This is a genomic window from Streptomyces sp. NPDC020742 (genome assembly GCF_040641675.1).
In the GTDB taxonomy this organism is placed as follows: domain Bacteria; phylum Actinomycetota; class Actinomycetes; order Streptomycetales; family Streptomycetaceae; genus Streptomyces.
In genome coordinates this window covers 1-57,671 of sequence record NZ_JBFAEA010000029.1, presented here as the reverse complement: position 1 = coordinate 57,671, position 57,671 = coordinate 1, and the positions used below count along the sequence as shown (strand labels likewise).

The following is a 57,671-nucleotide window of genomic DNA, read 5'->3' as shown; positions in this document are numbered from 1 at the left end:
AACCCCACGGGCGCCGCGGTCAGCCGCGCCCGGGCCGACCGGCTCCGGGCGTTGCTGGCCGACCACCCCGACGTCCTGCTGATCGAGGACGACCACGGGCACGGCATCGTGGACCTCCCGCTCCACCCGCTCTCCGGCGTCACCGACCGCTGGGCCCTGGTGCGTTCCACGGCCAAGGCCTACGGCCCGGATCTGCGGCTGGCTGTGCTCACCGGCGACCCCGAGACGGTGGACCGGGTGCGCGGCAGACAGCTCCTGGGGCCCGGCTGGGTCAGCCATCTGTTGCAGGACACGGTGCTGCATCTGTGGCGGACCTCCGCGGTGGACCCGACGGCGGTGGCCGGAGCGTACGGGAGGCGCCGGGACGCGTTGATACGCGCCCTGGGCGAGCGTGGAGTGCCCGCGCGGGGGCGCAGTGGCATGAACGTCTGGGTGCCGGTACCGGACGAGACCGGTGCGGTGGCCTGGCTGCTGCACTCCGGCTGGGCGGTGGCCCCGGGCGCGCGCTTCCGCCTCAACTCCCCGCCCGGCATTCGCATCACCGTCAGCGGCCTTGCGGACGAGGACATCGTGCCGGTCGCCGACGCGGTCATGGCGGCCACGGGGGCGGGGGAGTCGCGGCGGTACGAGTAGGGGGTGCGAGGGGTGGCGTGGGTCGGGGCCGGGGGCTGCCGGTCAGTCGGCGGGCGTGGCCCGTGGGGTGGCGGACGGGCGGGGCCGGCCCTGGGTGAGGGCGGCGCCCACCAGGATGATCAGGGCGCCGACCGGGGTGTTCCAGCTCAGCCGCTCGCCGAGCAGGACGACGCCGGCGGCCGTGGCGATCATGGGCACGAAGTAGGTGACCATCTGCGCCGTGGTGGGGCCGACCTCGGCGACCAGACCGTACTGGAGGAGGAAGGCGACGCCGGTGCCCAGGGCGCCGAGCGCGAGGACCGCGAGCAGCGGCATGACCGGATAGGCGGACGGTGCGGTGGTGAACAGCGGGGTCACCACGGCCAGTTGGGCGGCTGCCAGCACCATCTGGGTGCTGGACATGGCGAGGTGGGAGTGGCCGGCGCCGGCCAGGGTGCGCCGGACGTAGATCCAGCCGACGGGGTAGCTGAGGGAGGCGCCGAGCGCCATCACGGTGCCGGTGGGGTCCGTACCGGTGAAGCCCTGCCAGGCGCCGAGCACGGTCAGTACGCCCAGGAAGCCCATGCCGAGTCCGGCCACCCGGCGCCGGGTGGGTCGGTCCTCGGAGAGTGCGACGACCGACAGCGCCATCCCCCACAGCGGGGAAGTGGCGTTGCAGATGCCGGCCAGCGTGGAGGGGATGGTCAGCTCGGAGTAGGCGAAGAGGGAGAACGGCAGCTCATTGAGGAAGAACGCGGCAACCGCCAGATGCCCCCAGGTGCGGGCGGAGCGGGGCAGCCGCTCCCGCCTGATCGCGAGGATGCCCAGCAGCACCAGCGCACCGCAGACCACTCGACCCAGCGTGACCTGCAGCGGGGCGAAGGCCTGGGTGCCCACCTTGATGAAGAGGAAGCTGAAGCCCCAGATCAGGGCGAGGGTGGCGAAGCGCAGCCGCCAGTCGAGGCGGCGGCGCACCGGACCGCCGGCGGTACCGTCCGCTGCCGGGGCTGCCGGGGCTGCCGGGGCTGCCGGGGTGATCGGGGTGACGTCCGTGGCTCGCGGGGTGCCCGTGGTCCGCGGGGTGCCGGTGGACCGGGTGGCGGCGGGGTGCGGATCGGCGGGCGGCGAGGGGCGCATAGGGGCGGCAGCCGACGGTGCGCCGGTGGGGGTGCTCATGACGTTTACGATGCGGCGTACAACTTCGTAGCACAAGCGAGTTTTTGTGCTGGGTATCGATTAGCATTGCTTATATGTTGAACCTCGATCGCCTACGGACGCTGAGTGCGGTCGCCCGCCATGGCTCGGTGAGCGCTGCCGCGGACGGGCTGCATGTGACGACCTCGGCCGTCTCGCAGCAGATCGCCAAGCTGGAGCGGGAGACCGGACAGCAACTGCTGGCGAAGAACGGGCGCGGAGTGCGACTGACCGACGCCGGACGGCTGCTCGCCGACCACGCGGTGCGCATCCTCTCCCAGGTCGAGCTGGCGCAGGCCGAACTGGAGGCGCACCGTGGGCAGGCGGTGGGCGAGCTGCGGATGGGGGCCTTCCCCACTGCGGCACGGGGCCTCTTCCCGCTCGCGCTGGCCGCCCTCCGTGCCGAGCACCCCCAACTGCGCGCGGGGCTCACGGAGATGGAGCCGGATGCCTCCGTACGCGGAGTGGTCCGCGGCGATATCGATCTGGCGGTGGTCCTGGACTGGTACAACCGGCCGCTGTCGCTCCCCGAGGGGCTGGCCAAGGCACCGCTGCTGGACGATCCGGCCGATGTGGCGATGCCGTCGGCGCACCCGTTGGCCGGGCGGCGTTCGGTGGAGCTGGAGGAGTTCGCGGACGACGAGTGGATCTCCTGGCCGCAGGGGGAGTTCTGCAGCGAGTGGCTGCTGTTCACGTTGCGCAGCAAGGGCATCGAGCCGCGTATCGCGCACATGGCGGAGGAGCACGGCACCCAACTCGCCCTGATCGCAGCCGGATTGGGGGTCGCGGTGGCGCCCCGCCTCGGCCGCGGGCCGGTGCCGGAGGGGGTGAGCGTGGTGCCCGTACGCCGTACGATGCGCCGCCATGTGTATGCGATCTGGCGGGCGGACGCGGACCGTAGGCCCTCGATCCGGGCCGCGGTGGGCGCGCTGCGTGCTGCCGGCGAGCGCATCGAGGACCGCGAGGACTGCTGAGCCCGGGCCGCCGGGGTGGACGGGCCCCGGGGTGTCTGGAGGGACGGGCGGAGGCCGTCCTGGCGGCGCCGGGCATCCCGGCGTTGAGAGACGGGCATCTCGCCGTCAGTGCCGTCGAGTAAGAGATTCCGCGGGTAGAGGACAAGGCGTCATGGTCGGCGGGCTGGCCGTGTGTCCCAGCGTTGGCTGGTCCAGGCTTCGCGTACGAGCCGCCGAAGACGAGTTTCGCGACGAGCTTGTCGAACACGATCCGGTCCGGGATCCGTGGGTTGTGACAGCCCCACGGATGTGTCTCGAGATGCGGTGGCAGGAGGGCCTCGAACTGGACCCACAAGGGCTCGATCGCCCATGCTTCGACGGCGGGCACCGGTGCTCCGATTTCAGATGTAGAGATGTCATAGGAGTCCCACGTCAAAACGGATCCCGGTGCCCACGTCACATCAGCCTGACGCCCCTACCCGCGAAATCTCTTACCAACTGACCAAACTCAGGAGCAGTCGGTGGACGTCAGCTACTTCGGTGCCCACGGGCACGTTCCGCTGCGCGTGGCCCTGCTGCTGGCCGCGGCGGCGGGCATCCTGCTCACCGCGCTGGCGGGCAGCGCGCGGATCATGCAGTTGCGCGCGACCGCCCGCAAGCACCGCCGGGCCGACCACAGGGCTGTGAAGGCCGAGGCCAAGGACTCGTCGAAGGCCCGGCGGTAGCCCAGACTACCGGGAGCCCGCCACAGGCTGCGGCTTGTAGAAGGATTCCTCCAGGTAGGCGGCCTCGTGCGGCTGGTAGGGCTCCTCCAAGTAGGCGGCCTCGTCTTCGTCGAGTTCGACGTCCACCGCGGCGACCGCGTCGGCCAGCTGGGCCGGCTTGGTGACCCCGACGATGGGCGAGGTCACCGCCGGGTTGCGCATGACCCAGGCCAGGGCGACCTGGGCCGGGGACAGGCCCCGCTTGCCCGCGATCTCGTGGACGCGCTCGGCCACTGCCTGGTCCTCGTCGCGGTAGAGGATCTTGCCGCCTTCGTCGGTCCCGGCACGTGCCGTGGTGGTGTCCCGGGCCCGCGTCAGCCTGCCCCGCGCCAGTGGGCTCCACGGGATCACGCCGATGCCCTGGTCGGCGCAGAGCGGGAGCATCTCCCGCTCTGCTTCTCGGTGGATGAGGTTGTAGTGGTCCTGCATCGACACGAACCGGGTCCAGCCGTTCAGGTCAGCCAGGTACAGGGCCTTGGCGAACTGCCAGGCGTGCATGGAAGAGGCTCCGATGTAGCGGACCTTCCCGGACTTGACCGCGTCGTGCAGCGCCTCGAGGGTTTCCTCGATCGGGGTGTCGTAGTCCCAGCGGTGGATCTGGTACAGGTCGATGTAGTCGGTCCCCAGTCGCTTCAGGGAGGCGTCGAGCTCGGCGAAGATCGCCTTGCGGGACAGCCCGGCGCCGTTCGGGCCGGGGCGCATCCGCATCCAGACCTTGGTGGCGAGAACGACCTCCTCGCGCCGGGTGAAGTCCTTGACCGCCTGGCCGACGATCTCCTCGCTGCCTCCGGCGCTGTACCCATTGGCGGTGTCGAGGAAGTTGACGCCGCCCTCAAGGGCCTGCTTGATGATGTCCCGGCTGGCGTCCGCGCCCAGCGACCAGGGCTCGCCGCCCCGGTCCGGCTCGCCGAAGCTCATGCAGCCGAGGGTGATGGCGGAGACTTCCAGTCCGGTCGTTCCGAGTTTGCTGTATCGCATGCTTCCGAAGCTAGGAGTTGGGGTGCGCTCTAACGCAATACGTCTCGGTCTGGAATTCGGAGGCGTGGGGCATGTGCGCCCTGTCAGGTTTCGACCGTTTCGGCCAGACGTACCAGAGAACCCAGTGGTAGCGAGTAACAAACTGTCAATTCTCGGCCGATTGCGTGGGGCACTACTCAGCCCCCCCCGACGGCAAAACCGCCCTCGCGGGTCCGTCGCCATGACCGATCATCGCTCGATCACTAAGAGATTCCGCTGGTCCGGGCGGCGGTATCGCGGCGCTCGCGACGCCCTACCCGCGGGATCTCTAAGTTCTGTCCGTTCGGCCCGACAGGCGGGCCTCGAAATCGAGGACTCGTCGCTGTGAGCATCCACATGCACATGCACATGCGCGCCGTCGCGGAATCCGAGATCCGGGACGACCACACCTGGCTTGCGGCGTTCATGTCCGAGGCTTGGGACAACCACCCCGACGAGTACGCAGCGGGCATCGCCGTCTCGATCGACAAGGTCTGGCATGCCGTCAATGACCTCTACGCCGCTGCCGATGTCCTCGATGCGGATGCCGTCAAGCCCTGGGAGCTGCCGATTTACGGCGGGCGCCCCGTGGCACACAGCGCCGATGCCGACCCCTCCAACCTGCCCCTGGGGATTCTGGAACCGCCTGGGGTGTCACAGGCCGCAGGCTTCCTCGCGAGTGTCTCTTTCGACGAGCTGTGGAACGTCGCCGGTGCCAAGCTCGTCTGGTCCGGCTGGGACGAGGCGCAGGTCAGGCAGGAGTTCCTCGACCATCACAGGTGCCTTCAAGGGTTCTACGGGCAGGCGGCTACAGCAGGCCACGCCGTGGTCAGGGCGGTGTGGGCTTGAGACGTGGTCGGGTGCCGGTCACAGCCATTCGTTGACGGCGGCGACCAGCAATGTCGCTCCGTAGCGAACAGCACGTTCGTCGTATCGCGTGGCGACGGCCCGGTGCCGCTTCAGCCGGTTGATGCCGTACTCGACGGCGTGCCGGGCCTTGGAGTCCTCCGGGTCGAACTTCGGTGGACGGCCGCCGCGGGAGCCGAGCTTTTCCGATTGCGGGCCTGGTCGGCCTTGTCGGGGATGGTGCAGCGGATTCTAGGTCTGCGCAGGTGAGCGCGGTTTTCCCGGGAGGCGTACGCCTTGTCGGCGCGCACGCGATCGGGTTGTCGGCGCGCACGCGATCGGGCCGAGTGTGCGGCCTGCCCGGCCCCATGCGGGGCGCGCTGACCTTGTTCAGGACGGGCTCGAACTGCGGGGAGTCGCCGCGCTGTCCGGCTGTGACCACGATGGACATGGGCTTCTGTCCCTGCTCGGCGGCCGGGAGCAGCTTGGTGGTCGGGCCGCCGCGGGAGCGCCCGAGCCCATGGTCGTCCGGCTTGAGACGTGCCCTCAAGCCACCGGGACGATGCCGCGGATGACGCCCAGTTCCAGCAAATCCTGTGGCCGAATGCGGAGTTGACCGGCGGTGTGGTGGAGCTGTCCCTCGTCCCGTTTGAGGATGGCGGTGGCGAGTTCCGGGGCGATCACCGAGAAGTAGCTGTCCGGTGTCGCCCAGAGCCGGCCCGGTGCGGCCAGTGCCAGCGCGCCGCCCGAACCGCCCTCGCCGATGAGCAGGGACGTCACCGGTACCTCGGCAGTGGCCAGCGCCGCGAAGGTGTCCGCGATCGCCGCGCCCGCGCCGGCCCGCTCGGCCGCGGCGTCGTTGGCGGCGCCCGGGGTGTCCACCAGAGTGAGCACCGGGGTGCCCAGGCGGCCGGCGAGCCGGACGAGCCGGGCGGCCGTACGGAAGCCCGCCGGGCGGGTGGCCGTGCCGCATTGGGCGGCGAAGGCGACGGTCCGGCCGTCCCGGCGGCCGAAGCCGCAGCGTATGCCGGGGTCGACGCCGCCGCAGCGGTCGCCGCTGATCTCCTCCCACTCGTCGAAGTACGCCCGCAGATAGGCCTGCGCGCGCGGGCGCCCGGCCGCGCGGGCGCGCTGTACCGCCGCCCAGCCGGAGTCCGGTAGTTCCGCGGAGCCGAGCGCCTCCGGCGGCGGTGCCGGCGCGACGCCCGGGCCACCGGGCACCCGCGGGGGTTCCAGCAGCCGCAGCCACCGCCGGAGCGTCGCACGCAGCCGGTCCGGCGGCACGACGGCATCTACCTGGCCGGACTCCCACTGCCCCGCGGCGGAGTAGGCGTACGGGTCGGCGTCCGGCGGCCGGACCCGGGAGCCGGCGAAGCCGATCTGGGCGCCCGGAAGCGCGAGGATCACATCGGCGGCCGCGCCGAGCGTGGCCCAGCCGCCGCCCGTCGTCGGATCCCGTAGTACGGCGATCTGCGGCAGCCCCGCGGCGCGGTTCAGCGCCGACTGCCGAGCCACCCGCTGGAGCTGGGACAGCGCGCGCATCCCCTCCTGCATCCGGCTGCCGCCCGTGGCGATCAGCGAGACCACCGGCAGCCGCCGCCTCCGGGCCTCGGCGCAGGCGGCCTCCAGCAGGTCGCCGGTGCGCACGCCCAGGGAGCCGCCCAGATAGCGGAACTCGAAGGAGAGCACGATCATTTCCGTACCACCGGTCACGGCCAGCGCCGTCACCACCGACTCGTCCTCACCGGTGCGGGCGCGGGCCCGTGCCCGTGCGTCGTCATAGCCGTGCCAGCCGAGTGGACCGTCCGACCCCTCGGGCGGACCGTTCGGCCCCGAGGGCGGACCGTTCGGCCCCGAGGGCGGACCGGCCGGCTCCGGCGGGGCCGGGAGCTCGGTGTAGGAGTCCGTGACCGCCGCCAGTGCCTGACGTGCCGTCAGGCGAGTGCAGGGCGGGCCGCTGTCACGCATGGAGCTCTCGCTTCATGACCTTGCCCATGTCGTTGCGCGGCAGCGCCTCCAGGAAGTGCACGGTGCGCGGGCGCTTGTGCGGCGCGAGCTGGCGGGCGACGTGGTCGGTGAGCTCCTGGGCGGACGGCCCCGGACCCGCCTCCGGGCCGCTCTCCCGCACGACCCAGGCGACGATCCGCTCGCCGAGGTCCTCGTCGGGGACACCGGTGACCGCCGCCTCGGCGACCCCGGGGTGCGCCAGCAGCGCATTCTCGATTTCGCCGGCCCCGATCTTGTAACCGCCGCTCTTGATCAGGTCGGTGGCCTTGCGCCCGACGATCCGGTAGTTGCCGGACGGGTCGCGGACCGCCATGTCGCCCGTACGGAACCATCCGCCGTCGAAGGCGGCGGCCGTGGCGTCGGGGCGGTTGAGGTACTCGGTGAAGAGGTTCGGGCCGCGGACCTGGATCTCCCCGACCGTCTCCCCGTCGTCCCCCTCCAGCGGCCGGCCCGCGTCGTCGACCAGCCGGACGTACACCCCCGGCAGCGGCACCCCGACCGTCCCCGCCGCCTCCGGGCCGTCCGCCCGCACACTGGTGATCATCAGCGTCTCGGTCATGCCGTAGCGCTCGACCACCCGCCGCCCGCAGGCCGCGGCGATCCGCTCGTGGTCGGTCAGCGGTAGCGCGGCCGAACCGGACACCAGCAACCGGGCTCCGGCCAGCGCCTTGGCCAGTACCGGATCGCGGCCGGCCTCGGCGGCCAGCCGGTGGTACATGGTCGGGACGCCGAACAGCATGGTGCCCTCCCCGGACAGCTCCCGGGCGACCGCGTCGGTGCTGAAGCGCCCGAGGTGGTGCACCCGTCCGCCGCGTCGCAGCGGGCCGAGAACGCCCAGGATCAGGCCGTGGACGTGGAACAGCGGCAGGCCGTGCACCAGGACGTCGTCGGCGGTCCACTGCCAGGCATCCTGGAGGGCGTCCAGGGTGTGCGCGAGGGCCCGGCGGGGGAGGACGACGCCCTTCGGCGGGCCGGTCGTGCCGGAGGTGTAGACGATCAGGGCGGGGGTCTCCTCGCCCGGTTCGTACGGCAGCGGCGCCGGCACGATCCCCTCGGGCGGCTCGGCGGCCTCGACGTCGATGCGGGGCAGTGCCGCGAGCGGTTCCGGCAGCTCGGCGCCCGGTTCCGCCAGGACGAGCGAGGGTGTGCTGTCCGCCACGATGTGCGCCAGCTCGCTCGCGCCGATCTTCGGGTTCACGGGGACGGCGGCCACCCCGGCCAGCAGCGCGGCCACCACGCCGACCGAGGTCTCCAGCGTCGGGGTGGCCCAGACCGCGATCCGGGCCCGGCCGGCGATCCGCTCGGCGAGCGCGCCCGCCACCGCCGCCAGCTGGCGATAGCTCAGCGCGCGGTCGCCGAAGCGCAGCGCGGGCGCGGGCGAAGCCTCGCGCAGTGCGGGGAAGAGCACGTCCACCGGATCTCCTTCGTCCTCGTCGGCGCCCGGCCCGAGGTGGCCGGACCGGCCCGTTCCGCACCCTGCCCGGCGCGGAACCGGCTGACTCCCACCACTCTCGCAGAGACCACCGACAAGCCGACCGCCCACCGTCGTCACCGACCGTGGTCCGGCCCCCTCACCCCGGGATCTTGCGGAAGTCCCACGACACGACGGTGTCCGGGAGCAGCCGCAGCCAGGCGTGCCGTCCGTCGTGCGGCAGGGCGGCCGCCCCGAAGTGCTTCTGCGCGAACAGTCGCTCCGGGGCGTCCAGTTCGGGGCACGGTTCCCCGGTGCGCGGCGCCTCGCCGACGAACTCCGCGCGGCCGGTGAGCTCCACGCCGCGCAGTTCGCCGTAGGCGTCGCCGTCGTCGACGAGCACCGCGAGCCGCGGGTCCTTACGCAGCTGGGCCCATCGCTTGCTGCGGGTGAGCGAATACAGCCACAGCGCCGTCCCGTCCCAGGCGAACCACAGCGCCCCGACGTGCGGCGCGCCGTCGCCGCCGACCGTCGCCACCCGGCAGGTCCGCTGCTCGGCGAGGAACGCGTCCAGCTCGCCCCCGGTCATCATGATCCGGCGCCCGCGCCGCTGTGTGTCGGCCATCGGTCCTCGCCTCCGCTGCACCCGTGTCCGGTACCGGCCCTACTCGAAACTGACTGAGCGTCAGAAAGCATGGACGCTCTTCCCGGTGGACGCAATGCCCGCTACCGTCGCCCGCCTCGAAGGAGCCCCGGCGGCGGCCCGCGCCACCGGGGCCCCGGGCAAGCCGCAATGCACCACACGACGAAAGGCATCGCAGCGGAACACCCCATCGCCACGCACTCCATCGCCATGCACTCCATCGCCGCGCGCCCCATGGCACGACCCCATGGCACGACCCCATGGCCACGCCGCATCTCACGGCCGCATCGCGACTCGGCATCGCCGCACTGCGCCACTCGACCGCATCGCGCCCGCACGACCGCATCGCGCCCGCATGACCGCATCGGACCACCGGAGAGGACCCGCCATGGCACCGGACGCCGTACGGCTCGACGAGTACCTCGACCCGGCCTCGACGGTGCTGCTCACCGTCGAGTGCCAGCGCGGCGTCGTCGGCCCCGACAGCGCGCTGCCCGAACTCGCCGCGGTGGCCCGCTCCTCAGGGGCGCTGGCGAACGTCGCCCGTCTGGTGGCGGGCGCCCACGACGCCGGTGTCCAGGTGGTGCACGCGGTCGCCGAACGCCGCCCCGACGGCCGCGGTGCCAGCCGGAACGCCCGGCTGTTCAGGGCCGCCGAGCGGCTGCCGGTGCAGCAGACCGCCGGATCCACCGCGGTACGCGTCGCCGACCCGATTCCGGTGTCCGAGGGGGACCTGGTGGTGCGGCGGCTGCACGGGCTCTCGCCGATCGCCGGCACCGAGGTGGACGCGCTGCTGCGCAACGTCGGCTGCCGGACCCTGGTCGTCACCGGGGTGTCGGCGAACGTGGCGGTGCCCAATGCCGTGTTCGACGCGGTCAACCTCGGCTACACCGCCGTAGTGCCCACGGACGCCATCGCCGGAGTACCGGCCGACTACACCCCCGCGATGGTCCGCCACACCCTCGCTCTGGTCGCCACCCTCACCTCCACGGATGCGGTCCTGAGCTGTTGGCGGCGGCCAGGGCACGGCCGCTGACCCGTCCGACCGCTGCCCCGTCTGACTCCTGCCCCGTCCGCCCCCTGCCCCGGCCGGGCACTGACCCGTAGGCCGCTGACCCCGGCCGCTCACCCGGCCCGGCAGACGGGGCGGGAGCCCCGCCGGGAGCCCGGCCGCGGGGGCACACGGCCCCCGGACGATGCCGCCGCAGCCGGACACCACCCCGACGGCACCCGTCAGTGTCAGTGGCCGTCGGTAGCGTGGAACCGTGATGGGGACCGTGAGGGTGGGCACCGAAGAGACCCGGCTGGTCGTACTGCGCGGAAACAGTGCGTCGGGCAAGTCGTCGGTCGCGGCCGGCCTCCGTGACCGATTCGGCCGCGGCCTGGCCCTCGTCGGGCAGGACAACCTCCGCCGGATCGTGCTGCGGGAGCGGGACCGCCCCGGCGCGGCGAACATCGGCCTGATCGACACCGTGGCCCGCTATGCCCTCGACTCCGGGTTCCACGTCGTGGTGGAGGGCATCCTGTACGCCGACCACTACGGCGAGATGCTCCGGCAGCTGCGCGCCGACCACCGCGGCCCCACTCACGGCTACTACCTCCATGTGCCGTTCGAGCAGACCCTTGCCCGGCACGCCACCAAGCCCGACCTGGCGCACATCGGCGAGGCCCAACTGCGCGACTGGTACCGGGAACTCGACCTGCTGCCCGGCGGTGTGGAAACCGTCATCGACGCCGAGAGTTCCCTGCCCGAGACCATCGACCGCATCCTTCTCGACACCGGACTGGCCGGCCTCCCGGTACTCGACCGCTGACCCGTCCTGCCACCCGGGCCGTGGGCCCGTGGGCACGTCCCGGAACGGCCGGGGAAGCGATCTTGACCGGTCGGCCGGACAATGGGCGTGACGGAGCCGTTCTCGGACCAACGGTGCCGCTCCAAGGCTGCACGGAGCGGAGCCGTTCTCGGGCGAAGAGAGCCGCTCCCAGACGACACGAGCGGAGCCGTTCTCGGGCGAAGAGAGCCGCTCCCAGACGACACGAGCGGAGCTGCTCTCGGACGAACAGAGCCGTTCTCGGACGAACGGAGTCGCTCTCAGGCGCTGCGCGCTTCCGCGGCCGCCCCTGCCGGAGGAGCAGGACGCGCCCCGCTCACCGTGACCGGAGAGAAGGCTGATCGGTGATGGCGGACGAGAGAGCCGAACGCATCGCGGAGTTCATCGGGCCGCTGCGGGTGAAGCCGGGGGCGACGGTGGATCTCGGCCGGGACTTCGACCCTCGCTACAAGGCCGGTCTGAAGAAGCGGGAAGGGGTCGAGCTGCTGCGGACCGGGGTGTCCCTGCTGGCCGAGTACCAGCAGCGGCTGGCCGCTCAGTCCACCTACGGAGTGCTGCTGTGTCTCCAGGCCCTGGACGCCGGCGGCAAGGACGGGACGATCCGCCACGTCATGAGCGGGGTCAACCCCCAAGGGGTGCGGGTCAGCAGCTTCAAGGTGCCCTCTGCCGAAGAACTCGACCACGACTACCTGTGGCGCTACGTTCGCCAACTGCCCGCACGCGGAGAGATCGCCATCTTCAACCGCTCGCACTACGAGGAGGTGCTCGTCGTGCGGGTGCACCCCGAGAACCTGGTCCGGCAGCAGCTTCCGGACGACGCGCGCGGGCCGGACGTATGGGACCGGCGCTACCGGGAGATCAACAATTGGGAGCGCCACCTCACGGACAACGGGTTCAAGGTGGTGAAGGTCTTCCTGAACCTGTCCAAGGAGGAGCAGCGCACCCGCTTCCTGAAACGGATCGACCTGCCGGAGAAGAACTGGAAGTTCTCCGTGGCCGACATCCGGGAGCGGCGCTGGTGGGACGACTACCAGCGGGCGTTCTCCGAGATGCTGTCGGCCACCAGCACGAAGTGGGCGCCCTGGTACGTCGTGCCGGCAGACCGGAAGTGGTTCGCGCGGATCTGTGCGGCCGCGGTGCTCGCGCACACCCTGATGGACATCGATCCCCAGTACCCCGACGTGGGGGAGCAGGCCAGGAGTGAGCTGCTCACCGCCCGGCGGGAGCTGGAGCAGGAGGCCCCCGCGGGGGCATCGGCCGATCCGTATGCCTCCCGTCATACCCGTCACTCCCGCCACTCGGCGACCGCCCGGGCCGCCGGTGGGAGCGCCCCGCCGGCGGGAGGCCGACACGCGTCCGACGCCGGGCGGCAGACGAAGAAGAGACGCGGCTAGGACCCGGCGGAACGGCGGGTCGGCGGGTAGGCCCTGATCGGAGGCACGACGATGACGGTGCAGTCGGGCCCCAGGGGCGAGCCGCCCCGGGCCCCGGAGGACGGCTGGTACGCGCGCGCTCCCCAGGAGGTCGTTGCGGCGCTCGAGGTGGATCCGGCGGTCGGCCTCTCCGCGGCGCGGGCCGCCGCACTCCTGTCCGCCCGGGGCCCGAACGCGCTGCCCGAGGAGAAGCGGGTTCCGGTCTGGCGCCGGTTCCTCGCGCAGTACCGCAGCTACATGCAGATCGTCCTGGTGGCCGCGGCGGTCGTCTCGCTGCTCATCAACGAGTGGAGCACCGCCATAGTGCTGATCGTGCTGACCCTGCTGAACGCGGTCGTGGGCCTGCGCCAGGAGGGCAAGGCCGAGAGCGCGATGAACGCGCTGAAGTCGATGATGAAGGCGACGGCGCGGGTGCGCAGGGACGGGACCGAGTCGGAGATCCCCGCCGAACAGCTCGTCGTCGGCGACATCGTGCTGCTCGCCGCCGGGAACCACGTACCGGCGGACGGACGCCTCATCGAGGCCAACGCCCTGCAGATCGACGAGTCGGCACTCACCGGCGAGAGCGTGCCCGCAGCGAAGGACGCCGGCACGCTGCCGGACGGCCGGCCCGCTCCCGGCGACCAGACCAATATGGCCTTCATGAACACACCGGTCACGCACGGCAGCGGTGTACTCGTCGTCACCGGGACCGGCGCCGGCACCGAGTTCGGCAGGATCTCGGGGATGCTCGCGGCCACCGAGAAGGAGGAACCCCCGCTCACCAAGGAACTCAACACCCTGACGCTGTGGATCACGGCGGCAGCGGGGCTGACCATGATCGTGATGTTCGTCCTGGGGCGCAGCCGGGGCCAGATCTGGGACGTCCTGTTCGTCAGCGCGGTCTCGCTGGCCATCGCCGCCATCCCCGAGGCCCTGCCGACCGTGACCCAGGCGATCCTCTCCGTCGGCAGCCTCAACCTGGCGCGGCGGAACGCCATCGTCAAGGAGTTGCCGTCGGTCGAGACCCTGGCGTTCACCTCGGCGATCAACTCGGACAAGACCGGCACTCTGACGATGAATCAGATGACCGCCGTCGAAGTGGTGAGCCCCACCGACCGGTACACCGTCTCGGGCACGGGCTACGGGCTCGAGGGGAAGATCCACCACGCCGCGGGGTCCTCCGCGGGCATCGACGACGCGCTCGTTCCGTATGTGGTGGCCAGCGACGCGCAGTTGGTGCACGGCGAGGTGGTGGGCGATCCCACCGAGGGCGCGCTGCTGGTGCTCGCGCACAAGGCCGGGCTGGACATCGACGCCACCAGAGAGGGCCTTCCCCGGCTCGCGACGCTGCCGTTCGACCCGGACTACAAGCTGATGGCCACCTTCAACTCGACGGTCGACGCGTCCGGGCGGCAGGTGGTCCGGTGCTTCGTCAAAGGCGCGGCCCCGGCGGTGGCGGCGCGGGCCGCCACCGCACTCGCGGCGGGCCGGACCATCCCGTGGGACGCCGAACTGCTCCGGCGGGCCCAGGCGCAGAGCACGCGGATGGGCGGCGAGGGGTATCGGGTGATGGCCGCGGCCACCCGTGATCTGGACCCGGCCGGCTTCGATCCGGAGGGCGACCTGCTCGCGTACGTCACCGAGTTGCGGATGACCAGTCTCGTCGGCATGGTCGATCCGCCCCGGGAGGAGTCCAGGGCCGCCGTGGCCGGCGCCCGCGCGGCGCACATCCGGGTCCGCCTGGTGACCGGGGACGACGTCACCACCGGGGCGGCGATCGCCCGGCAGCTCGACATCCCCGGCGAGGCCGTCCTCGGTGCCGATTTCGCCGCCATGACCGAGGAAGAGCAGCTCGCCCGCATCGACGGCATCGGCGTGGTGGGCCGGGTCGCGCCGGAGCACAAGGTGCTGCTCGCCAACACCCTCAAGAAGCAGGGCCAGGTGGTGGCGATGACCGGGGACGGCGTCAACGACGCACCCGCCATCAAGGCCGCCGACATCGGCATCGCCATGGGCAGTGGCACGGACGTGGCGAAGAACGCCGGACGGATGATCCTCTCCGACGACAACTTCGCCACCCTCGTCTACGCCGTTGAGCAGGGCCGGAAGATCTTCGACAACCTCACCAAGTACATCCGGTTCGTGCTCCTGCTGCTCGTCACCTTCGTGCTGACCTTCCTCGGGGCCACCGTTGTCAACCTCGCCGCCGGTGAACCCTTCACCCCGCCGCAGGTGCTGTGGATCCACTTCGTGGTCAACGCCTCCTTCGGCTTCGCGCTCGGCTTCGACCGGGAGAGCCCCGGGCTCATGCGGCGCCGGCCGCGCCCGCGGGGGGAGTCGGTGCTCACCCGGCCCGTGCTGGTCACGGTCGGGCTCGGCGGACTGGCGATCACCGTCGTCCTGCTCGGGCTGATCAAGCTCGGGCAGGCCCGCTTCGGCAGCTCCGAGGTCGGTCAGTCGATCGCGTTCACCGCCTTCGCGCTGTGCCTGATCGTGGCCGCGTTCGAGTGCCGCAGCGAGACGGAATCGGTACTGACGACGTCCACGTTCGACAGCAGGCAGATGAACTGGGTGGCACTGGCCCAGTTCGTGCTCGCGGTGCTGGTGACCCAGATGGACGGGTTCCGCCGCATCCTCGGGACGACCGAGATCGACGCGCGGCAGTTCGGCTGGGCGCTGCTGGCCGCCGTCGCGCTCCTGCTCGTGTGGGAGCTGGGCAAGTTCCTGGCCCGCCGGTCCAGGGGTGGCGGGTGAGCCGGCGCTTCCCCCTCCCCGGTGCGCCGGGTCTCACCGTCCTCACCAGGTACCGGCGCGGCTGGCTGCGGGGCGACCTGGTGGCCGGGATCACCGTGGCGGCCTACCTCGTGCCGCAGGTCATGGCGTACGCGAGCGTCGCCGGTCTGCCACCGGTCGTGGGGCTGTGGGCGATGCTGCCGGCCATCGCCCTGTACGCCGTCCTCGGCTCCTCCCGCCTGCTGTCGGTCGGTCCCGAATCGACGACCGCGCTGATGACCGCCACGGTGGTGGGGCCGCTCGCCGCGGGGGACCCCGCGCGGTACGCCGTCCTGGCCTCGGCGCTCGCCATGGCGGTCGGCCTGATGTGCCTGGTGGCGTGGGCCGCGCGGCTTGGCTTCGTGGCCGATCTGCTCTCCCGCCCCATCCTGATCGGCTACCTCGCCGGCGTCGCGCTGATCATGATCGTCGACCAGCTGACCAAGCTCACCGGCGTCCCCACGGAGGGCTCCGACTTCTTCCCGCAACTGTTGACCTTCGTCCAGCACCTGGGGGAGGCGCATCCGGTGACGGTGGTCTTCAGCGCCGTGACCCTGCTCTTCCTCTTCCTGGCGGCCCGCCGTTCCCGCGCCGTCCCCGCCCCGCTGCTGGCCGTCGTGCTCGGTACGGCGGCGGTGGCGGCGTTCCACCTGGAAGACCGCGGCCTGCCGGTGATCGGGCAGATCCCGGCCGGGCTGCCGGGCCCGCACCTCCCGGCAGCGGCTGACCTGCCCCCACTGCTGCTTCCCGCGGTCGGCGTCCTGCTCGTCGGCTACACCGACTGCATCCTGACCGCGCGTGCCTTCGCCACCGCCGGCAGCGGGCCGCGCCCGGACCCGAACCAGGAACTCCTCGCCCTGGGCGCCGCGAACCTCGGTGCCGGCACGCTGCAGGGGTTCCCGGTGAGCAGCAGCGCCAGCCGGACCGCGCTCGCGCGGTCGGCCGGCGGACACACCCAGGGGTATGCGCTGGTCGCCGGCGTGGCCGTGCTGGCCGTGCTGCTCTTCCTCAGCCCGCTGCTCTCCAGCACCCCCACGGCCGTACTGGGCGCACTGGTCGTCTACGCCGCCGTACGGATGGTCGACCTGGCGGGCTTCCGGCGGCTGGCCTCCTTCCGACGCAGGGAACTCCTGCTGGCCCTCGGCTGCCTGGTCGGGGTCCTCGCCCTGAACATCCTCTACGGGGTGCTGGTGGCCGTGGTCCTGTCGGTGGTCGAGCTGCTGAGCAGGGTGGCGCGACCGCACGACGCCGTCCAGGGCCTGGTGCCCGGCCTGGCCGGGATGCACGACGTCGACGACTACCCGCAGGCACGGATCGTCCCCGGGCTGCTGGTCTACCGCTACGACTCCCCGCTGTTCTTCGCCAACGCCGAGGACTTCCGGCACCGGGCGCTGGCCGCGGTGGCCGAGCAGCCCGGCCCCGTCAAGTGGTTCGTCCTCAACACGGAGGCCAATGTGGAGGTGGACATCACCGCCCTGGACGCCCTGGACGCACTGCGACGGGAACTGACCGCACGCGGCATCGAGTTCGCCATGGCCCGTGTCAAACAGGACCTGCGCGACCAACTGGAGGCGTACGGCCTGGCCAGGTCGGTGGGCGAGGACCGCATCTTTCCCACCCTGCCCACGGCGGTGGCCGCCTACCGCGCCTGGTGCCGGGGGGAGGACGAGAACGGGAACGAGAACGGGAACGCGAACGGGGACGAGGACGGTGACGGCGGCGGCCACCCGGCCGACGGGGCCCCCGGACAGAACAGCTAGCGCTTTCGGCCGACGGGGGCCCGGCTCGAGCCCTCGCCGCCGCGGGGCATCGAGCCGGGCCGTCACCTGGGCCCGCACCTTCGGAACGCACCGCCCGGCCCCGGGCGCCGACGTCGTCGGAGTCGGGCGGCCGTGCGGTCAGCCGAGGGTGACCGAACCCCCCTCCACGTTCACCTTGGCGGGCGCCAGGGCCTTGGTGGCCGGGCCGTGCTTGACGCTGCCGTCGGTGATGTCGAACTTGCTGCCGTGGCAGAGGCAGTTGATGGTGCCCCCGGAGACCTCGCCGACCACGCAGCCCGCGTGCGTGCAGACCGCCGAGAAGGCCTTGATCTCGCCGTCCTTCGGCTGGGTGACCACGACCTTCTCGGCCTTGAAGATCTTGCCGCCGCCCTGTGGGATCTCCGACGCCTTGGCCAGCGTGCCGCCCCCGCCCCCGCCGGCCTCGCCGGCGGAGCCGCCCGACCCCTGTGCCGCTCCTGACCCCGCGGCCTTCGAGCCGTCGCCGCCGGCGTCCTGCGAGCCGCTGCCGCCCGCGTTGCCCATGTCGTTGCCGCAGGCCGCGAGCGCGGCCGTCAGGCCGGCCGCCCCCAGGGCCGCGACGACGGCCCGGCGACCCGTACCGGGCCCCGCCGGCGCAGGCCCGTCCGCCGGCCGCTCCGCCGTCCCCGCCTCGGTCTCCGTCCGCTCCGACGCTGCCTGTCGTGCCATGGTGTGCCTCCGGTTCCTGGTGGTGCCTTCGGTGCGCGCGCTGTGCTGGTCCATGGACGTTGCACAGGGCCATACGGAGGGGCGGCGGGACTTGTTCAAAGGGTTCCGCATTCCGCGCCGGATGTGCGTACGGAGGGCAGCGCCGTACCGGCGGCGGCCGGGTGCGCTACCGGTCGGCCCTGGTCAGGGCGTCGGCGTTCGGCCATCGGCGAGCCGCCGCGGTCGCACGCAGCGCAGGTGCCGGCGCGGCGTGGTCGTCCCCGAGCCCCCGCATCAGCCGGCGCGGGCCAGGAGACGGGACCGGTCCCCGGCCCCGCGTGCTCGCACCGGCTGGGTCCATCACGGGCTCACCGTCCTGCGAGTGCCACCCGGGCCCGCCGTCCCTGCGGTGCCACCCGGGGCCCACCGTCCCTGCGGTGCCACCCGGGCTCACCGTCCTGCGGTGCTACCCGGGCTCACCGTCCTGCGGGTGCCACCCGGGCCCGCCGTCCCTGCGGTGCCACCCGGGGCCCACCGCCCTTGCGTGCAACCGCTCCGGTCGCACCGTGCCACGAAGGGGTGAATTCCGCCGCCATTGTGACGCCCTGGTGTCGCCGTGTGCCGGCCGGCGTTCCCACGATGGGAGCCACCGGGGGGGCAGCGACAGACCCTTGCCCAGACCATCCAAGGAAAGGCCCCTCGGTGGACCAGCAGATCGTGCAGGTGAAGATCCATCCGGCCATCGGCATAGCCCGGGTCGGGAACAGCGACGAGACCCCCTTCATCGGCCCCGAATCCCCCGACCAGCCCCCGCCGCCGCCCGACTCCCACAAGGACGGCTCGGGGAAGATCATCCGGCAGGGCGCGCGGTTCCGGATCTACGGCTACAACAAGGCCGGGCAGGTCGTCCGGGAACTGAAGCTGGGCGAGGAGGGCGTCACCGAGATCACCTGGTCGGTGCACCTCGCCAACAAGAAGGCCGCCTGGTACCAGTTCCACCTCCCGCTCGACATCCCGGAGGCCAAGAACCTGCCCGCCGCGCAGCTCCGCCGTCGGAACTTCGACATCACGGGCGACCAGCGCAAGAAGCTCGTCATCGACCCCGGCCGCAAGACGCTGCGGGCCTCCCACCAGGAGACCGCGGCCTTCGGCGGGAAGATCATGGACAAGGCGGTCTCGCTGGGATCGGCCGCCACGCAGGCAGACGGCCGCCTGGTGGTCGCCGGCGGCGCGGGCCGGTCCGCCTCCTTCGCCACTCCCGAGAGGCCGATCTCCGGTGTCGCCAACAACGACACCTGGTACGACGACGTCTCCGACGGCCCCATCACCGCCGAGGTCACCATCAACGGCGCCACGAAGACCGCGACGCCCGCCTGGGTCGTGGTGGCCCCGCCGCACTACGCACCCGGCGTCAAGACCGTCCGCACCCTCTACGACCTGCTCTACGACGTGTTCGTCACCGAGAAGACGCTGCCCACCGAGCAGCTGATCTCCTACCCGGACCACATCGAGCCGATCCTGAGCAGGTTCTGCCAACTCCAGTGGGTCAACCACGGCTTCGCCACCCAGTTCGGCTGGAGCGGCCCCCACCACTTCCTCGACCCGGCCCTGCGCAAGCGGCTCGCCGACCCGGGCAAGGCCAGCGAGGAGCTGCGCCGGCAGGTCTACGTCCAGATGCGCGACTACGAGCGCGACGGGACCTCCACGGTGCCCTGGCCGTGGCTCTACGGCGACGCCATGTCCAGCGGTAAGGCCACCTCCATCCGGCAGCACATCACCCTCTCCGCCGAGCAGGACCGGATGCTGGCCCTGTGGGCCGCCGGCTCCTTCACCTCCGGCCCGCCCCGCACCGGCTACCCGGACGTGGACCAGGCACCGGTCGCCGAACAGCCGGGCCTGCTGGACCGCGGCGCGCTGGAGAACTGTGCCGCCGACGCCTTCCACCCGGGCTGCGAGGTCACCTGGCCGATGCGCCACAAGACCATGTACTCCGAGCCGTTCCGCATCCTGCACCGCACCCAGCCCGAGCGCGACTACGGCGATGAGCTCACCGTCGCGGCCGCCCTGGACAAGGACGGCCCGCTGCACGAGCAGGGGCCCGGCGACCTCACCCGCTGGATGGCCGCCCCCTGGCAGTGCGACGCCGCCAGCTGCCGCTCCGGCTATCAGGTGCGGTCCGGGCTCGGCCCCCGCTACAGCCCCTACCTGCCCACCTTCTGGCCCGCCCAGGTGCCCAACCACGTGCTGAAGCAGGCGGACTTCGCGACCGTCAACACCAAGCCGACCGGCGGCGACGACAGCGCCCGGGAGCAGGCCTTCGAAAACCGCGCGGTGTGGCTGCGCGGCCTGCAGGGCACCGACTTCAACAAACAGCGCCGGCAGATGATCGACGACTGGTACAAGTTCGGCATCGTGGAGACCCGCGAATACACCGTGGGCGACGGGAAGTTCCCCCGGTACCTCCAGGTGGAGTCTCCGCCCGGCTACCCGGACGCCCCCGACCACGCCAACCTCATCAACATCCAGGTCCCCGAGGCGGGCGCGCCCCAACTGGCCGGTGACGCCGACGCCTGGACCGGTGAGGTCCCGGCCGGATCCGTGGAATCCATGCTCGTCCAGCAGGCGGTGCAGGAGATCAAGGACGCGACCGGGCGGCCCGAGGAGGAGATCGCCGCCGGCTACCTGGAGAAGCTCGACCCCCTGCACGGCGCCCAGTGAGCCCCGCCCCCGCCTACGACACCGTCGTCGCGGGCGGCGGCCCGGCCGGCTGCGCCGCCGCCCTCGCCCTGGCACGGGCAGGGCGGACGGTGCTGCTGGCCGACGCCGGCACCGGCCCGCACAAGGTGGGCGAGGCCCTGGTGCCGGTGGGCCGGCTGCTGCTGGCCGACCTCGGAGTCGAACGGGCTGTCCTGGGCAGTGGTCACCGGCCCTGCCACGGCAACCTGTCCGCCTGGGGCTCGGCCGACCTGCACGCGGTGGACTTCCTCCACGACCCGTACGGCCACGGCTGGCACCTCGACCGTCCGCTGTTCGACCGGCGGCTGCGCGCCGCGGCCCGCGCGGCCGGCGCCGAGGTCGCCGAGCACACCGCCGTACGGCGCCCCGCCCGGCAGCCGGACGGCACCTGGCGGCTCGCCCTGCGCGGCCGCTCCGGCGGCACCGCGGACCGTACGGTCCGCTGCCGCTGGGTGGTGGACGCCACGGGGCGGGGCGCCGCCATCGCCGTCCGCTCTGGGGCGCGGCGGCACACCGGGGACCGGCTGACCGCCGTACACCTCCTGCTCGACCCGGCCCGGCAGCCCACCCCCGACGGCCGTTCGCTGGTCGAGTCCGACGAGGACGGCTGGTGGTACACCGCCCTGCTGCCCTCCGGGCACCGGCTGGTCGCCTACTTCACCGACCCCGACCTACCGGCCGCCGCCGCCCGCGACGCCGGACGCTTCCGCGACCGGCTGCTGGCCACCCGGCACCTGTCCCGGCTGGCCCGCCCGCACGGGCTGACCGTGCTCCCGCCGCCGCGCCGCGCCGCCGCCCACCGCGCCCACCTGGACCGGGTGCACGGCGACGGCTGGACGGCCGCCGGAGACGCGGCGGCGGCCTTCGACCCGCTCAGCTCCCAGGGCATCCTGACCGCCCTCTACACCGGGCTGAGCGCGGGTGAGGCGGTCGACGCGCACCTGCGCGGCGACCGCACGGCGCTGGGCGACTACGCGGCGAAGGTCGCGACCGCCCGTGCCGCACACCGGCACGACCACCGCGTCGTGCACGCCCAGGAGACCCGCTGGCCCGACCGTCCCTTCTGGGCTCGGCGGCAACCCAGCCCCCTCCCCAACCCCCTCCACACGAAAGGCAGTTCCGCACCATGAGCAACACACCCGACCACGCACACGACGGACCCCAGCACATCCACCGCTTCCTGCTGCTGGGCAAGAAAAAGATCTTCTTCTACCACCTGGCGCTGTACAACCCGCAGTCCGGCCACAACTACCAGGCCGTGTTCTCCTTCACCATCAAGGACAACGGTGAGCTGCGGAACATGTACCTCAACGACCTCGCCCAGCACGAGGACGAGCGGGTCTTCTACTCGCTGCGCTGCCCGCACCACTTCGAACTCCCCGAGCTCAAGCAGGGCAAGGAGTTCGGGGTCCACCTGGAGCGGGTCGTGGTCAAGCCGAACGGCGACCGCGACTTCCAGCAGATGACCACCTCCGAGACCATGGTGGAGTGCAAGCCGGAGGACGTGCTGTCCTTCCGCAAGCTGGGCGACCTGCCCTACCCGGACTACCTGACCTACCTGGTCTTCGGCGAGGGCGACGAGATCCACCTCGCCCACCAGCTCGCGGCCCGCCCGAACTGGGACGAGGCGGTGACCGTCAGCACCGGCGGCCCCATCGACCCGGCCACGCTCAAGAAGGTCCCCACCCTCGTCATCGAGTCGATCAAGGACGCGCACGACAAGCTGGAGGAGAGCCCGCTGAAGAAGGGCCAGCAGTACCAGGGCAAGCTCAACGGCAACGGCAACGGGAAGGCCGTCGACTTCACCGTCGGCCGCCAGGGCTGGTGGAACTACACCAGCCTCAACAGCTGACCGGCCCCCACTGGCCGGCAGCAGCGTAATTCCCGCTCCCTGCCGGGGAGTTCCTTTCGGGTCTTCGCGAGCCCACGAAGACCCGAAAGGCGCGCCCTAGGTTGCCGAGGTGCGGCGGACGCCCCGGCGGCCGGAACCACGGCCGCCGGTGCCGGCGGCACCGCCCGTGCCTCCCCTGGCCGCCGCCCGGCGGTCCGAACCGCGGCCGCCCGCATCGGCGGCACCCCCCGTGGTCCCGCCGGCTCCGCCTCGGCGGCCGGCACCGCGCCCGCCGGATGCGGACGCACCCCCGGCCGCTTCAGCAGCGCCCCGGCGGTCCGGGCGCCGGCTCCCCGCTCCGGTGGGAGCAGCAGTCGCCGCTCCGGCCCCGCCGCTGCCGCCGCTGCCGCCGCCGCTGCGGCGTCGGCGGCCGGACCGCCTACCGGGCTCGGTGCCGGTCTTCCGGTCCGGGCGGGACGCCGGTGTCGCCGGCCGGGGGACCTCGATGGTGACGGCCACACCGGACGGCTCACGGGCGCCGGTGATGGTGGCCAGTTCCGGGTCGCTCGACCTGAGGCGGGCCGTGCGGGGACGGATGCCCGCGTCCGACATCAGCCGGCTGACGTCCCGCTTCTGGTCGGGCAGGACCAGCGTGACTACGCTGCCGGAGCCGCCGGCGCGAGCCGTGCGACCGCCCCGGTGGAGGTAGTCCTTGTGGTCGGCGGGGGGATCGACGTTCACCACCAGGTCGAGGTCGTCGACGTGTATGCCCCGGGCCGCGACGTTCGTCGCCACCAGCGCGGTGACCTGGCCGTTCTTGAACTGCTCCAGGGTGCGGTTCCGCTGCGGCTGGGAGCGGCCTCCGTGCAGTGCCGCCGCACGGACACCGACGGCCAGCAGCCGCTTGGTGAGCCGGTCGGCGGACCGCTTGGTGTCGAGGAAGAGGATGACCCGGCCGTCACGGGCCGCGATGCGCGTGGTGACGGCCTTCTTGTCGGTCTCGTCCTGGAGGTGGAGCACGTGGTGCTCCATGGTGGTCACCGCTCCCGCTGACGGGTCCACGGAGTGCACCACCGGGTCGGTCAGGAACTGCTGCACCAGGCGGTCGATGTTGCGGTCCAGCGTGGCCGAGAAGAGCATGCGCTGTCCGTCGGGCCGTACGTGCCGGATCAGCTTGGTGATCTGCGGCAGGAAGCCCATGTCGGTCATCTGGTCGGCCTCGTCGAGCACGGTGATGCGTACGTCGTCGAGCACGCAGTCGCCGCGTTCCACGAGGTCGTTCAGCCTGCCGGGGCTCGCCACGAGTACCTCGACGCCGCGGCGGAGCGCACCGGCCTGCTTGGTGATGGACAGCCCGCCGACCACGGTGGTCAGCCGGAGGTTCACCGCCGTCGCGTAGGGGGTCAGCGCGTCCGCCACCTGCTGGGCGAGTTCCCGGGTGGGTACCAGCACCAGCGCGAGCGGCGCCTTGGGCTCGGCGCGCAGTCCGGCCGTGCGCGCCAGGAGCGCCAGCCCGAACGCCAGGGTCTTGCCGGAGCCGGTGCGTCCCCGACCCAACAGGTCACGGCCGGCAAGCGAGTTGGGCAGGGTGGCGGCCTGGATGGGGAAGGGAGTGGTCACGCCTTGCGCGGTGAGCGTCTTCAGCAGCGCCGGGGGCATGTCCAGACCGGCGAAATCCTCGACGGCGGGAAGTGCGGGTGTCGTGTTTTCCGGCAGCCGGAACTCCCTCGGCGCCGACACGGGCGGCCGGGGCGAAGAGGCGCGCCGGTTCGGCTTCTGGGGCCTGCGGGACATGCAGTTATTTGCCTTCCTGGAAACAGCACAAACCGGGGTCAGCACCATGACGGTACGGACCCCGGTCCGCGGATGCGCGAGCGGCGATCAGGCGGGGACGATGTTCTCCGCCTGCGGGCCCTTCTGGCCCTGCGTGACGTCGAAGGAGACCCGCTGGCCCTCCTGGAGCTCACGGAAGCCCTGGGACTGAATGTTCGAGTAGTGGGCGAAGACGTCGGGGCCGCCGCCGTCCTGCTGGATGAAGCCGAAACCCTTTTCGGCGTTGAACCACTTCACAGTTCCCTGTGCCATGACGTTCTCCTTCTGTAGGCAGAGGCCCCATCCGGAGATTCCGGAAAACAAATAATGCGCCTGAGGCGGAACATTCCCGTCAGGCGCACATAGGTTCATGGGTACCACAACTGCAACTGCAGAACCGTAGCACAGCCCGGCGGCCGTGGTGGATCACGGATGCGGGCGCTGGAGCACCTCGGCACGGTTCGACGGCCGCCCCCTTCGCCCGGTCGCCGCCTCCGCGCACGGCCCGGAGCCCGCACCGGCCACCGACAGCCCCAGTCAGGGGACTCCGCACGGTGCTCGGGATCAAGCACCGTTGGCGAGTGGCTTCGTCAGCTCTCACGTCCCGGGGACCGGTCCCGGGGGTCAGCCCAGGGGGCCTTACGCATCCGCAGCCGTCGACGGGGAGCGGAGGGGGAGCGGCGGTGTACGGAGGGGGAACGGTGTGCGGGGGCGGCAGCGGCCCGCGACGACGATCCTTGCCGGTCACCGCTCAGCGAAGTCCAAGTGGCATGATTATCGGAGAATCGGAGATATCTGGTGGCCTTTAAAGGGTTCCCTGGAGCGAGTATTCTCGAATCGCTTTGTGTATTTCTCCGGCCTATTGCAGGCCGATCGGCTGCTCGCTGATTGCCCATGCGGTGGAGCAGACATTTCCGTGTGCGGGGCAGGCCGTCCCGCCCGTAGCAGGGAGTGTCATGTTCTCCTTTGACTCACACATCTCAGCGCCTTCTCCGGCGCGGAGTTCCGGATTGCGGGACGCGTTTCTGGCGGGGGCAGTCATTCCCGTGGGGACGCTGCCCCAGGGGATTACCCTTTCGCCCGACGGGGCGCGTGCCTATGTGGCCAACCGGGGCTCGAACACGGTCAGTGTGATCGACACCGGCACCAATACCGTCACGGACACCATCCCCACGGGGGCCGGCCCCAGCTTCGTGGCCATCGGTCCGGACGGCACCCGCGGCTATGTGACCGTCGCCGACGCCGGCGTCGTCAGCGTGCTCGACACCGCCACGAACACCATCGTCACGGACATCCCGGTAGGGACGGGAGTGGTCATGGCGGCGGTCACCCCGGACGGCAGCCGGGTCTACGTGAGTCGGCAGACCAGCAACACGGTGAGCGTGATCGACACGGCCACCAACACCGTCACCGACGTCGTCACCGTCGGCGGCGGGGCGACGGGCGTGGCCATCACTCCGGACGGGACCCGCGTCTACGTGGCCTGTCTCGCCTCGGGGGCGGTCAGCGTGATCGACACCGCCACCAATACCGTCGCCGCCACGATCCCGGTCGGCCCGGTGCCCATTCTGCTGGCGTTCACCCCCGACGGGGCGCGTTGCTACGTCACGGTTGTCGGCAACTCCACGGTGAGCGTGGTCGATACCGCCCTCGGTACCGTCATCGCCACCATCGGTGTCAGCGCTCAGCCGCGCTTCCTGGTGGTGAGCCCCGACGGCGCCCATGTGCTGGTGGCGAACTCCGGCCCGGACACGGTGAGCGTGATCGACACCGCCACCCACACCGTGGTCGAGAACATCGGTGTGGGCGACGGACCCACCGGGCTCGCAGTCTTCCCCGACGGGACGCGTGCCTACGTCGTCAACGCCGATGCCGACACCGTCGGCGTCTTCGCGACGACCGTGCTTCCCGACCAGGGCTCCACGGCGGGCGGCACCACCGTGACGGTGACCGGCCATCACCTCGCCAACGCCACCGCCGTGGGCTTCGGCACCGCCAAGGCCGCCATCAGCGCCAACACCGCGACCTCGCTGACCGTCACCACCCCCGCCGGGTCGGGTGCCGTCCCGGTGACGGTCACCACGGCGGGCGGCACCGGCATCCTGGGCTCCTACTACTACGCGCCCTTGCCCGTCCTCACCGGCATCAGCCCCGACGCGGGCCCCGTCGCCGGCAGCGACGAGGAGATCACCCTCACCGGCCGCAACCTCGCGGAGGCGATCGATGTGTACTTCGGCCCCACCCGAGCCGTCATCCAGACCGTGTCCGACACCGCAATCACCGTGCGGGCCGCCGGCGCCCCGGGGCCCGGCGGGGTCGCCGTCACGGTGATCACCACCGGGGGGAGCGCCGACGGCCCGACCTACACCTACGTCAGCCCCTCCACCGTCACCGACATCAGCCCCAACACGGGGCCGACCTCCGGCGGGACCGTGGTGACGATCACCGGCACCGGCCTGACCCACACCGAGCAGGTCACCTTCAACGGCACTCCGGCACCCTTCGCGGTCGTCTCCGACACCATCGTGACCGCCACGTCCCCGCCCAGCGCCGTCGAAGGCACCTTCGGCGTCACGGTCACCGGCCCCGGAGGCACGCCTTCCGGGTCGTTCACCTACACCTCCGGCCCCGGCATCTGAGCCTGCGCGCGCTGCAGCCGGCTTCGGCGCCAACGGTCACAAGTGCCGTGCCGGGGCCTCGACATGGATCCGCAAACGGCGAGGGGGAGGGGCGCCGAGGAGCGGCCGATCTCCTCGGTGTCCGCCCTTCGAGGCCTTAGTGTTGACGGATGGTCGAGGAGACGCACAACAGCATGAACGGGCGGGCAGAGGCGGTCGTTCAGGCTGGGCGCATCGGTGAGGTGCACCAGCATCTGTACGCAGCGGCTCCCGCAGCTCAGCCGGTGCCCTTTCAGTTGCCTCCCGCGCCGGCTCACTTCGAGAACCGGCACGACGAACAGGACCGCATCCACCGGGCCGTCGACGGCCACGAGGACCGTGTCGGCCCGCTGGTCATCGCGCTCACCGGAATGGGCGGAGTCGGCAAGACCGCGCTGGGATTCCATATCGCCCGCCGGCTCCGACCGCGGTTTCCGGGAGGGGCGCTGTACGTCGACCTCGACGACCTGCGCCGGGACGGGGCGGTCGAAGTGGCCGACGTCCTGGCGGAGTTGATGACCGGGCTGGGCGTCTCCCCGGAGTGGCTGAGGTCGTCCTTCGCCGGTCGTGCCCAGCAGTACTGGACACACACCCAGGACAAGCGGCTGCTTCTGGTCATCGACAACGCACGCTTCGGTGCGGAGGCCGTACCGCTCCTGCCCGCCTCCGCCGGAAGCCTGGTGATCGTCACCAGTCAGGGGCCGCTCCACGACCTCGACGGCGTGGCCACGGTCGAAGTGCCGGTGAACGCGCTGAGCCTGGACGACGCGGTACGCCTCCTCGGGCACATCGTGGCGGACCCCCGGCTTTCCGCCGAACCGGAGGCCGTGGAGGAACTGGCCCGCAGCTGCGGGGGACTGCCTGCCGCGCTCCTGGTGGCCGGCCGGTGGATCCGCAAGTACCGCCGACGCAGCCTGTCCCGGCTCATCGCCGAACTCTCCACCGAGCTGCACGAGAAGGGCATTCCCATGGTCGAGGCCGTCTGGGACGCCGGATACCACGGGCTGGAACCAGAAGCCGCCCGGCTCTATCGCCTCATGTCCCAGCACCCCGCTCCGGTCATCACCGCTCCCGCCGCCGCTGCGCTCCTCGGCAGCGCGCTCCGACCAGCTGAGGACGCGTTGGAGGAACTGGAGTCGGCGGGCCTGCTGGAGGGCCGGGACGAGGGCTATCGGATGCACGATCTGCTGCGCGGGCATGCCGGCCGTTGCGCGCGCCAGGCTGACCCGGACGGCTCGGACCGCGCAGCGGCACGCCGCACCCTGACCCGCTGGTACCGGCGCCAGGCCGCGCGGGCCGACCTGCTCGCTGCCGGCTCGCGCATGACCTTCGCGGCGGTACCGCCCCCGACCGGCGCGGTTCCTGACGTCGTGTTCTCAGGCAAGGCGGAAGCCCTGCGGTGGTTGGAATCGCAGCGACTCGCCCTCTACGGCTGTGTACGCCTGGCCTTCGAGAGCGAGCTGTACGAAGACGCCTGGGCCCTGTGCGAACCGCTCTGGACACACTTCCTGGACCACCGACACTACGCGGACGTCATCGAGGCCTTCAGCACCGGTGTGGCGGCCGCCGAGCGGGTGGAGCACCTGCCGGCCATGGTGCGCATGCGCTGCCAACTGGCCCGGCCGCTGTGGGAGCAGGAGAGATTCGACGAGGCGGCGGAGCAGCTCCGGCGGGCGTTGAGTGCCGCCGAGACCCTGGGGGATTCCGTACCGCAACGCAAGTTGAAGGCCTCGGCGGTGGAGTTCCGCGGTTCACTGCAGTACGCCCAGGAGGACTGGGCCGGCGCTGCCGCGGATTTCGAGGCCGCACGGGCCGTCCACGCGGCAATCGGGAACGCGTACGGGGTGCTGCTGCAGAACTACTTGCTGGGCCGGACCGTGCTGCGTCAGGGCGTGCCCGAGCGGGCCGTTGCCCTGCTGCGCGAAGCGCACCGGGCAGCGCAGGAGCAGCAGCGTGAGCGCATGACGGCGCGGACGGGCTTCGCCCTCGGCCAGGCCCTGCGCCGGGCCGGGAGGGCAGCGGAAGCCGGGGACCTGGTGCGCGCGGCGCTGGTGAACGCCCGCGAGCGGAAGTCGTCCTTCGACGAGGCCCGCATCCTCACGGAACTGGCTGCTCTGGAGGACGAGTCCGGACAGACCGCAGAGGCGGCGGCGCACCGGGCTGCGGCACGGCTGCTGGCCGCTCGTTCCGGTCGTCTTCCGGGCGACGATCAGAGCTCGTAGCCGAGGTCTGTGCGCTCCGCCGGAGCCAGCTCCACTGTGACCGAGACCGGCCCGAAGTCGCAGACCAGCGACACCGGAGGCGTCCAGTGCGGGGTGGCACGCAGCCAGGCGTGCACCGCCGACACCACACCGGCCGGGTCGGTGCGCACCACGCGCCCGGCGGTCCGACAGGCTTCGATGCGCACGCTGAGCAGTCCTGCCGAGCGGCTGCGGACCAAGCACCGCTCCGGGGTGAGGATTGCGGCTGCGGTGCGGCATCCCGGGGCCTCGTCGAGGACACGGGCGGTCCAGCCTCCCGCCGTCCAGGTGCTGGAGTGCGGCTCGGGGGAGGCGGGCCGCGCCCGGCGCCACAGCACTGAGGCACTCTGAATCCGGCGTTGTCCCGCTTCAGGGTGTTCGGCCGCCAGGTGGTGCACCTCCTCCTGAGTGTCCGGTGGAAACCGGGCAACAGCGATCCTCGTCCCGGACACCTCGGCCCGTACCGCGAAGGCGCTTGGGCGGTCAGGCGTGCAGCCCGGTCGCGGAAGCGGCTGCGGCGCAGCCGGCACGTCCGGCGGAGGCAGTTCCAGCAGCCGGTAGAGCTCCCTGCGGAGCCGCGCCAGAGCCTGACCGGGAAGCGCGAAAGCCGCCTCGGCGAACTGCCTGGTGTCGAGGGCTTCGGCAGCCCGGAGAACCTGATCCAGCTCACCGGCTTTGCCAAGCCGCGGGACCGCGGACAGCAGCTGAGCCATGGCAGTGCCGGGGATCAGCTCGCTGCCGCCCTCGTACGCTCCGATCACCGGCCGCCCGAGAGCCGCGGCGTAGAGGGCGGTGGAGCCGTGGTCCGTGACCACGGCGTCGGCCGCCACCAAGAGGCTGGCCCACTCCTCGTACGGCCCCGGAAGCACCAGGCCCGCTGACAGGGCGGGAGCGAGGTGCCGCGTGAGATCGAACGACCCGGTCCGGCTGTAGGCGTTCGGGTGGAGCACCAGGGCGACCTGATACGCGTCGTGGGGGAGCTGCCCGACGAGCTCCGCCGGCAGCTCGGGCCGACGGGCCAGCAGGGACTCCGGCCCCCAGGTGGAGGTGAGCACGATGAGCCGGCGCTCGCCCGTTCCCAACACGGCGCGATAGCTCTCACGGTGGCCGGTCGAACCGAGCAGCCGGTCGAGGGTCGGGTCGCCCACGACGGTGGCCCGGGCGGCGGCGGGAGGGCAGTACTCAGCGAGGCGGGTGAGCTGTTCGCCGTGCGCAAGGGCGTGCAGAGCGGCCCACGGCTCGCTGTCGGCCAGCAGGAAGCAGGGGTCCAGGCCGGACGGGAGGAGCGGCGAACCCTCGCCGCTGACGCTCTTGTTGAAGCCGGCCCCGTGAGGCATCACCACCCGGGGGCCCGAGAGGACAGGGAGCGCGCCCTTCGGACTGGCGGTCAGGACCAGGTCGTGTGTGGCGCCGCAGGCCTCTTCCCAGCTGACGGTACGCGCCCCGGTCCGCTCCAGCGCCGCGAGGGCATCCACGTCGAAGGCCGACCCTGGCACCAGGGTGACCCGAGTGGCGATGCGCGCATCGCCCTCGAACACCGGCAGCACATCGAGCAGCCGATGCAAGGCCCCAGCTGAACGGACGGCAAGGAGCACTGTGCGCTGCTCGCTGTGCGCTGCTCGCTGCTCGCTGCTCGCTGCTCGCTGCTCGCTGCTCGCTGCTCGCAAATTGTCCATCGTAGCCTGAAATGTGCCCAATGTGGGGTAGGGAGTGATCTTCTTGAACCTGCTGTGGCGCGGTGCCGATGGTACTGCTGCGGGAGCGCGGGTGGCCGGCGGGCGGCATGGGCCGGCTCCTGTGGATCGGCGGCCGGCCTCGTCCCGCTCGGCGGCCCGGGACTCCGCTGTCCGATCACTCGCCGCACCCCGGCCACCCACCACGGCATCGAGCCTGCCCGGCCGCCATGAACTTGGCGCATTCCAGGGGGTGTTGGCGCATGTGGCCGTGGCGAATCAGGCCCTGAGCAGGGCTTGACGCCTACGGGGCCGGAAGCTTTAGTGATCGAGACCGTCTTGAAATGATCACCCGTGTAGTGATCGCGATCTCTTGGGGGAAATCGATGCGCGCTCTTACGTCCGCCGGGGCCGCCCTCGCCGCCGTGGGCCTCAGCCTCGTGCTGAGTTCCGCTCCGGCGTCCGCGGCGCCCGCGGTGTCCGATGCTTCTCAGTCGTCCGCCTCGACCGCTGCGGCAGCGAAGGCCCCGCCGAAGTCGGGGAAGGACAGCATCAAGTGCAACGAGTCGAGCGGGCGGGTCAACTTCTCCTGGAAGACCGGCTGGTCGAGTACCACGGTGTACTACAACAACCACTGCCTGGGGGGCACGCGCACCACCGCCGCCTTCAAGTTCTACAACGGCGGATCGACGCCGTTCTACAAGTGCGTCACGTTCCAGGGCGATGCCCAGGGTAAGTACAAGTTCGCGCACATCAACGAGATCATGGACGTCAACAAGGACACCGAGAAGTGCAAGAACAACTAGCTGCTTCATGGGGCCGGGATGCCTTGATGTGAGATCACGACGCCCCGCCGGAGTGTGCTCCGGCGGGGCGTCGTCGCGCAGCGGGCTGGTGCGGATCACGGCCGACTCCCTGAAGGCGGCGCCTGGGGGCGCCGGGAAGGGGGCGTGCCTTCCCGGCGCCGGTTGACACGGCCAAAGTGTGAGTGGTTTATTACTCACATGGCAACGACGCAGACGCGCCGCCTCTCCACGGCGGACGCCCGACGCAGCGAGGTACTGGCCACCGCGGCCAGGGTCTTCGCCGCACGTGGGTACTACGGCACCTCCACCACCGAGGTGGCCAAGGGTGCGGGGATCTCGCAGTCGTATCTGTACCGGCTCTTCCCCGACAAGGAAGCGCTGTTCGTCGCGGTCGTCGAGGACTGCTCGCGACTGATCCGGGAGCGGCTGGCCGAGGCGGCCGTCGAGGTCGGGAGCGCGGAGCCGGAGGCCGTGCTGGACGCGATGGCGCTGGCGTACGCCCACCTCATCGCCGACCGGGACGACCTGCTGCGGGTGCTGATGCACGCGAACTGCGCGGCGAGCGAGCCCGCCATCAGGGAGGCCGTGCAGACGCTCTATGCGCGCCTGGTGGAGTATGTGCGCTCCGCGTCGGGCGCCCCGGACGGGCCGGTCCAGGAGTTCTTCGCCCGGGGCTTTCTGTGCAATGTGGCGGTCTCCATCGGTGCGACCGAGGTGGACGCGCCCTGGACGAGGACGCTGCTCGCCGGAATCCGGCACTTCTGACGTAGGAGGAACGGCCGCACGGTGTGCGGCCTGCTTTTTGAGGCATCGAGTGAGTGATCAATCACTCTTTCTTTGGGGAGGGGACATGGGAACGATGATGCAGCAGCCGTCGCTGGCACCACGGGCGGCGCAACCACCGCCACCACAGGGGCAGTTGGAGGAGCAGGGACAGCGGAAGGACGGGGGGAAGCGGGAGGACCGGGGAAAGCAGAAGGGCCAGGGGAAGCGGGAGGAGCGGGGGAAGCGGGAGGGCCGGGGGCAGCGCGCGCAGCCCCGGGCCGCCCGGCGGGGACCGGCGCTCGCGACGCTCGCCACGGCGCAGTTCCTCGTGGTGCTGAGCACCTCGATCGTGAACGTCGCCCTGCCCTCCATCGGCAGCGGCCTGCGGCTGTCGCCCGCCGCGCTGTCGTGGGTGGTCAACGCCTACGTCCTCGCCTTCGGCGCCCTGCTGCTCGTCGGCGGACGGCTCGGTGACGTACGGGGCAGCCGCCGGGTGTTCACCGCGGGCACGGCCGTCTTCGCACTGGCCTCGCTCGTCGCGGGCTTCGCGCCGTCCGCCCCGCTGCTCATCGCGGCCCGTGCCGTCCAGGGAGTGGGCGCCGCGCTCCTCGCACCGGCGGCGCTGGCCCTGCTGCTGGGCGCCTTCCCGCCCGGACCGGGTCGGGGCAGGGCTCTCGGTATCTGGGGCGCGGTGTCCGGGGCGGGCGGCGCCGTGGGCGTGCTGCTCAGCGGACTGCTCACCGAACTGTACGGCTGGCCGGCGGTGTTCCTGGTCCAGGTGCCGGTCGCCGTGCTCTGCCTGGTCGCCACCCTGCTGGTCGTCCCCGCCGGTAAGCCCGCCGGCGGTGCGGTCGATGCGCTGGGCGCCGTCGTCTCGACGGTCGCGCTCACCGCCCTCGTCTACGCCCTGACGGCGAAGAACCTGATCGCCGGAGCCGTCGGGCTGCTGCTCCTCGCGGTGTTCGCCGCCCGGCAGGCCAAGGCCCGCACCCCGCTGGTCCCGCCGCGCCTGCTGCGTACCGGAAGGGTCACGGCGGCCAATGTCGCCATGACCCTGCTGGGAGCGGTCTACGTCGGTCTGTTCTCCTTCCTGCCGCTCTACCAGCAACAGGTCCTCCACTACGGCCCGTTGGCCGCCGGGCTCACCCAGCTCCCCCTCGCACTCGCCGTCGTCACCGGCTCCGTGCTCGCGCCCCGACTGCCCGCCCGGGCCGGCGCCCCCACCGCACTCGCCGCCCTCACCGCCGGTCTCGCCTGGCTCTCGGTCGGCCCCGACCACGGCCCGTTCGCGGCCGGCTCGTTCGCCGTGCATCTGCTCGGGCCGTCGCTGCTCATCGGCGCGGGCCTGGGCATCGCCTTCGTACGCCTCACCGCACTGTCCACCGACGGTGTGCCGGCCGCCGACTCCGGCCTGGCCGGCGGTCTGCTCAACACGACCCGGCAGCTCGGCGGGGCACTCGGCCTCGCCCTGATGACCGCGGTCGCACCGGCGGCGGCCGACTACCGCACCGCCTTCCTGACCGCGGCGGTCCTCGCCGCACTGACCACCACCACGGCCCTGTTCGCCCTGACCGGAAGGAAGCACTGATGAGCACCGAAACCACCGCCCCCGCCGCTGCCACCACCCCGCGGGCCCCCAAGCCCTACGTGTCCGACCACTACACCCCCGTCGTCGACGAGATCACCGCCCGGGAACTAACCGTCCACGGCACCATCCCGCCGGAGCTCAGCGGCCGCTACTTCCGCAACGGGCACAACCCCAAGCCCGGTCACACCCCCACCCACTGGTTCAAGGGCAGCGGCATGATTCACGGCCTGCGGCTCCGGGACGGCCGCGCCGAGTGGTACCGCAACCGCTGGGTGCGCACCCCCGCGCTGGAGGGCGTCCCGTACCTGGGTGCCGACGGGGTTCCGAACCTCAGGGCGAGCGAGGCAGCCACCCACGTCATCGAGCACGCGGGCCGCATCCTGGCGCTGCAGGAGGTGAACCTGCCGTACGAGATGACCCCGGAGCTCGACACCGTCGGCGCGTTCGACTTCGGCGGCACGCTGAAGACCGCGATGACCGCCCACCCGAAGACCGACCCGGTCACCGGTGAGCTGCACTTCTTCGGCTACGGCCCCTTCCCGCCCCACCTGACCTACTACGTGGCCGACGCCAAGGGCGAGATCGTGCGCTCGGAGGTCGTGGACGGGGCGGGACCGTCCCTGATGCACGACTTCGGCCTCACCCGGCACCATGTCGTCTGGCTCGATCTACCAGTGGTCTTCAACCCGGCCGAGCAGTCCGGCATCCCGTACCGCTGGAGCGACACCTACACCCCGCGCATCGGGGTGATGCCCCGCACCGGTCCGGCGACGGTGCGGTGGTTCGAGGTCGAACCGGGCGCCCTGCTGCACGTGGCGAACGCCTACGAGGACGCGCGCGGCAGGATCGTGCTGACCGGCCCGCGCTACGACCGCGGCGCCTGGGAGCAGACCTGGAAGTGGTGGGTGGGCGCCCCCGGATACGCCCCCGAGCCGCTGGTCGGGACCGCGCCGTACCGCTGGATCCTCGACCCGGTGACGGGCCGGGTGACGGAGGAACGGGTCGACGACCTCGTCACCGAGTTCCCGACCGTCAACGAGGAACGGACCGGATTGCCGAACCGCTTCACCTACGCGGTCGCCTTCCCGGGCTCCGGTCTGGGGGAGTACGCCATCGTCAAGCACGACCACGCCACCGGCATGCGCGACCTGGTGCCGATGGGCCGCGGCCGGATGCCCGGCGAAGCCGTCTTCGTCCCCGCCGCCGGCGCGCGCCGTGAGGACGACGGATACCTGCTCACCGTCGTCAGCGATCTGGAACAGGACGCCTCCCAGCTGCTGATCCTCGATGCGTCGGCACCGTCGGGCGCACCGGTCGCCACGGTGGAACTGCCCCGCCGGGTCCCGTCCGGCATCCACGGTTCGTGGATCGCGGACGCCGATCTCACCGCCGGCGCCGAGGCCCTGGGCGGTGCGGCATGATCACCACACGTCATCATCACCGAGGAGTCGTGGTCGGGCCCGCCCGTCGACGCGGACCCGGAGGGCATGCGGGCGGCTCTGGACCGGTCGCTCACCGCCTGGCTGACGGACCTCAAGGCGGCGGCCGAGAAGGCGAGTTAGCCCGGCCCAGCGGCCCCACGGCCCAGTAGCCCAGCGGCCCCGCGGCTCAGTGACGGCCGGCACCCGACTTCCGGGTGCCGGCCGTCACCGCGTCCGGGTCCGGTTCACCACCGGCTGGTCCGGCCAGGTGACGACATACCTGGGGTCGGCTCCCCGGCCCATCCGTACGAAGCGCAGCAGTTCGCGCACGATGCCGGCGTTGCCCATCGCCCAGCCGGTGTGGGGTTCGAGGGTGCTCGGGGTGGCCCGGTGTTCGACGTTCGACCACCGCGCCCCGTCGGTGTCAACGGTCGCCCGGGATACGAGGTCCGCGACCAGGAGCCGTGCGAAGTCCGGCTGGTCGCCCTGCTCGGCCATCCGGTCGCAGGCCAGTGCCAGGACGCCGGCCGTGCCGCAGCACCGGCCGCTGTTGTCCCAGAAACCGGGCCGCAGACGGCGCGGCAGTCCGGAGTGGGTCACGGTGTGCCAGCAGCGGTCGGCGAGGGTCTGCCAGGCGGGATCGTCGAGGACGTCCCTGAGCAGCCGGAAGGCCTGGGCGTCGCCGGTCGGGCCGTGGCACCACCCGTAGCTGAAGCGCTCGGTGCGCCCAGGGTGGTCCTGCGGGTCGGAGTGCGGGACCAGGAAACCGTCCGGGCCGGCCTCGTTGCGCGCCACGACGTCCGCAGCACCCGCTCGCGCCAGTTCGACCAGGTCGGCGCGGCCGGTGGCCCGGCCGACGCGGGCCAGCGCGTAGGCGATGCCGAGCGTGCCGTGCGAGAGGTGGTGGAACCGCGAGGCCCTGCCGGCGAGCGCCTCCCAGTGGACGCCCGCCGGGCTCTGCTCGGCCGTGCGCAGGTAGGGTTCCAACGCGAGCACGGCCAGGTCGGCATCGCCCGCCGCCAGCGCACCGAGGCCGATTCCGGCGTTGCCACCCATCAGTTCGAACCAGTTGCTCCAGCGCGTCCCGTCGAAACGCGCGCGCACCCGCTCCCAGGCCCGGTCCGCGGCGGCAGCGGCGTCCGGCGCGTGCAGTTCCTCGTGCACCGCCCGCAGCGCGAACGCCATACCGGCCAGGCCGCCGTACAGGGAGTCGTCCTCCCAGCCGTCGACGGCGGCGGAGACGCTGCGGGCGGCGCGCAGGGCGGCGTCGCCGTACCGGTCGTCATCGAAGTGCCGCCACGCTTCCAGAAGGACGGGTATGACCCCGGCCGTGCCGCTGTAGAGACGGGGGTCGGGCTCGTCGTCGGAGGGCTTCGTGGTCCAGGCGAGGCCGGCGCCCTCAGCCTCCCGCGCGCTCCCGAGCAGCCAGCGCAGAGCGTCCGCGCTCAGTGCCTCGACCTCGTCCACCGCCACGTTCGTCGCCATCTCTGTCGCCATGGCCCTCACCCTGGCATGCGGCGGGGGACCCGCACAGCAGGCCTGAACTGATCACGGCGGGCGGGGCTCAGGCCATCCAGAAGAAGACCGCCGTCATCCGCTTCTGCTGCAGGGTGGTGCCCCAGTAACGGGTCGCGGTGTGGATCAGGTTGGCGGAGTAGAGCAGCAGGCGGTTGGCGCGGTGCGGGATGCGGATGTCCTCGGCGAAGGAGTCCGGCGTGACGAAGCGGGTGCCGAGGGCGTCGACCAGGTTGTTGTGTGGCGGCGCCACCTGGTTTCCGCCGAGGGTGCCGCCCGGCAGGCTCTGCCGGTAGAAGCTGGTTCCGCAGTTCTTGGGGACCAGGGGGTTGAGGTAGAGCACGGCCGCGTACCGGCAGAGGCTGCGGGAATCGGTGTGGGGGCGGGGCTGGCCCTCGCCCTCGCCGACGACCTGGACGCAGTTGTGGTTGAAGGTACCGCCGCCCGCGGGGCGTTCGGCCCAGATCTTCGGGGCACCGGTCGCGCTGCGCACCAGCCTCTCGACATGGGCCAGTTCGTCGGGTTCGAGCGCCGGCAGGGTGCGCAGGCCCGGCCAGCTCTCGGGCTTGTGGGGGTAGCCCTCGGTCCAGTCGCTCCTGGCCAGACAGCGTGCCCGTACGACGTCCGGGGCCGGCAGCACGTCGTCCAGCACCCAGTAGTCCCGGCCGCGGGTCGGCTTGCGGTACGGGAGCACGGGCAGGGCCGGGGTCGGTTGGGGCATGCAGGGAACGTAGTTCGCATTCCGTCAAGGGCTCGCCACGGAAGCGGTCAACCTTCAGTCAAGGGTGGCTTGCCCTGCGGTTGACTCTCCGGGCGGCGATTGACTCTCCGGACGGCGGTGGGCGCACCTTCCGGCGGTGGCCGTCCCTCCCGGCGGTGGCCGTCCCTCCTGGCGGTGCCCGCCCTTCACCCGGTGGCGTACGGGCCGGGCTCGGCCTTCCGGTGCGTGTGCCCCTTCGGGTCCACGACAGGCGGAAACACCACCCCCGCTGCGGTCTGTGCGCAGGTCGTGACGGATGGCAGGGTCGGTGGACGACGGTCCCACGGCGTCTGGAGCGGAAACGTGCGAGTCCCTTTGACAGCAGGCCAATTGGAGATCTGGATCTCCCAGATCCTGGAGCCGGTGGGCACGGCCTACAACGTGGGTGACTACTACGAGATCACCGGCGCCCTCGACCCGGCCCTGCTGGAGCAGGCCGCGCGCACCGCCGTGGACGAGGCCGGATCGCTGGGCGCACGGTTCGTCACGGAGGCCGACGGGACGCCGGTGCAGGAACTCGGGCCCGCTCAGTGGGAGTTCGACGTACTGGACCTGAGCGCGGCCGCCGATCCGGACGCGCAGGCCGTGGCCTGGATGCGCGCCGACCTCGCCCGGCCGGTCGACCTCACCACCGGTCCGCTGATCGGCGCCGCCCTGATCAAGGTGTCGGCCGACCGCCACCTGTGGTACCGCCGCGTACACCACATCGTGGCGGACGGGCACGGCCTGGCCGCGCTCGCCCGCCGGACGGCCGACCTCTACAACGCGCTGCACAGCGGAACCCGCCCGGACCCCCACCCCTTCGAGCCCCTCACCGTCGCCGTCGAGCACGACCGGGCCTACGCCGCCGGGCGGACGTACCGCTCCGACCAGGAATTCTGGGCGAAGGAGGCGGCGGCCTGGCCGGTCACCGGACGGCTGGAGGCGGACGCGCCGCCCGCCTCCGCGGCCCTCCAGGGCCGCCACCATCTGCCGCCGCCCGCGGTCACGGCGATCCAGGAACAGAGCGAGCGGCTGGCGGTACCGTCGGCGCACTTCCTGATCGCGGCCACCGCCCTGTACCTGCGGCAGATCACCGGAGCGGACGAGGTGACCTTCGGCTGCTCCGTGGGCGGTCGCTCCACCCGCGCGCTGCGCGGGGTCGTCGCACCACTGGCGAACATCCTGCCGCTGCGGGTGCCCGTGGACCCGGATGCCTCGGTACGGGACGCCGTCGCGCAGGCGGACAGCCGGATCCGGCAGGCGATGCGCCACCACCGGTACCGCTACGAGGAGTTCCGGCGCGCGCTGGCCACCGTCGGGGGCCCGGTGGATCCGCCGGGGGTGGGGCCGCTGGTGAACGTCGTGAACTTCGACCGCGACCTGCGCCTGGGAGCGGCCCGGGGCTCGGTCCGCACGCTGACCACCGGCCCCGTCCCGGCGCTCAGCCTGTTCTTCGACGTACGGTCGCCGAGCGAGGGGACGACCGTGAGCGTGGAGGCCAACCCCGCCACCTACTCGGTGGAAGAGACCGACGGCCACGCCGAGGGCCTCGGCCGCCTCGTGGTGGCACTGGCCGCGGCCGAACCCACGGCGCCCCTGCCCACCCCGGACCGGCGGCCGGGATGAGACATCGGCCGGCCGGCAGGCTCCTCGCCGTCACTCCTGGCGGGCGGGGAGCGAGGGGCCCGGGAGTGCTAAGGGCTCGGTGCCGGACGGTGCCCCGCCCACGGAGCGGCACCGGGTCTGGCCGATGAGGAACCCGGCCTGGAAGCGGCTCTTGGCGCCGAGCACCTTCATGACCTCCGCGACATGACGCTGACAGCTGCGGACCGACATGCCCAGCCGCCGCGCGATGGACTTGTCCTCCAGCCCTTCGGAGAGCATGGCGACGATCGCCTCCTGGATCTCGCCGGAGATCCGCACGGCCGAGGTCGCGTCGAAGCTGAGCGGGAACGGCGAGGCGCCGCGCCAGGCCCAGTCGAAGAAGACCCGCATGCTGTGGATCAGCCGGGGCTCGCGGACCAGCAGCGCCGCCTGCGGGTCGTCCGGTACGCCGAGCAGCGCCGCGTGATGGTCGAACACCAGCATGCGGCAGAGGCCCTCGGACTGGGTGCGCACCTCCGCCCCCAGGCTCGTCATCCGCCGCACATGGTCGATTGTCGGCTGGTGGTAGCGGGCGGGATGCTGGTACAGGGTGCGCATGGCGACGCCGCGCGCGAGCATCTGGCGGTCCCGTTCGAGCGCCGCCCGCAGCGACTCGGGCGAACGCGCCCCGCCCGGCTGCGCGGTGAGGACCTCCTCACGACAGTTCAGGGTCAGCTCCTCGATGAGCTCCTCGACCAGACGCAGGCCGTCGACCGTCTCGACATGCGCCGCTTCGGTGTTCCGCGCCTGGCCCGATTCATAGGCGGGAAGCAGCGTTTCGAACATCCAGCGGAACCGCTCGATGTCGTCCTGTTGCTGCCGGACCTCACGCTCCATCGGACGCAGCAGCCGGTTGGCGGCGATCCTCGGCGGCACGATGGCGAAGCGCCCGGGAGTGGCCTCGGAGCAGGACAGCAGCCGCAGGCCCGCGAGTTCCTTGACGGCCCGTTCCGCTTCCTCGGCATCGAGGCCGACGGCCGCGAGATCTTCGATGCTGAATGCGGTGCGGTCCGCCGCAAATTCGAAGACATCCAAGGCTTCCTGGCTCATCTTGATTTCACTGACTGAGCGTGAGGTATTCATGGCCCACCCCTGCCGTACCAGAGTCCTCCCCCGATCGGACCGCAGCCTAGACACGGCCGATCAACAACCGGTCAACGACGAGCAGACGGGAATGCCCGCATGGCGCTGAGAGCGCGGAACGACCCGGGAGAGGGCGTGGCGCACCGCGACCGGAAAGGCATCGGGCGGCGAATAGCGGACCGGCCCGCGGGCGGCGGATTGCTGCGCCGGAACGCGGACTTCCGGAAGTTGTGGTTCGGTGAGAGCGCGGGGAAATTCGGCGCGGCGGTCACCAGCGTGGTGCTGCCGCTGGTGGCCGTCTCCGTCCTGCACGCCAGTACGTTCGAGGTCGGCCTGCTCAACGCCGCGACCTGGGTGCCCTGGCTGGTGATCGGCCTGCCGGCCGGCGTCTGGGTGGACCGGTTGCCGCGCCGAACGGTGATGCTCACCAGTGACGCTCTCTCCTGTGCGCTGTTCGTCTGCGTGCCGCTGGCCTATTGGCTCGACGCCCTCGATGTGGCCCGGCTGCTGCTGGTCGCCCTGCTCGTCGGTACCGCCGCGGTCTTCTTCCAGACCGCGTACACCGCCTATCTCCCCAGCATCGTCGCCCCCGAGGACCAGGCCGAGGGCAATGCCAAGCTGCACGGCAGCGCCTCCGCCGCACAGATCGCCGGGACCGGCGCCGGCGGCCTGATCGCCCAGGTCGCCGGCTCGGTCAACGGCATGCTGACGAATGCGGCGACCTTCCTCATCTCCCTTGTGTGCGTGGCCCGGATCCGGCACCGGGAGCCGGCGACGCCCCCCGCCGAACGGGCGCGGGGCGCGCTGTTGCGGGAGGTCGGCGAGGGCGTCCGGCTGGTGGCGCGCGATCCGTACCTGCGCAGCCTCACGGTCTTCGGCGCCGTCTCGAACCTGTTCCTGGCCGGATACCAGTCGCTGCTCGTGGTGTTCCTGGTCCGCGACGTCGGCCTGACCGGCAGTGGGGTGGGGGTGCTGGTGGCCGTCGGCGGCGCCGGCGGTGTGGTGGGTGCCCTCGTGGTGCGCCGGGGCGTGACCCGGTTCGGGACGGCCCGGGCGCTGCTGCTGTTCGAACTGGGTGTGCCGGCACTCGCCCCGCTGATGGTGCTCACCTCCCGGGACGCCGTCGGCCTGGCCCTCTTCGTCATCGGCTACGCCTCGGTCTCGGTCGGGGTGGTGGCGGGCAACGTCATCAAGGCGGGCTTCCAGCAGGGCTATTGCCCGGCCGATGTGCTCGGCCGGGTCTCCGCGTGCTCGTCGTTCCTCAACTACGGCACCATGCCGCTGGGCGCGCTGCTCGCCGGTGCGCTGGGGACCTGGTGCGGAGTGCGCCCGACGCTGTGGCTGATGATCGCCGGCATCCCGCTGAGCGCGCTGATCCTGCTCTGTTCGCCCCTCCGCAGCCGCCGTGACCTGCCGATGCGGACCGGTGCGACGGGCTGAGGCGGACCGGTGTGACGTGCTGAGGCGGGCCGGTGCGGTGCGCTGAGACGGGCACCGCACCGCTGTGTCGTATGCCCGCTTTGCCCCCTCTCGCCTATGCGACAGGCGTGAATATCAGCCCTCGGCCACCCTGGTGGCTGGCCTATTCCGATGACAGCGTGAACTCCGTCGACCTGTGAACGAATCCGTCGACCTGCGACCGAATCCGGTGACCGAGTCCCGTGGAGTCGGTCGGGAAAGCCCCCTCTCGAGGACATAGGAGAAACCTCCCATGCGTTTAGGTCAATTCCCCCCGGCCGTGCACGGTGGACCGACCGATGAGCGCGACACCGGATGGGGATGACCCACCGGCGCAATAGGCGTAGGACGAAATCCGTGAGAAACGACACGACAGGACGCGCAGCACGATGAGTGATTCCCTTTCCTGGACCATCGAGACCGGAAAGCCGGCCACGACACAGGTCCCGCAGTTCGCGGACGCCACCGAGGCGTGCGCGTGGCTCACCTCGGTCCACTCCGAGCTCCGCGGGGCGCTGCACCGGCACGGCGCGCTGTACCTCCGCGGCCTGCCCGTCCACGACGTCGAGGACTTCGCCAAGGTCCGCGACGTCCTCGTCCCGCAGCGCACGCCCTACCGGGAGAAGGCCACCCCGCGCAGCAGCTACGGCAACGACGTGTACTCCTCCACCGATCTGCCGCCGAATCAGCCGATCCGCATGCACAACGAGAACAGCTACACCCTGACCTTCCCCGGTCTGCTGCTGTTCGGCTGCCTGACCGCCCCCGAAGAGGGCGGCGCCACGCCGGTCGCCGACTGCCGCGAGGTGCTGCGCCTCCTCCCCGCCGACCTGGTCGAGCGGATGCGCACCGCGGGCTGGCTGCTGACCCGCAACTACTCCGAGCACATCTCCCTGGACTGGCGCACCGCTTTCGCCACCGAGCGCCGCGAGGAGGTCGAGAAGTACTGCGCGGACAACCTCGTCTCCTGTGCATGGGACGACTCCGGCGCGCTGCGCACCCGGCAGCTGCGCCCCGGCATCATCCACCACCCCGAGACGGGGGAGGGCGTCTGGTTCAACCACATGGCCTTCTGGAACTCGTGGTCGCTGGACGAGGAGGTCCGGGAGACCCTGCAGGACGAATTCGGCCTCGACGGGCTGCCGTTCGAGACCGCCCTCGGTGACGGCAAACCCCTCACCCGCGAGGACATCGAGACGATCAACGCCGCCTACGAGAGCGCGACCCTGCGGCGCACGTGGCAGCCGGGCGACATCCTGCTCGTCGACAACGTCCTGTCCACCCACGGCCGCGACCCCTTCCGCGGTGACCGGCGCATCGTCGTCGCCATGGGCGACCCGGTCGCGCTGGCGGACTGCCGGCCCACGGTGGCCGCCGCCGCCCGAGAGGAGCAGGCCGTATGACCGGCGTACTCGAAGGCCCGCACGGCCTCGACGCGACCGCCGCCCCCGGTCGGCCCGTCGACCTCATCTCCCGCTTCCAGCAGGCCGTGGCGACCGGCCCGGACCGGACCGCCGTTCGCGACCGGAACGGCGCACTCACCTTCGCCCAACTGGACCTCTTGACGGCCGACTTGGCGGATGCGCTGAGCGGGTCGGGCGTCCGGCCCGGCGACCGGGTAGGGGTCAGCCTGCCCCGGGGCGCGGACCTGGTGGTCGCGCTGCTGGCCGTCTGGCGGGCGGGTGCCGCGTACGTGCCGATCGATCCCGCGTACCCCGGTGAGCGGCGGCACGCGATGGTGCGCGACGCCGGGGCCCGGGTACTGGTGACCACGGCGGCCGCGGGGGAGTGGCCGCTCGGCGTGCACACCCTCGCCGTTGGCCGGCCCGGTGCGACGGCGGACCGGCGCCTGACCCCGCCCGTCCCGGTCGCCGCACCCGCACCGGCCTACGTGATCTACACGTCGGGCTCCACGGGCACCCCCAAGGGCGTCGAGACCACCCGTGGCGGCGTGGCCGCCCTCGTGGCGGCGCTGGAGGAGGCGGGCATGTACGCCCCGGAGCCGCGCGTGGTGGCCTGGAACGCCAGCGTCTCCTTCGACGCCTCGGTCCAGCAGTGGGCACGGGTGTGCCGCGGCGACACCCTGGTCGTCCTCGACGAGGACGAGCGCACGGACCCCGCCCGGCTGAGCGCGGCCCTGGACGCGCACGGCGTGCAGGACCTCGACCTGACCCCCTCGCACTGGCACCTGCTCCGCCACGACCTGCTCGTACGCGCCGCCGAGGGACGGGCACTGCGCCTGTTCATGGGCGGCGAACCGGTCCCCGAGGGCACCTGGCGGGAGCTGGCGGCCGAACGCGCCGCCGGGCGGCTCGAAGCGCTGAACCTGTACGGCCCCACCGAGTGCACCGTGGACACCGCCGCCACCTGGATCGACGGCGGGGCACCGCACATCGGCCCCGCGCTGCCGGGCGTCCGGGCCCACGTCCTGGACACCGACCTGCGCCCGGTGGCCGACGGCGTGGCGGGGGAGCTCTACCTCGCCGGCCCCCAGGTGGCCCTGGGGTACGTCAACCGGCCCGCGCTGACCGCCACGCGCTTCGTCGCCGACCCCTTCGCCGCCGACGGCACCCGGATGTACCGCACCGGCGACAAGGTGCGCCGCCGCGCGGACGGGGCCATGGAGTACCTGGGGCGCATGGACCGGCAGATCAAGATCCGCGGCTACCGCGTCGAGCCCGGCGAGATCGAGGCGGCACTGACCCGCCACCCGGCCGTCTCCGCGGCCGCGGTCACGCTCCACCACAGCCCGGTCTCCGGCGAACAGCTCGTCGCCTACGTCGTGGCCTCGGAGGCCTCGGCGGACTCGGCCGACGAGCCCCCGACCGCCGAGGCGTTCCGCGCACACCTGGCCGCCCTGCTCCCGACGTTCATGATCCCGACCGGGTACACCCGCCTCGAGGCCCTGCCGCTGACGGTCAACGGGAAGGTGGACCTCGCCGCCCTGCCCGCCCCCGAGGAGCACCCGACCGCGGACACGGAGACGGCCGCAGACCGGGAGAACGCCCCCGAGGGCGAGGTCGAGACGCTGATCGCGGCCGTGTGGTCCGAGGTGCTCGGCCGTGCGCACGTCCGTGCCGACGACGACTTCTTCGCCATGGGCGGCCACTCGCTGATCGCGCTGCGCGTCGTGGCCCGGCTCAAGAAGCAGTTCGGGATCGCCATGTCGACCCGCGAGGTCTACCGGCACCCGCAGCTCCGGGACCTCGCCCGGCACGTCGAGACGCTGCGCGCCGCAGCCTGACCGCCGCCCCAGCCCAGCGGGGCACGGGCCGCCGGTCACTGCCCCGCCGCCGGGGTGGCACAGCCCCGGCTCCCCATCCGTACGAGAGGAAGAGGAAGCGAGCCATCATGGCCGGACACAGCCACGCCAGGCAGGACACCACCGTCATCCAGATCAAGGAACGGACCGAGCAGACCTCGCGCACGCTGATCTGCCTGGGGTTCTGCGGCGGCGGCACCGGGCCGTACCACGCCTGGGGCGACTGCCTTCCGGCGGACGTGGCCCTCTCCGCCGTCTGCTACCCCGGCCGCGAGGGACGGTTCCTGGAGCCCTGCGCGACGGACTGGGACGAACTCGCGGCCGACACCACCGCCGCCGTCCTCTCCGCCGTCCAGGGACCGTACGTCCTGTTCGGCCACAGCATGGGGGGCTGGATGGCGTTCGACGTGGCGGCCCGCATCGAGAGCGACGGCGGACCGCTGCCCGAGACGCTGGTCGTCTCCTCGTGCAACGCGCCCGACCGGGGCCTGACGCCCCGCGACATGTTCCCCGCCCGCCAGGACACGGACACCTCGCTGCTGGACTGGATGCGCACCAACGGCCTGATGCCGGCGCACGTCCTGGAGGACCCCGATCTCCAGGAGATGGCGGTGGAACTCATGCGGGCGGACATCCACGTCCGCGACACCTTCCGCTACACGCCGGGAGCCAGTGTGAGCGTCCCGGTGCAGATGCTCTCGGCGACCGACGACGACGTCATCGAGCGGGATGCCGGAAACCAGTGGCGCCGGGTCGCGCTCGGCTCCTACCGCCACGACATCCTGCCCGGGGGTCACTTCTACACCCCCGAGATCTGGCGCCGGCTGCCGCTCCACATCCCCGCACTCACCACCCCGCTCACCACCGGCGCCCCCGCCTGAGCGCGCACCGCCCCGCCCGGCCCCCGCCCACGCGGCTGCTCCGCTCCTCCCTCCTCGCTCCCCTCTGCCCTCTGCCCTCTCCTTCCTTCTTCCCCTCTCGCCTTCCCTCCCTCTCCCTGCTTCGCCTGAAAGGACACCCGCGCGGTGACGAACCCCTTCGAAGACGCCGACGGGACCTACCTGGTCCTGACCAACGACGACAACCAGCACTCCCTGTGGCCGGCGCGGCTGGCACCCCCCATGGGCTGGACCGTGGCGCACGGCGCGACCGGCTACCAGGCGTGCCTCGACTACGTCGACACGCACTGGACCGATCTGACACCGAAGCCGGCCATCGGCAACTGAATCCATTCCGGATCTTCAAGGGAGCGTCATGAGCCAGTCGCAGAATCCGCGGACGGTGCAGGAGGAGTTGCTGTGCGGCCTGTTCGCGCAGGTGCTCGGTGTGCCGAGCGTGGCACCGGACGACAACTTCTTCGCCCTGGGCGGCCATTCGCTCAAGGCCGCCCAGTTGCTCAGCCGGATCCGCTCGGTGCTCGGCGTACAACTCGGGATCCGGGAGCTGTTCGGCGCGCCGACCGTGGCGGGCCTGACGGAACGGTTGACGGCGCAGGGCGCGGACGGGGGCCCGGCGCGCCCGGCGGTGGTTGCCGGTGTGCGTCCTGAGGTGGTGCCGTTGTCGTTCGCGCAGCAGCGGTTGTGGTTCCTGGACCGTTTCGAGCAGAGCCCGACCTACAACGCGCCGTTCGCCTTCCGTGTACGTGGTGCGCTGGAGGTGGAGGCGCTGCGGCTGGCGGTCAATGACGTGGTGGCGCGCCATGAGTCGCTGCGGACCGTCTACCCCGCCGTCGAGGGGGAGCCCTTCCAGCGGATCCTGCCCCCGGAGCAGGCCGAGGTGGACCTCACCGTCGTGTCGTGCGCCGCCGAGGAGGTCACCCGCCGCTTCCACGAGGAAGCCTTCCGGCCCTTCGCGTTGGCGTCCGAGCTGCCGCTGCGGGTGACGCTGTTCACGACGGGTCCGGACGACCATGTCCTGCTCCTGACGTTGCATCACATCGCGAGTGACGGGTGGTCGGAGGCGCCGCTGTTGCGCGATCTGTCGGTTGCCTATGCGGCGCGGTTGGCGGGTGGTGTTCCGCAGTGGATGGCGTTGCCGGTGCAGTATGCCGATTACGCGCTGTGGCAGCGTGCGTTGTTGGCGGAGGTGGGGGAGGAGCAGGCGGAGTTCTGGGCCCGCACCCTCTCCGATCTGCCGCCGGAGTTGGCGCTCCCCACCGATCGGCCGCGCCCGGACCACCCCACCCATGCGGGCGGCCTCCTGCACTTCGGCATTCCCGCCGAGCTCCATCACCGGCTGGACTCCTTGGCCCGCGGGCAGGGAGTGACGACGTTCATGGTGCTGCAGGCGGCGTTGGGGGTGTTGTTGACGCGGCTGGGTGCCGGTACCGATGTGCCGTTGGGTACGGCCACGGCGGGGCGGTCGGACCAGGCCCTCGATGATCTGGTGGGTTTCTTCGTCAACACCCTCGTCCTGCGCACCGATACCTCCGGCAATCCGACGTTCGCCGAACTGCTGGAGCGGGTGCGTGAGGCGGACCTGGCGGCCTTTGCGCACGAGGACCTGCCGTTCGACCGGATCGTGGAGGAGGTCAACCCCGACCGCACCACCAGTCGGCACCCGCTGTTCCAGACCATGCTCGTCCTCCAGAACAACGCACGGGCCAGTCTGGACCTGCCCGACACCCTCATCATCGCGCAGCCGCTCGACTCCGCCCCCTCCAAGTTCGATCTGGGCTGGAGTTTCGCGGAGCAGCGGGACGCCCACGAGAACCCGGCAGGGATCTCGGGGATGCTCCAGTACGCCACCGATCTCTTCGATGCCGACACCGCTGAGCTGCTGCACCGACTGTTCGTCCGGGTGGTGGACGCGGTGACGGCGGATCCGGACGTCGGTGTGGAGGGCGTGGAGGTCTTTGAATCCGCGGCGCAGGAGCGGGCGTTGCTGCGGCGTAGTGAGGAACGGCGCGCTGAGGTGCGGCGTGCTGAGGAGAGCCCTCGTACGGTGGTGGCCTCCGTGACCGAGGGCGGCATGGCGCGGGGGCCGCGGTCGGTGCAGGAGGAGTTGTTGTGCGGCCCGTTCGCCCAGGTGCTGGAGGTGCCGAGGGTCGGGGTGGAGGACAACTTCTTCGCCCTGGGTGGGCATTCGCTCAAGGCGACGCGGTTGATCAGTCGGATCCGGACGGTGCTGGGTGTGGAGTTGGGCGTGCGGGAGCTGTTCCGCGCGCCGACGGTGGCGGGCCTGGCGGAGCGGTTGACGGCCGGGGTCGATGACGGGGTCGCCGCGCGCCCAGCGGTGACTCCCGTTGCGCGTCCTGAGGTGGTGCCGTTGTCGTTCGCGCAGCAGCGGTTGTGGTTCCTGGACCGTTTCGAGCAGAGCCCGACCTACAACGCGCCGTTCGCCTTCGGTATCGACGGCCCGGTGGACGTGGAGGCCCTGCAACGGGCGATCGAGGATGTGGTGGCCCGCCACGAGTCCCTGCGCACGGTCTTCCCCACTGTCGAGGGGGAGCCCTTCCAACGGATCCTGCTGCCCGAGCACGCGGCGGCCAAGGTCTCGGTGGTGCAGTGTGCCGACGAAGACCTGCACGCACTGATCCAGGAGGCCGCCTTCACTCCCTTTGCGTTGGCGTCCGAGCTGCCGCTGAGAGTGACGTTGTTCTCGACCGCTGCCGATGAGCATGTGCTGTTGTTGGTGTTGCATCACATTGCGAGTGATGGGTGGTCGGAGGCGCCGCTGTTGCGCGATCTGTCGGTCGCTTATGCGGCGCGGTTGGCGGGTGGTGTTCCGCAGTGGGTGGCGTTGCCGGTGCAGTATGCCGATTACGCGCTGTGGCAGCGGGAGTTGTTGGCGGAGGTGGGGGAGGAGCAGGCGGCGTTCTGGACCCGTACCCTCTCCGATCTGCCGCAGGAGCTGGCGCTTCCGCTCGATCGGCCGCGGCCGGCGCGGCCGACGCATGAGGGTGGCCTGGTCCGTTTCGAGCTGCCGGCCGCACTCCACGGGCGTCTGGCCTCCCTCGCCCGTGATCACGGCGCGACGGTCTTCATGGCCCTCCAGGCGGCGGTGGCGACGCTGCTGACCAGGCTCGGTGCCGGCACTGACATCCCGCTCGGCACCCCCACGGCGGGACGCACCGACCAGGCCCTCGACGACCTCGTTGGCTTCTTCGTCAACACCCTCGTCCTGCGCACCGATACCTCCGGCAATCCGACCTTCGCCGAACTGCTGGAGCGGGTGCGTGAGGCGGACCTGGCGGCCTTTGCACACGAGGACCTGCCGTTCGACCGGATCGTGGAGGAGGTCAACCCCGACCGCACCACCAGTCGGCACCCGCTGTTCCAGACCATGCTCGTCCTCCAGAACAACGCCGAGGCGACCCTCCGCCTCGCGGACACCACGCTCACCCCCCACCCCCTCGACGCGCACCCCTCCAAGTTCGACCTCAGCTGGAACTTCGCGGAGCAGCGGGACGCCGCCGAGAACCCGGTGGGGATCTCAGCGGCCCTGGTGTACGCCACCGATCTCTTCGATGCCGGCACCGCTGAGCTGCTGCACCGTTCGTTCGTCCGGGTGGTGGATGCGGTGACGGCGGATCCGGACGTCGGTGTGGAGGGCGTGCAGGTCTTTGAATCCGCGGCGCAGGAGCGGGCGTTGCTGCGGCGTAGTGAGGAACGGCGCGCTGAGGTGCGGCGTGCTGAGGTGCGGCGGGATGAGGAGAGCCCTCGTACGGTGGTGGCCTCCGTGACCGAGGGCGGCATGGCGCGGGGGCCGCGGTCGGTGCAGGAGGAGTTGTTGTGTGGCCTGTTCGCCCAGGTGCTGGAGGTGCCGAGGGTCGGGGTGGACGACAACTTCTTCGCCCTGGGTGGGCATTCGCTCAAGGCGACGCGGTTGATCAGTCGGATCCGGACGGTGCTCGGTGTGGAGTTGGGCGTACGGACGCTCTTCGGTGCGCCGACCGTGGCGGGCCTGGTGGAGCAGCTGGCCGCGGACGGGGTCGCGGCGCGCCCGGCGGTGGTTGCCGGTGTGCGTCCTGAGGTGGTGCCGTTGTCGTTCGCGCAGCAGCGGTTGTGGTTCCTGGACCGTTTCGAGCAGAGCCCGACCTACAACGCGCCGTTCGCCTTCGGTATCGACGGCCCGGTGGACGTGGAGGCCTTGCGGCTGGCGGTCAACGATGTGGTGGCGCGCCATGAGGCGTTGCGGACCGTCTACCCCGCCGTCGAGGGGGAGCCCTTCCAGCGGATCCTGCCCCCGGAGCAGGCCGTGGTGGACCTCGCCGTCGTGCGGTGTACAGCGGATGCGGCCGCCGCGCGCCTCCACGAAGAGGCCTTCCGGCCCTTCGCGTTGGCATCCGAACTCCCCCTGAGAGCAACGCTGTTCACGACAGGGACGGACGACGACGGCCAGGTGCTGTTGCTGGCACTGCATCACATTGCGAGTGATGGGTGGTCGGAGGCGCCGCTGTTGCGCGATCTGTCGGTCGCTTATGCGGCGCGGTTGGCGGGTGGTGTTCCGCAGTGGGTGGCGTTGCCGGTGCAGTATGCCGATTACGCGCTGTGGCAGCGTGCGTTGTTGGCGGAGGTGGGGGAGGAGCAGGCGGCGTTCTGGACCCGTACCCTCTCTGACCTGCCGCAGGAGCTGGCGCTTCCGCTCGACCGGCCGCGCCCGGCGCGGCCCACCTACGAGGGTGGCCTGGTCCGTTTCGAGCTGCCGGCCGCACTGCACGGGCGTCTGGCCTCCCTCGCCCGCGATCACGGCGCGACGGTCTTCATGGCCCTCCAGGCCGCGGTGGCGACCCTGCTGACCAGGCTCGGTGCCGGCACTGACATCCCGCTCGGCACCCCCACCGCGGGACGCACCGACCAGGCCCTCGACGACCTCGTCGGCTTCTTCGTCAACACCCTCGTCCTGCGCACCGACACCTCCGGCAATCCGACCTTTGCCGAACTCCTCCAGCGGGTGCGCGAGACCGACCTCGCCGCGCTGGCCCACCAGGACCTGCCCTTCGACCGGATCGTGGAGGAGCTCAACCCCGACCGCACCAGTGGCCGGCACCCGCTGTTCCAGACCATGCTCGTCCTGCAGAACAACGCCGAGGCGACCCTCCGCCTCGCCGACACCACCCTCACCCCCCAGTCCTTCGACAGCGCCCCCGCCAAGTTCGACCTCGACTTCACCTTCGTCGAGCGCACGGCGGCCGACGACGGCCCCGGAGGGATCCACGGCCTCCTGCACTACGCGGCCGACCTGTTCGACCACCGCACCGCCGAGTTCCTGGTCCAGGGCCTGCTGCGGGTCCTCGGCACGGTCAGCGACGCGCCGGACACCCGCATCGACACCCTGGACCTGCTCTGCCCGCAGGAGACCGCCCGCATCCTGACGCAGTGGAACGACACCGACCGTGCGCTGCCCGACGACCGGCTGCTGCATGAGGTCTTCGAGGAGCACGCCCGGCGCTCGCCCGACGCCACCGCCCTGGTCGATGCCCACGGTCGGCTGACCTTCGGAGAGCTCAACTCCCGGGCCAACCAGCTGGCCTGGCTGCTGATCGGCCAGGGAGTGGGGGCGGACCAGCACGTGGCGACCCTGATGCCGCGCACCGCCGAGCACCTCGTCGCCCAGCTCGCCGTGCTGAAGGCCGGCGCCTGCTACGTACCGCTGGACCCGGAGTACCCGGTCGAGCGGCTCGGCCTGATGCTGGCTGACGCGGCCCCCGTGCTGCTGCTGACCGACATGGCGGGCGAGGCCCGGCTGCGACCGCACTGCACGGCGGAGCTGCCGGTCCTGCCGCTCGACGATGCCGCCGTCCACGCGACCCGCGCCGGGTACCCGTCCGTCGATCCCGCCCCTGAGGACCGTCCCGTACGGCTGCGCCCGGAGCACCTCGCCTATGTGATCTACACCTCCGGTTCGACGGGCCGGCCGAAGGGCGTCGCGGTCGAACACCGCGGCCTGATCAACCTCTTCCACGGCCACCTCGGCGAGGTGCACGCCGCGCAGGCGGCGGGCGGGCAGCGGCTGCGGGCCGCGCTGACCGGCCCGCTGACCTTCGACTCGTCCTGGTGCCCGCTGCTGTGGCTGATGGGCGGCCATGAACTGCACCTGGTCGACGACGAGACCCGCCGGGATCCGCAGGCGCTGGCCGGGTACGTCGCCTCCGAGGCCATCGACTACCTGGAGATCTCACCGACGTTCTGCCGCCAACTGATGGCGGCCGGGCTGCTGTCGGCCGACCGGCCCGCCCGGCCGCGGGTGATCGAGCTCGGCGGCGAGGGCTGCGACCAGGCCCTGTGGAGCGAACTGCGGACCGTGACCGGGACCGCGATCGTCAACGGCTACGGTCCGACGGAGGCCACGGTGTACGTCACGTACGCGTACGCCGCGGACCACGAGCGGCCCACGATCGGACGGCCGATGGGGAACAACCGCGTCTACGTCCTGGACGCGGGGCTCAGGCCGGTACCGCCCGGGGTCACCGGCGAGCTGTACCTGGCGGGGGCCGGAGTGGCCCGCGGCTACGTCGGCCGGCCCGCGCTGACCGCGCAGCGGTTCGTGGCCTGCCCCTTCGGCGGACCCGGTGAGCGGATGTACCGCACCGGGGACCTGGCGCGGTGGACCGCCGACGGCGCCCTGGAGTACGTGGGCCGCACCGACGAACAGGTCAAGATCCGGGGCTTCCGGATCGAGCCGGGCGAGGTGGAGACGGCGCTCGCCGGTCACGACGCGGTGGGCGACGTCGCGGTGATCGTGCGGGAGGACCGGCCCGGTGACCGGCGGCTGGTGGCCTATATGGTTCCCGCACGAGGCGGTGACGGCCCGGCGGCGGAGCTGCCGGACGCGGGCGCGCTGCGGCGCTTCGCGGCGGCCACGCTGCCGCGCCACATGGTGCCGTCCGCCTTCGTCCTCCTGGACGCCCTGCCGCTGACCGCACGCGGAAAGCTGGACCGGCGTGCGCTGCCGGCACCGGGCGGCGGCGCGGCGGAGCACCGGCGCGGTCCGCGCACGGTGCGCGAGGAATTCCTGTGCGGACTGTTCTCGCAGGTGCTGGGCGTGCCCGAGGTGGGCATCGACGACGACTTCTTCGCGCTGGGCGGCCATTCGATGCTCGCCACCCGGCTGATCGGCCGGATCCGGTCCGTGCTCGGGGCCGAGCTGGACTTAAGGACCCTGTTCGACGCCCCCACCGTCGCCGAACTCGCCGAACGCCTCACCGGGGACCGGCGGGAGGACGCGCTCGCCGTGCTCCTCCCCTTGCGCAAGGCCCGTCCGTCGTCGTCCCCCCGTGCGGCCGCCGCACCCGTCCCGCTGTTCTGCATCCATCCGGCGGCCGGCATCAGCTGGGTGTACTCGGGGCTGCTGCGCCACCTGCCGCCCGACCAGCCCGTGTACGGCCTCCAGGCGCACGGGCTCACCGAGCCGGACGCCGCCCCGGACAGCATGGCGGAGCTGGTGCGGTCCTACCTCGCGCAGGTCCGCGCGGTCCGGCCGCAGGGTCCCTACGCGCTGCTCGGCTGGTCCTTCGGCGGCCTGGTGGCCCACGAGATGGCCGTCCAGCTCCAGGAGGACGGCCAGGAGGTCGCCTCCCTGGTGCTGATGGACAGCTTCCCGCCGGGCGGCGGCACCCCGCGCGGGGACGAGGCGGGCAACGAGGCCGAGCTCCGGCAGGCGCTCTTCGCCTCGCTGGGCCGGCAGCCGGACGCCGGGGACCCCGCCGGGCCACTCGCCCTGCTCGGGGAGCGCGGCACCGCGGCCATGCTGCGGGTCTTCGCGCACCACGGCGACCTCCAGAGCGGCTGGGTGCCCCGCACCTTCCAGGGCGATGCGCTGCTCTTCGAGGCCACCGAGGGCAAGGCCGCGGACGCCCCCCGGCCGCACGACTGGCACCCGTACGTCACGGGCCGGGTCGAGGTCACCCCGGTGCGCGGCGCACACGGCGAGCTGACCCGCCCGGATCAACTCGCGCAGATCGGACCGGTGCTGGGCGCGTGGCTGGAGCGCGGGCGCGGGTGAGGCCCGTACGTGCGTGACACGTCCCGCCCGGGCGCCGAGGGTGACCCGGGCGGGACATGTCACGGGAAGACAGCGACGACCGGCCCGGCCTGCCGCAACTCCCGGTACAACGCGGCGGCCTTCGCCAGGTGGCCGTCCGCCTGGTCGGACCGCCCCACGGCACGCAGGGCGTCGCCCAGTACCTGGTGGCTGCGCGCCAGTAGCTGCTGTTCACCGGCGTCCTGGGCACCGGCCAGCGCCTCCCGGGCGTGGTCGACCGCGGCCTCGGCGTCGTGGGCCCCCAACAGGGCCTCGGCCAGCCGGAACTGGCACTCCGTCGCGTTGCGGAGATGCTGTGTGGCCCAGGCCCGTTCCAGCACCCGCCGGTACAGCCGGGCCGCCGTGGCGTGCTGACCGCCGTACAACATGCTGTCCGCCTCCGTCATCATCACCCTGATCAGCCATTTCGCGTCCTGGTAGCGAGTGAGGACGGCGGCCAGCTCCCGGCACTGCGCCCCGATGGCGGCCAGATCCGTCTGCCGCTCCGGATCCAGGACCTCGATCTGGAGCAGGATGGTGCGGCGCCGGGCGACCAGCGCCTGGTCGCCGGTGGTCGCGGCCAATGCCACCGACCGCTGTGCGTATCCGCGGGCCGCCTCGAAGTTGCCGAGCTGAAGCTCCAGACCGGCCAGCATGGCGAGGGTGAACAGCACGGCGAGGAAAGGCCGCTCACCTTCGGCGGGCTTGGGCGCCGCACCGAAGATCTCCACCACTTTCTGCAGATGCTCGCGGGCGCGGTGCGGGGAGCCGGAGCTGGGGGACTTCCTGAGGATCGTGCCCGCCGCGTAGTAGGCGGTGCCGATCACGGGTCGGTCGCAGTGCGCCAGCGCCGCCGGGAGCAGGGCGGTGGCGGCCCGTCCGAGCGCCCCCAGGGGCAGCATCTCCTCGAAGCAGGGCACCAGGGTCAGCACGTCCACGGCCAGCGCCACCGCGTCCGGATCGCCGTCGGCCGCGACCTGTTCGACCACGGCGGTCAGCGCGGGCAGTGCCCCGCGGACCCACCGCACCGCCTCCGGCGCGCCGGACATCTCCAGGTCGGCGGTCCTGCGCGGGTGGATCTCCGCGGTCAGCGGGCCGCTCAGCGGCTGGGTGGCCCGTACGGCCGCGACGACTCCGGCGCACAGGAAGTCGATCGCGCCGCGCACCACCGCGCGGTGTTCGGCGGCGGACAGCTCAGTGCGGGCCTTCTGCCGTGCGTACGCCCCGACCAGGTCGTGGAAGTGGTAGCAGCCCGGCGACCCGGTCTCCAGCAGCGCGGCATCGACCAGCGCCTCCAGCACGTCCTCCGCCTCCTGCTCCGGCATCCGCAGGGCCGCCGCCGCGGCCCGCACATCGAACTCGGCGCAGTGCGGGACCGACAGGGCGAGGAACGCCCGGGCGTGCCGGGCGGGCAGTTGTGCGAACGACATCTCGAACACCGCCTCGACCGTCACCTCGCCCACCCGTAGCTCCGCGAGGAGCCGGGCCTGATCCGAGACCCGCTCCAGCAGCGCGGCGACGCTCCACCCCGGCCGGCCCGCCAGCCGTGCCCCGGCCGCCCGCAGCGCGAGCGGCAGGTGGCCGCAGGCCGACGCCAGCGCCGCGACCGCGTCCGGCTCCTGCTGGGTCCGGTGGATTCCGGCGATCTTGCCGATCAGTTCCACGGCGTCGTCGACGCCGAGTCCCCCCAGCGGCAAGGTGACCGTGGCGGGCATCGCGGCCAGGGTGCGGCCGGTGATCAGCACGGCGCACCCGGCGGCGCCCGGCAGCAGCGGTTCCACCTGTGTCGTGGTCGCGGCGTTGTCGAGCACGACGAGGACAGCCCGCCCCGAGAGCAGGGTGCGGAAGAGCGCCGCGCGCTCGGCCAGGGAGGCCGGTATCCGCTCGGTGGGCAGGCCCAGCCCGGTCAGGAAGCCCGCGAGGACCTCGGCCGGTTCGGCGGGCTCGCCGTCGGGCGCCCGCAGGTTCGCGTACAGCTGGCCGTCCGGGTAGCTCCCGGCGACCGCGTGCGCCGCCCGCAGGGCCAGCGCCGTCTTCCCGGCCCCGCCCATGCCCGTGATGACCCCGACGGCGTGCGCCCGGCCCGTGGTCAGCGCGGAGACCAGCTCCGCCATCTGCTCCCGGCGGCCGGTGAAGTCGGACGGCACCGGCGGCAGTTGGGCCGGCTCCGGCGCGGGGTCGACGCCCTTCGGTTCGGTCGCCGCCCGCGGTGCGGCATCCGCTCGGCCCTGGGCGGGGGCCAGGCTGGTGTGGTCCCCCGCCAGGATCGCGGCGTGCAGGGTGCGCAGCGCGGGCCCGGTGTCGATGCCCAGGTCCTCGGCGAGCACCCGGCGGGCGCGATCGTAGGCCGCCAGCGCCTCGGCCGCGCGCCCCGACCGGTACAGGGCGAGCATCAACGCACCGTGCAGACGCTCCCGGTAGGGGTACGTCTTCAGGGCCCGCGCGATGTCCGGCACGGCCTCCGTATGGCGCCCGCACGCCAACAGCAGCTCCAGCCGGTACTCCAGCGCCGACGCCAACTGCTCGCCCAGCGCACGACGCCAGTCCCGCGCGAACGGCCCGGGCAGCCCCGCCAGCGCGGGTCCCTGCCACATCGCCAGCGCCTCCTCCAGGCAGGCGGCCCCCGCAGCGGGGTCACCGGCGTCGGCGTGCCGCCGGGCCCGCGCGCTGAGCCGTCGGAAGAGCAGGGCGTCCACCCGGTCCTCGGGGAGCTGGAGGACGTATCCGTCGGCCATGGTCTCGATGGTGGCCCGTGCCGCACCGCTGCCCGGTTCCGCGCCGGCTTCACGGTCCAGGTGCGTGCGCAGCCGGTGGATGTAGGTGACGACCACCCGCCGGGCGGAGGCGGGCGGATCGTCGAAGTAGAGGCCGTCGACGAGTTCGTCCACCGTCACCAGCGTGCCGGGGCTCAGCGCCAGGGCCGCCAACACGGTCTGGGGGCCGGGTGCGCCGGGCCGGGTGGCGTCCCCCCGGGCCGAGACGTACCGGACGGGACCGAGCAACCGGATCCGGTCCGCCCCCTGCACCGCGGGCAACTGCGCCCTGATCGCCCGCGGTTCTGTCGTATGACGGCCTTGCGAATCCACTGGACCTTCCGGATGCCAGGAGACCTGCCGGTCTCCTTGATTCTTTTGGCGAGGATCATAGGCCGCGGGCAGGTGCGCGAACGCCGGTGGACTGCACAGCACCCTCGCTCACCGCGACGCGGCCGTTCCTCCCATGGGGCCGGTGGCGCGCCCGCACGGTCGCACAGGCGCCGGGTCCGCCGTGCTACGGCTTCCCGGTGCCCGCCGGCATTCGGCCAACGTTCGGCTGACAGCGACCCGTTGGCCGCATGTGCGGTGCGCCCACCCGGCCGTCGGGAGGCGAGCGGGGCGTGCGCGGCGGCTGCGGGGTCCTGGCCGTGCCCGGGCCTGGCTCGCGCCAGCTCGGGCACGCGGGGTTCGCCGTGTGGAAAGGCGTCAGTTGTCGGTGCCGTCGCCGGGGACGGCATCGGTGGGGGTGGTGTGCCAGTTGGTGACGATGGGCTTGTCGACGGTGACGGAGCCGGTGGTGACGCTCGCCGGGTTCGGGTCGGACGTG

Annotated in this window: 38 protein-coding genes and 1 pseudogene (1 of these 39 running past the window's edge); 25 read left to right on the top strand and 14 right to left on the bottom strand. The window is 72.0% G+C overall.

Going from position 1 to position 57,671, the window contains the following annotated elements; all coding sequences use genetic code 11:
- A protein-coding gene (locus tag AB0G84_RS31655) for an aminotransferase class I/II-fold pyridoxal phosphate-dependent enzyme (RefSeq protein WP_361328468.1) crosses the window boundary here: on the top strand, nucleotides 1–633 show its 3' end. Its footprint begins 699 nt before the window's first position; 633 of the gene's 1,332 nt are visible here — the last part of the coding sequence; its start codon lies off the left edge, out of view; the stop codon is at nucleotides 631–633.
- A gap of 42 nt (nucleotides 634–675) precedes the next feature.
- On the opposite strand, the gene AB0G84_RS31650 is transcribed toward AB0G84_RS31655, so the two are convergent.
- On the bottom strand, nucleotides 676–1,788 hold the full coding sequence (locus AB0G84_RS31650; protein ID WP_361328465.1) for a DMT family transporter: 1,113 nt from the start codon (nucleotides 1,786–1,788) through the stop codon (nucleotides 676–678).
- Between the two features lie 74 nt (nucleotides 1,789–1,862).
- Between AB0G84_RS31650 and AB0G84_RS31645 the strand changes: the two genes are divergently transcribed.
- A complete protein-coding gene (locus AB0G84_RS31645; protein WP_361328462.1) occupies nucleotides 1,863–2,780 on the top strand; it encodes a LysR family transcriptional regulator in 918 nt (305 codons plus the stop codon).
- A gap of 202 nt (nucleotides 2,781–2,982) precedes the next feature.
- Here AB0G84_RS31645 and AB0G84_RS31640 read toward each other — a convergent pair.
- Nucleotides 2,983–3,147: pseudogene (locus tag AB0G84_RS31640) on the bottom strand (IS5/IS1182 family transposase); the annotation flags it as partial.
- Between the two features lie 133 nt (nucleotides 3,148–3,280).
- On the opposite strand from AB0G84_RS31640, the gene AB0G84_RS31635 reads away from it, so the two are divergent.
- A complete protein-coding gene (locus tag AB0G84_RS31635; RefSeq protein WP_361328460.1) occupies nucleotides 3,281–3,484 on the top strand; it encodes a lipopolysaccharide assembly protein LapA domain-containing protein in 204 nt (67 codons plus the stop codon).
- A 6-nt stretch (nucleotides 3,485–3,490) separates the two neighbouring features.
- Here AB0G84_RS31635 and AB0G84_RS31630 read toward each other — a convergent pair whose 3' ends face one another.
- Complete coding sequence (locus AB0G84_RS31630) at nucleotides 3,491–4,501, bottom strand: aldo/keto reductase (RefSeq protein ID WP_361328457.1); 1,011 nt, start codon at nucleotides 4,499–4,501, stop codon at nucleotides 3,491–3,493.
- A gap of 363 nt (nucleotides 4,502–4,864) precedes the next feature.
- Between AB0G84_RS31630 and AB0G84_RS31625 the strand changes: the two genes are divergently transcribed.
- The gene (locus tag AB0G84_RS31625; RefSeq protein ID WP_361328454.1) at nucleotides 4,865–5,368 is read left to right on the top strand and encodes a DUF1877 family protein; all 504 of its coding nucleotides are present in this window, start codon (nucleotides 4,865–4,867) and stop codon (nucleotides 5,366–5,368) included.
- A gap of 543 nt (nucleotides 5,369–5,911) precedes the next feature.
- Here the strand turns inward: AB0G84_RS31625 and AB0G84_RS31620 are convergent.
- From AB0G84_RS31620 to AB0G84_RS31610, 3 genes are all read right to left on the bottom strand, one after another.
- Nucleotides 5,912–7,333: a carboxyl transferase domain-containing protein gene (locus AB0G84_RS31620; protein ID WP_361328451.1), complete on the bottom strand. Its 1,422-nt coding sequence runs from the start codon at nucleotides 7,331–7,333 to the stop codon at nucleotides 5,912–5,914.
- Nucleotides 7,326–8,786 carry an acyl-CoA synthetase gene (locus AB0G84_RS31615; RefSeq protein ID WP_361328448.1) on the bottom strand — a complete coding sequence of 487 codons (1,461 nt, stop codon included), beginning with the start codon at nucleotides 8,784–8,786 and terminating at the stop codon, nucleotides 7,326–7,328. The genes AB0G84_RS31620 and AB0G84_RS31615 overlap by 8 nt, the downstream gene beginning before the upstream one ends.
- A 157-nt stretch (nucleotides 8,787–8,943) precedes the next feature.
- Complete coding sequence (locus AB0G84_RS31610) at nucleotides 8,944–9,408, bottom strand: pyridoxamine 5'-phosphate oxidase family protein (protein WP_361328445.1); 465 nt, start codon at nucleotides 9,406–9,408, stop codon at nucleotides 8,944–8,946.
- A gap of 406 nt (nucleotides 9,409–9,814) precedes the next feature.
- Between AB0G84_RS31610 and AB0G84_RS31605 the strand changes: the two genes are divergently transcribed.
- The 5 genes from AB0G84_RS31605 to sulP all read left to right on the top strand — a co-directional run bounded on the left by AB0G84_RS31605 (nucleotide 9,815) and on the right by sulP (nucleotide 17,205).
- On the top strand, nucleotides 9,815–10,462 hold the full coding sequence (locus AB0G84_RS31605) for a cysteine hydrolase (protein ID WP_361328442.1): 648 nt from the start codon (nucleotides 9,815–9,817) through the stop codon (nucleotides 10,460–10,462).
- A 232-nt stretch (nucleotides 10,463–10,694) separates the two neighbouring features.
- A complete protein-coding gene (locus AB0G84_RS31600; protein ID WP_361328439.1) occupies nucleotides 10,695–11,240 on the top strand; it encodes an AAA family ATPase in 546 nt (181 codons plus the stop codon).
- Nucleotides 11,241–11,605: 365 nt separating this feature from the next.
- A complete protein-coding gene (locus tag AB0G84_RS31595; RefSeq protein WP_361328436.1) occupies nucleotides 11,606–12,652 on the top strand; it encodes a polyphosphate kinase 2 family protein in 1,047 nt (348 codons plus the stop codon).
- Nucleotides 12,653–12,703: 51 nt separating this feature from the next.
- Entirely contained in the window at nucleotides 12,704–15,427 is a 2,724-nt protein-coding gene (locus AB0G84_RS31590) for an HAD-IC family P-type ATPase (protein ID WP_361328433.1), read from the top strand.
- Nucleotides 15,424–17,205, top strand: a complete 1,782-nt coding sequence (gene sulP / locus AB0G84_RS31585) for a sulfate permease (RefSeq protein ID WP_361328430.1) — start codon at nucleotides 15,424–15,426, stop codon at nucleotides 17,203–17,205. Before AB0G84_RS31590 ends, sulP begins: the two co-directional genes overlap by 4 nt.
- 138 nt (nucleotides 17,206–17,343) lie before the next feature.
- Here the strand turns inward: sulP and AB0G84_RS31580 are convergent, their stop codons facing one another.
- The gene (locus tag AB0G84_RS31580) at nucleotides 17,344–17,913 is read right to left on the bottom strand and encodes a Rieske (2Fe-2S) protein (protein WP_361328427.1); all 570 of its coding nucleotides are present in this window, start codon (nucleotides 17,911–17,913) and stop codon (nucleotides 17,344–17,346) included.
- A gap of 681 nt (nucleotides 17,914–18,594) precedes the next feature.
- On the opposite strand from AB0G84_RS31580, the gene AB0G84_RS31575 reads away from it, so the two are divergent.
- From AB0G84_RS31575 to AB0G84_RS31565, 3 genes are read left to right on the top strand one after another with little or no spacing between them, the layout of a single operon-like run.
- Nucleotides 18,595–20,610 carry a LodA/GoxA family CTQ-dependent oxidase gene (locus tag AB0G84_RS31575; RefSeq protein WP_361328424.1) on the top strand — a complete coding sequence of 672 codons (2,016 nt, stop codon included), beginning with the start codon at nucleotides 18,595–18,597 and terminating at the stop codon, nucleotides 20,608–20,610.
- Entirely contained in the window at nucleotides 20,607–21,758 is a 1,152-nt protein-coding gene (locus AB0G84_RS31570; protein WP_361328421.1) for a tryptophan 7-halogenase, read from the top strand. The genes AB0G84_RS31575 and AB0G84_RS31570 overlap by 4 nt, the downstream gene beginning before the upstream one ends.
- Nucleotides 21,755–22,480: a hypothetical protein gene (locus AB0G84_RS31565; protein WP_361328418.1), complete on the top strand. Its 726-nt coding sequence runs from the start codon at nucleotides 21,755–21,757 to the stop codon at nucleotides 22,478–22,480. The genes AB0G84_RS31570 and AB0G84_RS31565 overlap by 4 nt, the downstream gene beginning before the upstream one ends.
- 96 nt (nucleotides 22,481–22,576) lie before the next feature.
- On the opposite strand, the gene AB0G84_RS31560 is transcribed toward AB0G84_RS31565, so the two are convergent.
- Together AB0G84_RS31560 and AB0G84_RS31555 are read right to left on the bottom strand one after the other, a co-directional pair.
- Nucleotides 22,577–24,253: a DEAD/DEAH box helicase gene (locus AB0G84_RS31560; RefSeq protein ID WP_361328416.1), complete on the bottom strand. Its 1,677-nt coding sequence runs from the start codon at nucleotides 24,251–24,253 to the stop codon at nucleotides 22,577–22,579.
- Nucleotides 24,254–24,340: 87 nt separating this feature from the next.
- Complete coding sequence (locus AB0G84_RS31555) at nucleotides 24,341–24,544, bottom strand: cold-shock protein (protein WP_016578941.1); 204 nt, start codon at nucleotides 24,542–24,544, stop codon at nucleotides 24,341–24,343.
- Nucleotides 24,545–25,227: 683 nt separating this feature from the next.
- Here AB0G84_RS31555 and AB0G84_RS31550 point away from each other — a divergent pair.
- On the top strand, nucleotides 25,228–26,910 hold the full coding sequence (locus tag AB0G84_RS31550) for an IPT/TIG domain-containing protein (protein ID WP_361328412.1): 1,683 nt from the start codon (nucleotides 25,228–25,230) through the stop codon (nucleotides 26,908–26,910).
- Nucleotides 26,911–27,059: 149 nt separating this feature from the next.
- Entirely contained in the window at nucleotides 27,060–29,150 is a 2,091-nt protein-coding gene (locus AB0G84_RS31545) for an NB-ARC domain-containing protein (RefSeq protein WP_361328409.1), read from the top strand.
- Here AB0G84_RS31545 and AB0G84_RS31540 read toward each other — a convergent pair.
- Nucleotides 29,138–30,835 carry a translation initiation factor 2 gene (locus AB0G84_RS31540; RefSeq protein WP_361328406.1) on the bottom strand — a complete coding sequence of 566 codons (1,698 nt, stop codon included), beginning with the start codon at nucleotides 30,833–30,835 and terminating at the stop codon, nucleotides 29,138–29,140. The two genes, AB0G84_RS31545 and AB0G84_RS31540, sit on opposite strands and share 13 nt — an antisense overlap.
- A gap of 350 nt (nucleotides 30,836–31,185) precedes the next feature.
- Here AB0G84_RS31540 and AB0G84_RS31535 point away from each other — a divergent pair, with 350 nt between their 5' ends.
- The 4 genes from AB0G84_RS31535 (at nucleotide 31,186) to AB0G84_RS31520 (ending at nucleotide 35,421) form a co-directional block, all read left to right on the top strand.
- Entirely contained in the window at nucleotides 31,186–31,647 is a 462-nt protein-coding gene (locus AB0G84_RS31535) for a hypothetical protein (protein WP_361328403.1), read from the top strand.
- Nucleotides 31,648–31,845: 198 nt separating this feature from the next.
- Entirely contained in the window at nucleotides 31,846–32,412 is a 567-nt protein-coding gene (locus tag AB0G84_RS31530) for a TetR/AcrR family transcriptional regulator (protein ID WP_361328400.1), read from the top strand.
- 85 nt (nucleotides 32,413–32,497) lie between these two features.
- Entirely contained in the window at nucleotides 32,498–34,000 is a 1,503-nt protein-coding gene (locus tag AB0G84_RS31525; RefSeq protein WP_361328397.1) for an MFS transporter, read from the top strand.
- Nucleotides 34,000–35,421, top strand: a complete 1,422-nt coding sequence (locus AB0G84_RS31520) for a carotenoid oxygenase family protein (protein ID WP_361328394.1) — start codon at nucleotides 34,000–34,002, stop codon at nucleotides 35,419–35,421. The genes AB0G84_RS31525 and AB0G84_RS31520 overlap by 1 nt, the downstream gene beginning before the upstream one ends.
- A gap of 225 nt (nucleotides 35,422–35,646) precedes the next feature.
- Here AB0G84_RS31520 and AB0G84_RS31515 read toward each other — a convergent pair whose 3' ends face one another.
- The gene (locus AB0G84_RS31515) at nucleotides 35,647–36,918 is read right to left on the bottom strand and encodes a lanthionine synthetase LanC family protein (RefSeq protein WP_361328391.1); all 1,272 of its coding nucleotides are present in this window, start codon (nucleotides 36,916–36,918) and stop codon (nucleotides 35,647–35,649) included.
- 67 nt (nucleotides 36,919–36,985) lie between these two features.
- Nucleotides 36,986–37,657, bottom strand: coding sequence for a DUF6445 family protein (locus AB0G84_RS31510; protein WP_361328388.1), 672 nt, complete (start codon nucleotides 37,655–37,657; stop codon nucleotides 36,986–36,988).
- Between the two features lie 117 nt (nucleotides 37,658–37,774).
- Between AB0G84_RS31510 and AB0G84_RS31505 the strand changes: the two genes are divergently transcribed.
- Complete coding sequence (locus AB0G84_RS31505) at nucleotides 37,775–39,304, top strand: condensation domain-containing protein (protein ID WP_361328385.1); 1,530 nt, start codon at nucleotides 37,775–37,777, stop codon at nucleotides 39,302–39,304.
- Between the two features lie 30 nt (nucleotides 39,305–39,334).
- On the opposite strand, the gene AB0G84_RS31500 is transcribed toward AB0G84_RS31505, so the two are convergent.
- Nucleotides 39,335–40,372: a LuxR C-terminal-related transcriptional regulator gene (locus AB0G84_RS31500; RefSeq protein ID WP_361328382.1), complete on the bottom strand. Its 1,038-nt coding sequence runs from the start codon at nucleotides 40,370–40,372 to the stop codon at nucleotides 39,335–39,337.
- Between the two features lie 132 nt (nucleotides 40,373–40,504).
- On the opposite strand from AB0G84_RS31500, the gene AB0G84_RS31495 reads away from it, so the two are divergent.
- From AB0G84_RS31495 to AB0G84_RS31470, 6 genes are all read left to right on the top strand, one after another.
- Complete coding sequence (locus AB0G84_RS31495; protein WP_361328379.1) at nucleotides 40,505–41,845, top strand: MFS transporter; 1,341 nt, start codon at nucleotides 40,505–40,507, stop codon at nucleotides 41,843–41,845.
- A gap of 407 nt (nucleotides 41,846–42,252) precedes the next feature.
- Nucleotides 42,253–43,266: a TauD/TfdA family dioxygenase gene (locus AB0G84_RS31490; RefSeq protein WP_361328376.1), complete on the top strand. Its 1,014-nt coding sequence runs from the start codon at nucleotides 42,253–42,255 to the stop codon at nucleotides 43,264–43,266.
- Nucleotides 43,263–45,107, top strand: coding sequence for a non-ribosomal peptide synthetase (locus AB0G84_RS31485; protein WP_361328373.1), 1,845 nt, complete (start codon nucleotides 43,263–43,265; stop codon nucleotides 45,105–45,107). The genes AB0G84_RS31490 and AB0G84_RS31485 overlap by 4 nt, the downstream gene beginning before the upstream one ends.
- Nucleotides 45,108–45,214: 107 nt before the next feature.
- Nucleotides 45,215–46,006 (top strand): alpha/beta fold hydrolase, encoded by a 792-nt coding sequence (locus AB0G84_RS31480; RefSeq protein ID WP_361328370.1) that lies wholly within the window; start codon nucleotides 45,215–45,217, stop codon nucleotides 46,004–46,006.
- Between the two features lie 144 nt (nucleotides 46,007–46,150).
- Entirely contained in the window at nucleotides 46,151–46,351 is a 201-nt protein-coding gene (locus AB0G84_RS31475; RefSeq protein ID WP_361328368.1) for an MbtH family protein, read from the top strand.
- Nucleotides 46,352–46,379: 28 nt separating this feature from the next.
- Nucleotides 46,380–54,071 carry an amino acid adenylation domain-containing protein gene (locus tag AB0G84_RS31470; RefSeq protein ID WP_361328365.1) on the top strand — a complete coding sequence of 2,564 codons (7,692 nt, stop codon included), beginning with the start codon at nucleotides 46,380–46,382 and terminating at the stop codon, nucleotides 54,069–54,071.
- Between the two features lie 59 nt (nucleotides 54,072–54,130).
- On the opposite strand, the gene AB0G84_RS31465 is transcribed toward AB0G84_RS31470, so the two are convergent.
- Nucleotides 54,131–57,115 carry a BTAD domain-containing putative transcriptional regulator gene (locus AB0G84_RS31465; protein ID WP_361328542.1) on the bottom strand — a complete coding sequence of 995 codons (2,985 nt, stop codon included), beginning with the start codon at nucleotides 57,113–57,115 and terminating at the stop codon, nucleotides 54,131–54,133.
- Between the last annotated feature and the right edge of the window lie 556 nt (nucleotides 57,116–57,671).

Bases quoted from the DNA above. Each gene is read 5' to 3' on its own strand.
- AB0G84_RS31650 (WP_361328465.1), bottom strand. From the start codon at position 1,788: ATGAGCACCCCCACCGGCGCACCGTCGGCTGCCGCCCCTATGCGCCCC.
- AB0G84_RS31645 (WP_361328462.1), top strand. From the start codon at position 1,863: ATGTTGAACCTCGATCGCCTACGGACGCTGAGTGCGGTCGCCCGCCAT.
- AB0G84_RS31630 (WP_361328457.1), bottom strand. From the start codon at position 4,501: ATGCGATACAGCAAACTCGGAACGACCGGACTGGAAGTCTCCGCCATC.
- AB0G84_RS31620 (WP_361328451.1), bottom strand. From the start codon at position 7,333: ATGCGTGACAGCGGCCCGCCCTGCACTCGCCTGACGGCACGTCAGGCA.
- AB0G84_RS31610 (WP_361328445.1), bottom strand. From the start codon at position 9,408: ATGGCCGACACACAGCGGCGCGGGCGCCGGATCATGATGACCGGGGGC.
- AB0G84_RS31605 (WP_361328442.1), top strand. From the start codon at position 9,815: ATGGCACCGGACGCCGTACGGCTCGACGAGTACCTCGACCCGGCCTCG.
- AB0G84_RS31600 (WP_361328439.1), top strand. From the start codon at position 10,695: ATGGGGACCGTGAGGGTGGGCACCGAAGAGACCCGGCTGGTCGTACTG.
- AB0G84_RS31595 (WP_361328436.1), top strand. From the start codon at position 11,606: ATGGCGGACGAGAGAGCCGAACGCATCGCGGAGTTCATCGGGCCGCTG.
- AB0G84_RS31590 (WP_361328433.1), top strand. From the start codon at position 12,704: ATGACGGTGCAGTCGGGCCCCAGGGGCGAGCCGCCCCGGGCCCCGGAG.
- AB0G84_RS31580 (WP_361328427.1), bottom strand. From the start codon at position 17,913: ATGGCACGACAGGCAGCGTCGGAGCGGACGGAGACCGAGGCGGGGACG.
- AB0G84_RS31565 (WP_361328418.1), top strand. From the start codon at position 21,755: ATGAGCAACACACCCGACCACGCACACGACGGACCCCAGCACATCCAC.
- AB0G84_RS31560 (WP_361328416.1), bottom strand. From the start codon at position 24,253: ATGTCCCGCAGGCCCCAGAAGCCGAACCGGCGCGCCTCTTCGCCCCGG.
- AB0G84_RS31555 (WP_016578941.1), bottom strand. From the start codon at position 24,544: ATGGCACAGGGAACTGTGAAGTGGTTCAACGCCGAAAAGGGTTTCGGC.
- AB0G84_RS31550 (WP_361328412.1), top strand. From the start codon at position 25,228: ATGTTCTCCTTTGACTCACACATCTCAGCGCCTTCTCCGGCGCGGAGT.
- AB0G84_RS31545 (WP_361328409.1), top strand. From the start codon at position 27,060: ATGGTCGAGGAGACGCACAACAGCATGAACGGGCGGGCAGAGGCGGTC.
- AB0G84_RS31535 (WP_361328403.1), top strand. From the start codon at position 31,186: ATGATCACCCGTGTAGTGATCGCGATCTCTTGGGGGAAATCGATGCGC.
- AB0G84_RS31530 (WP_361328400.1), top strand. From the start codon at position 31,846: ATGGCAACGACGCAGACGCGCCGCCTCTCCACGGCGGACGCCCGACGC.
- AB0G84_RS31525 (WP_361328397.1), top strand. From the start codon at position 32,498: ATGGGAACGATGATGCAGCAGCCGTCGCTGGCACCACGGGCGGCGCAA.
- AB0G84_RS31520 (WP_361328394.1), top strand. From the start codon at position 34,000: ATGAGCACCGAAACCACCGCCCCCGCCGCTGCCACCACCCCGCGGGCC.
- AB0G84_RS31515 (WP_361328391.1), bottom strand. From the start codon at position 36,918: ATGGCGACAGAGATGGCGACGAACGTGGCGGTGGACGAGGTCGAGGCA.
- AB0G84_RS31510 (WP_361328388.1), bottom strand. From the start codon at position 37,657: ATGCCCCAACCGACCCCGGCCCTGCCCGTGCTCCCGTACCGCAAGCCG.
- AB0G84_RS31500 (WP_361328382.1), bottom strand. From the start codon at position 40,372: ATGAGCCAGGAAGCCTTGGATGTCTTCGAATTTGCGGCGGACCGCACC.
- AB0G84_RS31495 (WP_361328379.1), top strand. From the start codon at position 40,505: ATGGCGCTGAGAGCGCGGAACGACCCGGGAGAGGGCGTGGCGCACCGC.
- AB0G84_RS31490 (WP_361328376.1), top strand. From the start codon at position 42,253: ATGAGTGATTCCCTTTCCTGGACCATCGAGACCGGAAAGCCGGCCACG.
- AB0G84_RS31485 (WP_361328373.1), top strand. From the start codon at position 43,263: ATGACCGGCGTACTCGAAGGCCCGCACGGCCTCGACGCGACCGCCGCC.
- AB0G84_RS31480 (WP_361328370.1), top strand. From the start codon at position 45,215: ATGGCCGGACACAGCCACGCCAGGCAGGACACCACCGTCATCCAGATC.
- AB0G84_RS31470 (WP_361328365.1), top strand. From the start codon at position 46,380: ATGAGCCAGTCGCAGAATCCGCGGACGGTGCAGGAGGAGTTGCTGTGC.